This window comes from Bacillus cereus group sp. MYBK108-1, assembly GCF_051917185.1.
GTDB lineage: Bacteria > Bacillota > Bacilli > Bacillales > Bacillaceae_G > Bacillus_A > Bacillus_A cereus.
Window position 1 is genome coordinate 1 of record NZ_JBQAHZ010000007.1, and the last position, 56277, is coordinate 56277.

A 56277-nucleotide genomic window follows, 5' to 3' on the forward strand; every position below is an offset into this window, starting at 1 on the left:
AATACAAAACGGATAAAGGCAAAATTAAAAATGAGCCCGGTGCAATACCGGACTCATTTTTATCAAGCTGCCTAATGAAATAACCGTGTCTAACTTTTAGGGGTCACTTCATTTCGTTGGCTTTTTCATATGCAACGGCTCCTTTTTCTTTTGCCAATTGCTGAAATGATTTTTTCGATTTCACAATCCATACTTTCGTTCCAATTGGAATGCGATCAAACAAATATTCCACATCGTTTTTCTTCATTCTTATACACCCTTGTGAAATATACTTTCCAATTGAACTCGGTTGGTTTGTTCCATGTATTCCATATTTACTTCCATCAGTTCCTCTTGCATTAAATCCAATCCACCTTGACCCAAGTGGATTTTTTGGCGACCCACCTGGAATATCCTTCGCAATATAATACGGATCCTTCGCTTTCATTACAACATCAAAAGTTCCTTCTGGAGTTAATTCATTCGTTTTCCCTGTCGCTACTGGAAAAACCTTTTGAATCTTTCCATCGTCAATGTAAGCTAATTTATTCGTTGCTTTATTTACAATAATAAAAGGATCTCCGGCACGTGGATTATCCCCAAGAGGCCAAATCGGCGATAAAGAAAGACATAATATGATAGAGAGAAGATACGGCATAGATAATTCCTACCTTCTATATAAGTTCTTTTATATTATCCTTTCCCTTAAAGCGACTTTTAATGAGTAAATATTGTTCCATTTCATACACAAGTTGAACAAGTTTCGCACGTATCTCAAATTCTTCGCGTGTAGCTGGTAATGGCATGTCTCTAAATAATCCCCTCATTTCTTGAAGCTGCCTTAAGGAAATAACGCCAGTACTCTCAGGGCTAATAGCATTACCAATGTTTTCAACAACATCTGCAATCATGTCAGCTTGTTCATACGTCCACGATAAAGAAGCTGCTAGTGGTATCATTCGCTCTAAAATTTCGAATTGTTGCATACGCATATTAAAATAACGATAGTAATAATCATCTTCTCGCATAAATGCATTCTCAAGTTTTTTAAACGATAAATCTCTTGCTTCATTTAACATATTCTCGGTTTCAATGAGTTCTGCCCCACTCCAACTACTTTCTCGATTTCGTAAATACACAACCATTTCAAACAAAATCGTTTTAAAATTGCTCTCTATTTTATCCTGATACTCTTTTAGCTTATTTTCACTACTCGGCATATACATATTTACTAATAACGCCACGCTAATCCCTATCGTTAATATAGCAATTTCATTTCCAACTATAAGCCATGTAATTTGCTTCAATGAATATAGATGCATAACAATAACTGAACTCGTGACAATGCCTTCTTGAATTTTAAGCATTACTGCAGTCGGAATAAATGTAAGTAACAATATGCTAATTGCAAGTGGTGTATAGCCGATCGTTTCAAAAATACAAAACGCGAATACCATTGATAATACACAAGCTAGAAAACGATGTAACGACACTTGAAGCGATTTGCGCTTCGTATTTTGTACACATAAAATAACTAAAATACCTGCTGAACTATAAAATTCCAACCCTAATAACTGAGCAATAAAAACTGCCGCGCCTGTCCCTATTGCTGTTTTTACTGTACGGTATCCAATTTTAAACATATCATTACTCCTATATGTATAAACGTATTTACAGCTAGTATAAAAAAAGGATGACACAATGTCATCCTTTTCTACTTATTATTCACATAACCTTTTCATATTACAATATTTTTTGTAAAAATTGTTGCGCACGTTCACTTTTCGGTGCTGCAAAAAATTCTTCTGGCGCACTATCTTCTACAAGCTTTCCTCCGTCCAAGAAAAGAACACGATCTGCCACTTCTTTTGCAAAGCCCATTTCATGTGTAACGATAGCCATCGTCATTCCTGTCGTAACTAACGATTTCATAACTTCTAACACTTCTTTCACCATCTCTGGATCTAGCGCCGATGTCGGTTCATCAAATAACATAACTTCGGGTTCCATTGCTAACGCTCTTGCAATTGCTACACGTTGCTTTTGTCCTCCCGAAAGACGATTTGGATACGTATCTTTTTTATCTACTAGTCCAACCTTTTCTAAAAGTTTCTCAGCTTTCTTTTCAGCTTCTTGCTTCGTTACTCCTTTTACATTGGTAGGAGCATACGTAATATTTTCTAATACAGTCATATGAGGAAATAAGTGAAAATGTTGAAATACCATACCGACATTTTCACGAACATGCATAACATTCGTTTTCGGATTCGTTACTTCTTCCGTTCCAATCCAAATGTGACCATCCGTTGGTGCTTCTAACATATTCATACAACGTAAAAATGTTGATTTTCCTGATCCAGAAGGTCCTATAATTGCAACTACTTCCCCTTTTTCAATCGTTGTTGTAATTCCTTTTAATACTTCGTTTTTACCAAATGATTTATGAAGGTTTTCAATTTTAATCACTTTTCTTCATTCTCCCTTCAATTGCCTTCCCGACTAATGTAAGAATAATGACTAACATATAATAAATCAGTCCAACAAAAAGTAATGGTTCAAGATATTTAAATGTCTCACCGCCTACGATGTAAGCACGACGCATTAAATCAGTCGCGCCTATTACTGTTACTACAGCCGATTCTTTCGTAAGTGTCGCAAATTCGTTCACAAGCGCTGGTAATATATTTTTTAATGCTTGAGGGAAAATAATATTTCTCATCATTTTTCCGTATGGTACCCCTAAAGCCATTGCTGCTTCTGTTTGTCCTTTATCCACCGCTTGAATACCAGCACGAATTACTTCTGACATGTATGCACCTGAATTCAAGCTAAATGCAAGTACAGCAGCTAAGAATGCTGGTATTTCATAACCAATTATTTGCGGGACACCGAAATAAATAATCATTAATTGCAATACAAGGGGTGTACCACGAAAAATTGATGTATAAAAATCTGCTGCTATATTTAATGCTCGTATTCTAGCAATTTTACAAAGTGCTAATAGCGTTCCTAAAATAAATCCTGCTAAAGCTGATACTGCTACAATTTTCAAAGTAACTTCTAAACCTTTTAGTATATATGGTATCGAAGGCGTAATCGCCGAAAAATCTAAGTTCATTCTTTTCATTCCCCTCACAGAAAAGTGAAAGGCAGCTTATTTTCCGCTGCCAAACCATTTCTTCACTAATTTATCCATTTCTCCATTTTCTTGCATTTTTTTAATTACTTTATTAAATTCAGCTGTTTTATCACTGTTTTTCGGAAGGGCAATTGCTGCTCCAACTTCTTCTGGCGCTTCTTTAATTTCAACTCCTTGTAAATCTTTCATTTTCTCTAAATAATTTTTAGCAACTGTGTCTTCTATAATTGCAGCGTCAAAACGACCAGCTTTAATTTCTTGTACGATTTCTGGTATACGGTCACGTCCCTCAACCTGGAAATCTACTTGTTTTTTAAATTCTGCTACTTTCTCTTCTTGAATAGACCCTGTTTGTACTCCTACTTTTTTCCCTTTTAAATCCTCTACAGATTTAATGTTAGAATCCTTTTTAGAAACGACCATATTTTTCGCAACAAAATAAATATCTGTAAAATCAACATTATTTTTACGCTCTGCAGTTGGCGTCATGCCTGCCATTACGAAATCAACTTTTCCTGAACTAAGAGATGCTAATAAACCACCAAAATCCATATCTTTCACTTTCACTTCATACCCAAGTTCTTTTCCGATATATTTAGCAACATCAACATCAAAGCCGATAATTTCATCGCTCTTTGACGCATCTACATATTCATAAGGTTTATAATCTGCTGAAGTTCCCATTACGAGTACTTTTTTATTTCCTTTTGTTTCTTTCGATTCCCCATTACTACAAGCGCTGAATATACTTACAATTAAAATAAGTGCAAACGATATTGATACTAACTTCTTCATCTTTCTTCCCCCTAATGATGTATATTTAAAAGTTTAATAGAATATTTATTCGATGTCTGTATTGTATCAGCACTTTTATTTTTATGCAATATATAAAATAAAAATAAATAACAAAACAATATAAATGCTATTTTTTATGTATAAAATGATGCATAAAATAACACAACTATGCATATTCCATAAATTTTAATAATAAATAAAAAAGGCGGCACATCCACTTGATTGTGGACGTGCCGCCTTTTCTCTTATTTTTTATAGTTCTTCACAATTCTCTTCAAAATATGATTGTAGTTTCGCAATAACTTGCATCGGTTCATGACCTTCAATTTCATGACGCTCTACCATCGTTACAATTTTTCCATCTTTTAATAAAGCAAATGATGGAGAAGAAGGTGGGTACCCTTCGAAATATTCACGCGCTCTTGCTGTCGCTTCTTTATCTTGACCTGCAAACACCGTTACAAGGTGGTTAGGACGTTTATCATAATGTACGGAATGCGCAGCAGCAGGACGAGCAATACCACCTGCACAACCACATACAGAGTTTACCATTACAAGTGTTGTTCCATTTCTTTTAAACGCTTCTTCTACCGCTTCTGGCGTCGTCAATTCTGTATATCCAGCAGAGACAATCTCTTCACGCGCTTGGCGGACAACATCATTCATAAAAAAGTTAAAATTAATCACTCTTTTCCCTCCTCTAAAACTACCTATTTGTATCTTACCAGTTAATGTTTATGAAATACAAGTAAGTTTACTTGTATTTAAGTATAGAAAAGGTGTTAGAGCTCTTGCTCTAACACCTTTTCTTTAATGACCACGATGTTTTTGCTTTGCTTTTTGTACTTTCATTAAACGTCTTCTTTCTTTTTCAGCTTCTCGCTTCTCTTTAGACTGCACTTTCTTTTCTTGTTTATGCAATTCATAAGATAAACTAATCGCCTCTTGCGCCTTAGTAAAACGTTTAATATTTATTTCTTTTGCTGCTTGTCGTATGATACGCTTTATGTTTTTAGGACGCTGTTTTTCTTTAACTTCTACACCACATTTTGCAAAGTGCTGAAAATGCTCTAAAAGTGAACCATTCACAAACATAAGCACTTCTTCATCTGACGGTTCCGCCCCAAAAATATACCTCGCCCCATACAATTTCCCTTGTTCTTTACATGTAATGATTCCAACAAAAAATTGGCCATCGTGATATACTGTCAAATCCATTGACAGCCCCTCCTTTAAAAGATTAGAAATACAGGACATCCCGGAGGGGAAGGTTACTGACATGAAATCATGCGTCTGGACTACCAACCAGAACTGTGTTTTTGTATTTCTTTCACTATGATTATATCTTTTTTTCCATAATCTTCATATATTCAGCAATCATTTTTTTATGCGATCCTACAATATAGTCAGGTAGTTCTGTTACTGAAAAGAATTTAAGCTGAACTGCTTCTTCTTTATTCATAACAAAATCCCCTTCGTATTCATCTGTATAATAGGCGGTTGTTACAGATTGAAATTCATCACCGTTTGCTAATTTTGTAAAGTAGTTCGCTCCAGAAAATACATTGATTAGTCGCAAGTTCTTCACTTTTATTCCTGTCTCTTCATATACTTCACGATAAGCTGTTTCTTCTGGTGATTCACTAAGCTCCATTAGCCCGCCAGGTAGCCCCCATTTTCCGTACGGCTCTGTCCGCTGCTGCAATAAAACATATCCATTTTCATTTATAATGAGTACAACAGCACCAACTAAAATTAAAGGGCGATGACCAACTATTTTTCGTAATTCTTCTACATATCCCAACGTATCGCCTCCTTTTTCGTTGTCCACACTATTGTATCATATGTTCGAAACGACAAAATGCGTATATTTTTCATTTTTTTAACAAAATATTTATTTTATGTGATTCATCTACTGTAGCTAACATAATAGATTCCACTTCTGTACTCTCCTCTAGAAATTCTCTCGCCCAAGCTTCTGTTTTTCCTAATAATGCAAGAACATCTTTCTGTATCCTCCCATCCTTTACTAATACAAAAGAAACTGGAGATTTTTTTCCCGCCACTTTAAGATCAAGCCGCGAAACTGCTTCATATTCTGGATACCGAAATATAGAAACGACACCGTTTGCTTCCCATAATGCTAATTTAATCGTTTGAATATCGCTCACATTTCGCATACGAAGTTCCGAAAACAAATATTCCACGGTAATTCTCGCCTTTTTCAAATTGCTAAAATCAATGGAACCATTATTATAAGAATGATAGGTGCTGGCTCTAAAAAACGTCTCCATCTATCCCATTTCAGCATTAAAACTGAGCTTATAATATGAAGTACAACGAGTATGAACGTTGTAATCATCGAGCCCAGTAACCCTACTTTTTCATCAGACAATGCGTTAGAAATATTCCCACCAAGCAATAACACTAATACAACATCTAAAAAACGAAGTTGTGCGATAGACCTTTGTCCCATCGCTTTCGCAACTAATATTAAAAATATGTATGCTATAATAGCCCGAATAACCCATTCACTACTAGAAAGATGCCGTGCTCCTTCAAAAATATGCATATGCATCACTTTGCACTCCTTACCCGTCTCAAACTGCTAACCTGTTTTAGTTTGCAACGTTTATGAGCATATATGTAAAAAAGCTGGTTCGTTTAAAAACGAACCAGCTTTTTTTACTTAACTGAAAACATATATTTTTTATACGTTTTCCGTACCGATAGTATGAGCCCCATCATAATCATATTCGAGAATAAGGAACTTCCCCCATACGATAAGAAAGGTAATGCAATACCTTTTACAGGCATTAATCCAACGATCATACCGATGTTTTGGAATATTTGAACTGTTAATATACCGATCGATCCAGCGCATAATAATGTACCAAATAAATTATCAGCGGAATAACCAATAATAATTGTTCGATATAGTAGTAATAGGAACAAGAAGACAACTAAGGCTGCTACGATAAATCCACCTTCTTCGGCAATTGTAGCGAAAATAAAGTCAGTATGCTTCTCTGGGATATAGACGCTTCCTCCCCCAAACCCTTTACCTTCCATTCCTCCACTACCTACAGCTAAAATCGATTGTTGCGTTTGATAACCTTGATCTGCATTTTCAAATGGATTTAACCAACCTACAATACGCGACTGTTGGTGAGGTTTTAGTAAAGTAACTAAATTATTATAGAAAAAATCTTGATACTTAAAGAAAATAAATATTAAAGCAGATAATATGGTCAACGGAATAACTGTACATAATGCTATCAATTTCTTTTGAATACCTGACATAAATAAAATACATGCAATAGCAGCAGCATATAAGAACACCATACCTGTATCAGGTTGACTATATACAACCGCCATAGGTGGAAGTGACACTAGCATAATTTTACCTACTAGCTTTAAATCTGTTTGGAATGTCCTTGCCATATACTGTGCATTATGTTTTACTGCTATACTCGCTACTACAAGTAGCAATGCAATTTTGAAAAACTCAGACGGCTGAATTTGTCCAAATACTGGGAAAACAAACCATCTTTTTGCACCTAATTTTTCAGGTGTAAAACCTGATGGTGGTAATACTTTCAAAAGAATAAGTGAAGCAAACCCAGCAATATAAAGCGGCCAAGATAATTTTTGTAACTGATCTAAATCAATGCTTGCAACAAGAAGTAACAATACAACCCCAATTATGTAGTTAACACCTTGTTTCATAGCAAAGTTTGCAGCTCCATACTGTCCCGTTTGCTGACTGCTATATATAGCAGCTATACTCGTCACACATAGTGCACACAAAATTAAAATTAATTTTACATCTAAACTTTTTAGAAACTCGGTACTTCTTTTCATGACATCCTCCTGAAACATTGTTACGGCAAAAATAAAAAACCAGGAGTCAACATTCTTCATGTTTTGACGACTGATTACACATTATCTATAAAACACTTATATAGAATAACTCTCTTTTTCATACAATACAATATATTATACTACAGTTTCATCAGTAAGATTTGCCAAAAAAATTATTCTTTTCTTATTTTATATCCATATACCATATATCAGCAATGTATTTTCGTAAATTCCTAATACATAATCGTTTATTGTAAGATTACTGGGAAAGATATTTATACATATAGTAGGATGTAGATGAAGAAATAAGATAATAAAAAGCTCGCATAAGCGAGCTTTTTATTAATATACAGATGTATTATTTTCTGACATGTTTTCTAAAATTTCTTTAACACGCCCTAAGAACTTACCACAAATTAAACCATCAAGTACTCGGTGATCAAGTGATAAACATAAGTTAACCATGTCACGAGCACCGAACATACCATTATCCATAATTACTGGGCGCTTTACAATTGATTCAACTTGTAAAATAGCCGCTTGTGGGTAATTAATAATACCCATAGATTGAACAGAACCGAATGATCCTGTGTTATTAATTGTAAATGTTCCACCTTGCATTTCGTCTGCTTTTAACGATTTCGTACGTACTTTTCCTGCAAGTTCTGTAATTTCACGAGCGATACCTTTAATTGTTTTCTCGTCCGCTTGCTTAATTACTGGTACAAATAGTTCTTCCTCTGTTGCAACAGCGATAGAAAGGTTAATATCTTTCTTCTGAACAATTTTATCGCCAGCCCACATTGAATTAATTTGAGGATACTCTTTTAACGCTTGTGCTACTGCTTTTACGAAGAAAGCAAAGAACGTTAAGTTAAAGCCTTCACGCTTCTTAAAGTCACCTTTAATTGAGTTACGGTATGACACAAGGTTTGTCACATCTACTTCAATCATCATCCAAGCATGTGGTGCTTCATGTTTACTACGTAACATGTTTGCTGCGATTGCTTTACGCACACCTGTTACTGGAATTTCGATATCTCCAGGCATTGTAGGTACAGAAACTGGTTTCGCAGCTTCTACTTTTTGCGCTACTGGTGCTGCTTTTGGTGCTTCTGGGCGAGCTTCTACTACTGCCGCTACAGCTTCCTCTTTCTTCGCTGCACCTGCTTGCGGAATATTTCCAGATTCCACTAGCTTTAAAATATCTTTACGAGTGATACGGCCGTTTGCTCCCGTACCTTCTACTAGATCTAAATCAACGTTATGCTCACCCGCAAGTTTTAACACAGCTGGTGAAAAACGTGGTTTTCCATCAGTTGGTTGTTTTACTTTCGGTGCTTTTTCAGACGTAGCTACTTCTGCCTTTGGTTCTTCTTTCGTTTTTTCTTCAACAGCTGTTGCTGCTACTTCATCTGCGCCTTCTACTTGAATCACACAAACTACTTCACCTACAGCTAACGTATCACCTTCACCAGCGATTAACTCTTTTACAATCCCCGTGAAAGAAGATGGTACTTCAGCATTTACTTTATCAGTCATTACTTCTGCAAGCGGATCATACTTGTTTACGTGATCGCCAACATTAACGAGCCATTTACTAATTGTGCCCTCTGTAACGCTCTCCCCGAGCTGAGGCATTGTAATATTTTCTACAGCCATGTATAGTCCCCCCGATTAAAATTCCGCAAGTTCACGCATTGCTTTTTCAACTTTATCTGGATTTACCATAAAGAATTTTTCCATTGTTGGTGCATATGGCATTGCTGGAACGTCTGGACCTGCAAGACGTGCGATTGGCGCATCTAAATCAAATAGACAGTTTTCAGCAATAATTGCTGCCACTTCACTCATAATGCTTCCTTCTTTATTGTCTTCTGTTACAAGAAGAACTTTACCTGTTTTAGAAGCTGCTTCAATGATTGCTTCTTTATCTAATGGATATACAGTACGTAAATCAAGAATGTGTGCAGAGATGCCATCTTGTGCTAACTTTTCAGCCGCTTGAAGAGCAAAATGAACACATAATCCGTACGTGATAACTGTAATATCATCACCTTCACGTTTTACATCTGCTTTTCCGATTGGTAATACGTAGTCATCCTCCGGCACTTCACCTTTAATTAAACGATATGCACGTTTATGTTCGAAGAATAATACTGGATCTTCATCACGAATGGCTGCTTTTAATAAGCCTTTTGCATCATATGGTGTAGAAGGGATAACGATTTTTAAACCTGGTTGGTTTGCAAACATCGCTTCTACAGATTGTGAATGATACAATGCACCGTGAACACCCCCGCCAAATGGTGCACGAATTGTAACTGGACAAGTCCAATCATTATTAGAACGATAACGAATTTTTGCTGCCTCAGAAACAATTTGGTTTACTGCTGGCATGATGAAATCAGCAAACTGCATTTCAGCGATTGGACGCATACCATACATTGCCGCACCAATTGCTACCCCAGCAATTGCAGATTCTGCAAGCGGTGCATCAAGCGCACGATCTTCACCAAATTGATCATACAAACCGTGTGTCGCTTTAAACACGCCACCTTTTTTACCAACATCTTCTCCTAAAACGAATACTTTCTCATCGCGTTCCATTTCTTCGCGCATTGCTAATGTAATAGCATCAATATAAGACATTACAGCCATGAAACGTTCCCCCCTATTCTGCGTATACGTGCTTCAATGCATCTTCAGGTGCTGCATACGGAGCATTTTCTGCATATTCTGTTGCTTCATTTACGATATGCATAATTTCGTCTAACATTTGTTTTTCCGATTCCTCAGTTAATACACCAGCTTCTTTTAAATAAGCCGTGAATGTTATAATTGAATCTTTTTTCTTTGCTTCTTCTACTTCTTCTTTATCACGATAAACACGATCATCATCGTCACTAGAATGTGCTGTTAAACGATATGATACTGTTTCAATTAAAGTTGGGCCTTCACCACGGCGACCGCGATCTGCTGCTTCTTTTACAGCTTTATATACTGCAAGCGGATCGTTTCCGTCTATTGTATATCCAGGCATACCGTAACCAATCGCACGATCTGATACGTTTTTACATGCTAATTGTTTTTCAACTGGAATAGAGATTGCATATTTATTATTTTCACACATAAAAATAACAGGTAGTTTGTGTACACCAGCAAAGTTTGCCCCTTCATGGAAGTCACCTTGGTTTGAAGAACCTTCTCCAAATGTAACGAACGTTACTAAATCTTTCTTCTCCATTTTTCCAGCTAATGCAATACCAACTGCATGTGGTACTTGCGTTGTTACTGGAGATGAACCTGTAACAATACGATTTTTCTTTTGACCGAAGTGACCAGGCATTTGACGACCACCAGAGTTTGGATCTCCAGCTTTCGCGAAAGCAGACAACATAAGCTCTTTAGCTGTCATACCAAATGCTAGTACAACACCCATATCACGGTAGTATGGTAATGCATAATCTTTCTCTCTATCAAGAGCGAACGCCGCTCCAACTTGTGCAGCCTCTTGTCCTTGACAAGAAATTACGAATGGAATTTTACCAGCACGGTTTAATAACCACATACGTTCGTCGATTTTACGTGCAAGTAACATCGTACGGAACATTTCTAATACTTGCTCATCACTTAAGCCAAGCTCTTCATGGCGCTTTTCTTTTACTTCTGCCATTTTTCATAACCTCCTAAATCCACATTTTTATGCGTGTAACGCTCTTCCATCTACAGCAAGTGCTGCTTCACCAATCGCCTCAGATAATGATGGATGCGGATGAATTGTATGTGCTACTTCCCAAGGTGTTGCATCAAGTACTCTTGCAAGACCAGCTTCAGAAATCATATCTGTTACATGTGGTCCAATCATATGAACACCAAGAATGTCATTTGTCTCTTCATCAACTACAAGTTTTACGAAACCATCTGATTCTCCGTATACAAGTGCTTTTCCGATTGCGCGGAATGAGAACTTACCTACTTTTAACTTATAGCCTTTTTCTTTTGCTTCTTGTTCTGTTAAACCGACAGAAGCAACTTCTGGACTGCTATATACGCATTTTGATACCATAGAGTAATCAATTGGTGTAACTTCTTTCCCTGCAATATGTTCTACTGCAGCAATTCCTTCATGAGAAGCAACGTGAGCAAGTTGCAGGCCACCGATTACATCTCCAATTGCGTAAATATGCGATTCTTTCGTTTGATAAAACTCATTTGTTTGAATGTATCCTTTTTCCACAACGATATCTGTATTCTCTAAGCCAATATTTTGCGTATTCGCTTGTCTTCCTACAGATACAAGCATTTTTTCTGCTTTAAATTCTTTATTTTCACCGTTGTGTTCAGCTTGGATTGTTACTCCATTATCTTTTACCAATGTTTCTGGTAATACTTTTGCACCAGTTACCACTTTAATACCTTTTTTCTTGAATAGACGTTGCATTTCTTTTGAAACGTCTTGATCTTCTAGTGGTAATATCGTTTTCGCATACTCTAATACTGTAACTTCTACACCGAAGTCAGCAAGCATAGATGCCCACTCAATACCGATTACACCGCCACCAACGATAATAATCGAACTAGGAAGCGTTTCCATTTTTAGAGCATGATCTGAAGACATTACGTACTCTCCGTCTAATTCTAAACCTGGTAATGAATTTGGACGAGAACCTGTTGCAATAAGTACATTTTTTGGAATTAACATTTCATTCTCTTCTCCACTTGCAAGTTCAACTGAAATTGTCCCTGGCATCGGAGAGAAAATAGATGGGCCAAGAATACGGCCAATACCTTCAAACACATCAATTTTACCTTGTTTCATTAAATGTTGAACGCCTTTATGAAGCTGCGTTACTATCTTCTCTTTACGCTCTTGTACTTTCGCAAAGTTTAGTTCTACATTGCTTGCAATAACTCCGAACTCTTCGCTTTTTTTAGCAGTTGCATATACTTCCGCACTACGTAAAAGAGCTTTACTAGGAATGCATCCTTTGTGTAAACAAGTACCACCAAGATTTTCTTTTTCGACTAGTGCAGTTTTTAACCCTAGTTGTGATGCACGAATTGCAGCAACATATCCACCAGTACCGCCGCCAACGATGACCAAATCATATTCTTTTGCCATTATCTCAACCCCTAGCTACCGTTTCTTTTTCACGTACAACGTATTCTTTTGGAGCTTCTTCTTCACGTAATACACGAAGTGCTCCTTCTGCTAACGCTTCTAACTCATCTTCACCTGGATGTACGATAACATCTGCAATCCAGTCCACTCGCTCTTTTATTTCATCGACAAGAATTTTACTGTATGCCAGTCCACCAGTTAATACGATTGCATCGATTTTCCCGTGAAGTACAGCGCTAGCTCCGCCAATCTCTTTTGCAACTTGATATGCCATTGCTTTATAAATAAGAGTTGCTTCAGGATCACCTTTTTCAACCATTTGCTCTACTTTAATCGCATCATTTGTACCGATTAAACTTACAAGTCCACCTTGTCCGACAAGTTTTTTAATCATTTCATCACGGTAATACTCACCAGAGAAACACATTTCTACTAGTTGCCCTACTGGTACTGTACCAGCGCGCTCTGGACTAAATGGTCCTTCTCCGTTTAAACCGTTATTCACATCGATTACTCTTCCTTTTTTATGAGCACCAACTGTAATACCGCCACCCATATGTGTAACTAATAAATTTAAATCCTCGTATTTGTGATTTAACTGTTCAGCTACTTTACGAGCAACTGCTTTTTGATTTAATGCATGGAAGATACTTTTGCGTTCCATACCAGCAATGCCACTTATACGAGCAACCGGCTCCATCTCATCTACAACGACAGGATCTACAATGAATGCAGGAATGTTTAATCCAGAAGCAATTTCATATGCTAAAATGCCTCCAAGGTTTGAAGCGTGATGACCGCTAAAGCCATTTTTCAAATCTTCTAACATCGCATCGTTTACTGTATACGTACCGCCTTCGATTGGACGAAGTAATCCACCACGCCCACAAACAGCGTTTAATTTTGAAATGTTAATACCATGAGAATGTAGAACTTCTAAAATCGTTTCTTTTCGAAACTCATATTGGTCGATAATTCTCTTATATTTTCCAATCTGTTCTACGTCATGACGAATCGTTTCTTCTAGAACGGGTCTTTCATTATCAAAAACACCAATTTTTGTGGATGTACTACCTGGGTTAATAACAAGAATTCGATTTACAGACAATGTTGCTACCTCCACTAATAAATTCAAAAGGAAGTGGAAACCTCATAAGAGGTAACCACACCTTTTGTAAAAGTTATATATGAATGATTAGCGACGGCTAATAATATCGTGACCGTTGCGTAAGTAAGTGCTACGAGAATTCTTCAAGCTTGCAATGCGCTCTTCAGCTAGACGATCTGCCGCTACATAAGTTGCTATGCCATCGCGTTTTGAAATTTCGATTACTTTTGCAATCGTGTCATAAATAGACTCGACACGTTTTAGTGCACGTTCTCTATTGTATCCATATAATTCGTCTGCTACGTTAATTACGCCACCTGCATTAATTACATAATCTGGTGCGTATACAATACCCATTTCATGAATGATGTCACCATGACGATCTTCTTTTAATTGGTTATTTGCAGAACCTGCGATTACTTTTGCTTTAAGTTGTGGAATAGTTTCATCATTAACTGTTGCGCCTAGTGCACATGGTGCGTAAATATCGCATTCAACACCGTAAATTTCATTTGGTTCAACTGCTGATGCACCGAATTCTTCTACAGCACGTTGTACAGCTTCTTTATTAATATCTGTAACGATTAATTTTGCTCCTTCAGCGTGTAAATGTTTGCATAGGTGATATGCTACGTTACCAACGCCTTGAACAGCAATTACTTTTCCTTCTAAATTGTCAGTACCGAAAGCTTCTTTTGCAGCTGCTTTCATACCACGGTAAACACCGTATGCAGTTACCGGAGATGGGTTACCAGAAGAACCGAATGATGGTGAGATACCTGTTACAAAGTCAGTTTCTTCATGGATAATATCCATATCATCTACTGTTGTACCAACATCTTCAGCTGTAATGTAACGTCCGTTTAGTCCTTGGATATAACGTCCTAGTGCACGGAACATTGCTTCGCTCTTATCTTTACGAGGATCACCGATAATTACTGTTTTCGCACCACCTAAGTTTAAACCAGCTGCTGCGTTTTTGTATGTCATCCCTTTTGCAAGACGCAATGCATCTTCAATCGCCGCTTCTTCAGAATCATATGTCCACATTCTTGTTCCACCAAGAGCCGGTCCAAGTGTTGTATCATGAATTGCAATAATTGCTTTTAAACCAGATTCTTTATCTTGACAAAATACTACTTGCTCATAATCATATTTTTCTAAGTATTCGAAGATTTCTAATGTCATTGTCGTTTCCCCCTAATGTTTTACCCTTTTTGGTTTATTTTGAAGCAGTCGCAACTGCCAATGCTAATGAATATACTTTTGTTTCTGCTGAATCAGCACGAGATGTTAAAACAATCGGTGCTTTTGCGCCAGCAATCATTGCTCCTACTTTTGCATCCGCAAAGTATACGAGTGATTTATATAGCACATTTCCAGCTTCAATCGTTGGGACGAGTAAAATATCTGCCTTACCTGCTACATCACTTACTATGCCTTTATGCTCTGCTGCAATTTGTGATACTGCATTATCTAAAGCAAGTGGTCCATCAACGATACAATCTTTAATTTGTCCGCGGCGATTCATTTGTGTTAACATCGCTGCATCAATTGTCGCCTGCATCGCTGGATTCACAACTTCTACTGCTGCAATTGGTGCCACTTTTGGCAAGTCGATTCCTATTGCCCGGGCAACTTCTACAGTATTTTGTATAATAGCAGCTTTTTGTGTTACATCAGGTGCGATGTTCATCGCTGCATCTGTAACGAAAATAAGACGATCGTAATTTGGAACTTCAAATGCTGCTACATGTGAAAGTACGCTACCTTTACGTAGGCCCCACTCTTTGTTTAACACAGCCTTCAAAATATTCGCTGTTGGGATGTTCCCCTTCATAAGCACGTCTGCTTCACCATTTCTCACAGCTTTAACAGAAAGTTCTGCAGCCTCTGCACTAGACATTGCTGCAATCACTTCAACATGTTCTGAAGTTTGTAAACCATGTTCTTGTAGCATCCCCATTATTTTTTCTTGATTTCCATATAGACGAAATTGAGCTAACTGTAATTTAATTGCTTTCGCTACAGCTTCAATTACTTCATGATCTTCAGCTACTGCTACAGCTACAGTTTTTTTAGGCTGCCCTGCTGCTTGATCAATTAAGTATTCTAACTTCATATTTTGTAATCAACCCTTTCCGTCGTCCCTCGTCTATTTATAAAGCAAATACCGTGCCAACTTTTAAAAGTGGTCTTACCAATAATGAAAACGCATTCAAAATGCAGTAAAATCAATACTTTGGAAAATAACAAAAGATTCTGTCTTATTTTGTCACTTTTTGTATACCATGCAATAAATTGCACGGTACGCAATTTATTGCATGCTATTTTTTGCATAGTCATACTTTTCTAGCTTGTAATATAAATTTCGAACGGAAATTCCTAACGCTTTTGCAGTTTGCGTTTTATTCCCATCAAATCTCTCCAAATATTCATGAATAATATTCCCTTCAAACTCTGTCACTAAATGTTCAAGTGGCTTTTCTTCTAATTCAGGTAATAAATGAGATTGCTTTGACTCCACCTGCTCTTCGTTATGTAATGGCGGTAAATGGTGTACATCAATATAGGTCTCGTTATAATTCATAAAGATAATAGCTCTTCCCAGAATATTTTCAAGTTCCCTCACATTCCCTGGCCATTCGTATGATTGTAAATATAAAATGGCTGAATCAGTGAGCCCTTCTACATTACGACCGTAATCTTGATTAATTTTTTGAATCAATCTGTCCGCAATTGTCGGTATATCTCCTTTACGTTGACGAAGAGATGGAATTTGAATTGGGATTTTATTTAATCGATAATATAAATCCTCCCTAAACTTCCCTTCTAGAATAGCCTTTTCTAAATTCACATGCGTCGCTGCAATTACTCGAACATTAATAGGTATCGCTTTCGTTCCACCAACTTTTACAATTTCTTTTTCCTGCAGTACACGAAGGAGTTTCGCTTGTGTATTTGCAGATAACTCCCCTATTTCATCTAAAAAAATACTACCGTTATTTGCTTCCTCAAAGAACCCACGTTTCCCGCCTCTTTTCGCTCCAGAAAACGCCCCTTCCTCATAACCAAATAATTCACTTTCTAACAACGTCTCCGAAATGGCCGCACAGTTTACACGGACGAACTTATTGTATTTTCGATTACTTCCATTATGGATTGCATGTGCAAACAATTCTTTACCAGTCCCAGATTCACCGCGTAACAGTACTGTTGCTGGTGTATTTGCTCCTAGCTTCGCCTGTTCGATAGCTGCCGTTGTTTCATCTGAATTCCCGACAATATCATCAAATGAATATTTCGCTTCTAATGTGCGAATAATTTGCCTTGCTCTATTCAATTCATTTGTTAACTTTTGAATTTCCGACACGTCACGGATAACGCCGACGCTTCCTTTCAATATTCCATCCACAATGACTGGTGCCACGTTTACAATTACATCGCGCTTTTTTTGCCCAATCTTCATATGTATTCCGCGCACCGCACGACGCGTTCGAAGTACTTTCATATGCATACTTTCGCCTTCTACAATATCAGTTGTAGCAGGCTTCCCAATAATATCTTCTTCTGTTAAACCCGTTAATTTCGTATATGCCGGGTTAATGACTAAACCTCTTCCTTTTTCATCTACAACCGAAATTGCTTCTTCAGATGAGTTAATAATTGCCTCTAATAGTGTTTGAATCTCCTTTAAATCTGTAACTTCTTCCGCTAAATCTACAACTTCTGTTATATCTTTAAAAATTGCAAATGCCCCTTGTACCTCTCCGCCCTCTTTTAATATCGGTATACGCGTTGTAATAATTTTCTTTCCATTCTCTAATGTTAGTTCATAATTTACTTCTATTTGTTTCGTACGTATAATGCGAAGTAATTTACTAGTTGGAATGACTTCTAAAATATATTTTCCTATCGCCTCTTCTTTTTTATAGCCGATAATGCGCTCTGCACTTTTATTAAAAAGACGAACTTGTCCCTCTCGATCAATTACGATCATGCCGTCATGTGTAGAATTTAAAATTAATTCTCCTTGTTGCGTTTGTTCCTCTAATCGCCCAATTAGCCCTTCCTTCTCATGCGCTAATCCTGTAACAATTTTTGCGATATCACCTGGTATAAGAAGAGTGTCTTTTTTCTTTTTTTCCAATAAAACCTTATGCACATCATCTTCACCTGTCATATCAAATATTACATCGATATGCATAGACAGAAATGGAGTTACACTTTCTCCAATTGCAATCCCGTATTCCTTAGCAATTTGTAGTCCTTTTGCCAACGGATTTATATCAATAATCCCTATAATTTGAAATATATTCGAACTTTGTAACAGATTCAGCAGTGCGCTCCCGCCTTCACCTGCACCAACAATTAATACTTTTTGTTTCATATATCCCACTTCCTCTCGAAGTAACTCTGCAAATTTTTTCACACCTTTATCTTACTCGTTCAGCACCCTCTTGACAAACCCCCTTTCCTTATAACATCATTAAAATATACGAAATAATCTGAAAAGGAGCGTTATGTATGCAGCGTTACGTTGCTCTACTATTAGCACTCATCCCTATTTCATTAGCTGTGTTTGGTATAAAGTTAATGAGAGATACTGTATTCGGGATTCTATTTCCATCAATCTCTATACTGTGGTTACAATTTTTAATCGGCGCTCTCTGCTTCGGGCTCGGGTTTTATATCTTCGGTGGCTTCGTCTTGCACCGAGACCGTAAACGAAATAAAGTACAAGCTCGCTTTAGAAGATAGGAATGCCCCACTATTTATAAATAAAAAAATGAGACCGTTACACGCGGTCTCATTTTTTTATTGGCATTAACGTTCTGGCCGTTTCAGGGTAATCAGTAATAATCGCCGATATATTCATATCAAAATATTTACGCATAAGTGCTTCTTCATTAATTGTATAAGGGCGAACCTCTACACCACTTTCCATCGTTAGTTCGGCAATAGCATCTTGAAGGTAACGATAATTCGGATGTACTGCTGTAGCCCCCATTTTTTTCGCGTATGCCCACGGACTATGCAAACCTTCGCGATATAAAATTGCTGTTTGAATATCAGGAGCCATCATATGGCACCGTTTCATACTGTAGTGATTAAACGAAGAAAATATAACACGATCCTCTAGACTAAATTTCCGTACAAGCGTTATAACTTCTTCCTCTAAACCTCTGTATGGAATTTTATTATTTTTAAGTTCAATATTAAGTAGCAAACTCGTTTGTGCAAGCCATTCTAATACCTCTTCTAAAAGTGGTATTTTACAAAAACCTACTTTATCACCAAATTTATAACTTGCATCTAACTTGCATAAGTCCTCATATACATAATTCCGAACCGCACCTTTTCCATTTGTTGTCCGGTCCACCGTTTCATCATGAATGACGACAACTTTTCCATCTTTCGTTAATTGAACATCAAGTTCAATTCCATCCGCTCTAAAAGACTCAGCCGCTTCAAATGAAATCATTGTATTTTCTGGGTACGTTCCAGCCGCACCACGATGTGCAAATATAAGAGTCATCCTCACTCCCCCAATCTTATGCTATACTATACGAAAAAGGAGGTACTTCTATGAGACCATTACAAATCTCTCCAGATACTGCAGTCCGCTTATCAAAAGCACTAGGTGTTCCACTTGAACAACTCATGCATATGCCGCAGCACATTTTAATTCAAAAGCTAGTTGAATTAGAAAAACAAAATAAAGATGAAGAATAATACAGTCCTGTTTTGCAGGACTTTTTATTATTTTCTATTATATCACGGATGCCTTTCCTACTAAAATCCTTTAACAGATGTACTACGATGTGATTTAGCCCGTCCTTCATCATTTAATAATGAATCACATCTTTTCTTTTTTTGTTACACGTCATAAAGAAAGCAGACCATTTATTTATAAGTCCCATTACGTCCTTAAAACACGATAATAAAAAACTAGAGAAGTCCTTTATATTATTTTTTATTGAATGTGCGGAGCATCCCCTGATTCGTATAGTTCTTTCGCTTTTTCCTCCCCGAATGTAGTTAAAATATAATGTTGCTCTTCTAACGCATCCATTGCTCTAGTTGCTTTACAAACGCTATCTTCTTGAGCATCCGAGAAATAATTGTGATCTTCTACAATTTTACTAAAATCTTTTTTCGCCCATCTATCAGCAATTGCTAAAAGTTCATTTTCCTTCGTAAAGCTACTCTTATTTATAATTTCTTTTAATTTTTTAGCATTACTTTGAATCATTGGGATAGAGCCCGATTTTCGTTCTGCCACCACTTTTTGATGAGTCATGCGATGCATCGCTGTAATGACTTCGCTTTCAGTAGAATTTTCAGTAACATACACATCAACAAGGACCCCATCCACCTCTCTACCTACTATTGTTTGGTCTTCTTTTTTATCTATTTGAGCGCTCACTTCTTTATCTACTTGATTATCTGCAAGTTCTAACATTCCAAATGTAACTGCAATAGCAAGAACTCCCATAGCTGCTACTATTCCTAGCCAAGTTGAAATTTTATTTTCCATTCCCCTTCTCCCTATCTATATCTATTTTATTGCCTTATAAAAAACTCACTTACATGTAATATTACTGAAAATAGGTTTTATTTTCCACACTACCAAATAATCTCTTTTTCTCAACAAAATAAAAAGACCAACGAATTATAACATTCATTGGTCTTTCATTAAAAAGTTTATTGGCTTTAAAATTAACATCGAGCATAGCGTTCCAGCATACATCGGTTTTACTAAAACGAAAACCCATTGCTACTTCTACTCTCAGCTAGCTTTATGTTCAAGTCTCAGCTTATCCGCAACCATTGCGATAAACTCAGAGTTCGTAGGTTTTGCTTTTGACATGGATACTGTATAACCGAATAAGGACGAAATAGAATCAATATTCCCACGGCTCCAAGCTACTTCAATCGCGTGACGAATTGCGCGCTCCACACGGCTTGCTGTTGTATTATATTTCTTTGCGATATCTGGATACAATACTTTCGTAATCGATCCTAATAATTCGATATCGTTGTATACCATGGAGATTGCTTCTCGTAAATACATATATCCTTTAATATGCGCGGGTACACCAATTTCATGAATGATACTCGTAATACTCGCATCTAAGTTTTTCGGTTTTCCATCTACTGTTGTTGCTGATCGGAATGATGGTAGTGGACGTTTAATCATAGCGTTTGCTTTACCACTCACTTGACGAATATGACTCGTTAAATTCTCCATATCAAATGGTTTTAATATGAAATATGAGGCACCTAAGTCAACTGCTTTTTTCGTCACATCTTCTTGGCCAAATGCTGTCAACATAATTACGCTAGGCTGTTTTAACCTTTCAATATGTCGCATTTTCTCCAATACAGCTAAACCATCTAAGTGTGGCATAATAATGTCTAAAACGAGTACATCAGGTTGCTTATCTGTTAATAAGTTTAAACACTCTTGACCATTATAAGCAGTACCGATTACTTCCATATCATCTTGAGCGGCTACATAGCTCTCTAACATTGATACTAGTTCTTTATTATCATCCACAAGACATACTTTAATTTTCTCCACAGCTTTTCCTCCCTTACCGAATCGATTCTCCGACATGTGTATCCTTCTAGGCTACATGAATTGTTCGACAATTGTGTGAAAATTCCCTTTTAAAGTTTCTTACTTTCCGATAAAATCACAAAAAAATATGTTTATCGTTCATTTATTCCCTTTCGCAACACATTCCATCATAGAAATACAACGAAACGTTCAACCCTTTCCTTTTATTTTACAACAAAAAACACCTCTTGCGGAGCTTTTACAAAATTTCAACGAATTTTTCAACAGGAAAAGCGAGCTAATAATATATATTAGCTCGCTTTTTTCTCTTGATCATAAATATTAATTCCAGCTTGATGTAACATCCATTCAATATGAACACCATATCCTGATGTTGGATCATTTACAAATACATGTGTAACAGCACCAATTACTTTTCCATTTTGTACAATTGGACTTCCGCTCATTCCTTGTACGATACCGCCCGTTTTCGCTAATAGACGTTTATCTGTTACTTTTATTACCATACCCTTTGTGGCTGGGAATTTTTGCTGCACTGTACTAACGACTTCAATATCAAACGCTTCTACTTTATCTTGATCAATAACTGTTAATATTTTTGCCGGTCCTTCTTTTACTTGATGAGATAATGCGATAGGCATTGCTTTATCCATTATACCGTTTTTCATATTCGTATTTAATTTTCCAAAAATACCATATGGACTATTAATTGTAATATTGCCAATCACTTCACGGTCTGGTGAGAATCTTGCTAATTTCTCCCCTGGATTCCCATGACTACCTCTTTCAATTGATGTAACTGTCGAGCGCATAATTTGTCCATCTTCGACTTGAATCGGCTTTTTCGTATCATTATCAGAAATAACATGACCAAGTGCCCCATATTTCATAGAATCTGGATGAACAAATGTCATCGTTCCAATTCCAGCTGCCGAATCACGGATATACAAGCCAATTCGATAAGACGATTCACCGTTGTCTTTTTGTGGAGTTAACTTCGTACGAATATATTTTCCATCTCTTAACAATACAAGATTAAGCGGTTCACCTGTTTCTCCACTATTATGAATAAACGGTGCTACATCACTCATTCTTTCAATTGTTTTACCATTAATTTCAGTAATCATATCTCCAATTTGTACACCTGCTGTTTCACCAGGAGATATTTTACCTTTTTCAGTTTGAATTAAATGATGGCCTACAACAAGTACACCTTTTGTATTTAATTTCACACCAATTGATTGTCCACCTGGAATCACTTTAAAATCTTTTAACACTTTCACATTTACTTTTTTTACTGGAAAACCAGCAAGCTGAAATACCATATCAGCTTCACCATTTTGATGAGAATTTACCATAAGTCCTTGTTTTTGTTCATTCGAACTCACTGTAAATACATGACGATTTGTGGATGAAGCTTTGAAAACTGGTAATGATGATATTTCTGATTGTTGTCCTTCAAAAACAACAAGTTGTTTCGGTGATGAAATAAACGTTCGAAGCGGTTTAAAACATCCAATAAAAACTAAAGAAACAAGGAGACAAAGACCTATTATTTTTCGAAATTTTTCTAATTTCAACTTGTTCACTCTCCTCGCTCCTACCCCACATTCAGCCTCTTGGCTTCACTTTTTAATCTCTCCTTGCAGTGCTTTATTTATAACCGGAAGAATTAAGAAATCGTCATTTGAGAAAAAAAGCTATCCATTACTGGATAGCCTCTGCTGTCTGTTTAAAATGATGCGCTTGCGTAAGTAATTCTTTCGCATGCTCTGTCGTTAAATCTGTGATTTCCACACCAGAAATCATTCGAGCTATTTCTGTTACTTTATCCTCCATAGTTAAAACAGTAACCGATGTAATTGTCCGATCATTCGCTACTTGTTTTCGAATAAATAAATGTGAATCTGCCATTGAAGCTACTTGAGGTAAGTGCGTAATACAAAGTACTTGCGAGTTTACTGATACTCGATAAATTTTTTCCGCAATAGCCTGTGCGACCCGGCCACTTACACCCGTATCCACTTCATCAAAAATAACAGATGCAACCCCTTGATGCTTAGAAAAAATGCTTTTTAAAGCTAAAATGATACGAGATAACTCTCCGCCAGATGCAACCTTTGAAAGTGGTTTTAGCGGCTCTCCTGGGTTCGTTGAAATATAAAATTCCACATGATCGTAACCATCCGCCGTAAGTCTTACCGGCGCACCTTCCACAAGGGGCTCTTCTACATTTCCTTCTCTCTTCATAATTCTCACTTCAAATTTCGTTTTTTCCATATATAATTCTTTTAATTCCTGATGAATTGCATTTGTAAGGTGTTCTGCAAGCTCATGACGCATATTACTTAACAACGTTGCTTCTTTCAGAATAACACTTTCTAATTCCTTCAACTGTTTCTTCGTCGTTTCAATATGAACGTCTTTATTTTCAATCGTAAAAATTTCCTGTTCAATTTTATCAGCATACGCTAAAATCTCTTCTACAGTATTTCCATATTTTCTCTTTAGCATACGAATTTCATTCAAACGTGTTTCGATTTCATCTAAACGATTTGGATCATATTCCATCATATCGAGCTTTTCTCTCAGTTGATAGGCAACCTCTTCTAATAAGTAATAGCTATTTGCAATTGAATCATGATTCTCCTGATACACTTCATCTAAATGTGTAATACTTTCCATTTGCCCCATTGCACTTCTTACATTATCTAACCCTTGTCCGTCGGCACTTAACGAACGATATGCATCACCTAACGCTTTATAAATCTTTTCAAAATTAGAAATTTGCAATCGTTCCTCAGTTAATTCATTTTCTTCATCCATCTTTAAATCCGCCTTGCGAATTTCTTCATGCTGAAATTGAATTAAATCTAAGCGATGTGCCATTTGTTGCTCATTTTCACTTAACGATTTCAATTGTTTTTTTAATTTTTCATAGTCAGCGTATACGTTTTGATATATGTCTAATTGTTTAACGATTCGATCCCCATCAAAGTGATCAAGCATAAACAGATGTCGTTCTTCATTCATTAAATCTTGCGTTTCGTGCTGTCCATGAATATCAACAAGTGTTTTCCCAATTTCTTTTAATATGCTAAGTGTAACAAGCTTCCCATTTACACGACATACACTCTTCCCGTTCGCAGCAATATCACGCTTTAAAATAATCATGCCATCTTCTATTTCTATATCTAACTCTTCTGCCTTTTCAATACATGGATGCTTCTCATCTTCAACATAAAATAGCCCTTCAATCTCAGCCTTCTCTGTTCCATATCGAACAAATTCTGCTGACCCACGGCCACCTACAAGTAAACTAATTGCATCAATAATAATCGATTTTCCGGCCCCTGTTTCACCGCTTAAAACCGTTAAACCTTTTTGAAAAGAAATATTTAATGCTTCAATAATAGCAAAGTTTCTAATCGATAATTCCGATAACAATGCCCCATTCACCTCGTTATAAAATAATCCCTTACTAAAGGATTTTCTCAGTTCTTCATTCAAATAATCATGCTATATATTTGTATGTATATACTCTTCTAACCCGCTTCATTGTACCAAACATTTGTTTTACGGGTCAATCCATCTATTTTCTAACTTTATGCAAACAAAATATTATATTACAATTGAAAATTCATATTTTTAACCAATAAAAATATCTTGTTCACTTTCCACTTTACGATGGAAAGCAAACAAGATTTTTTGTTACAACATATTTAAGAAACGATCAGAGACAACACCTGTATCGTCAGGTGTACGGCAAATAATTAAGCAAGTATCATCACCACAGATGGTTCCGATGATCTCATCCCACTCTAAATGATCAATAAGTGCTCCAAGTGAATGAGCGTTACCAGGCAATGTTTTTAGCACAAGCATATGTCCTGCCGTGTCTAATTTTACAAATGAATCCACTAGATTTCGTTTTAATTTTTGTAACGGGTTAAATCGTTGATCTGCTGGCAAGCTATATTTATAGCGCCCATCATGTAATGGCACCTTCACTAAGTGCAGTTCTTTAATATCGCGCGATACTGTTGCTTGCGTTACATTAAATCCCTCATTACGTAAAATATCAACTAATTCATCTTGTGTTTCAATTTCTTTGTTTGCAATAATTTCCCTGATTTTAATATGGCGCTGACCTTTATTCATACATTTGCACCTCACACTATCTCTTACCATAGTTTAAACATTGGTATACTTCACTTATTTATGTTAACTTATAATTCGTTTCTTGTACACAATTGTTTTTACAATCATTATACAATTACAGCAAAAAGAGGAACAACATATGTTATTCCCCTTTCCCTTTTTGTTTTAGAACTTCATGCGCTTCTGTAACAACTTGCTCTATAGAAATCGGAGAATGATTTTCGCCATTCTCACGTTCACCATGCCATTTCAGATGAATTAAAAATTCAATATTACCATCCCCACCCGTAATTGGTGAGAATGTTAAACCTTCCACATCATAGCCTTCTTTTAAAGCAAACTCGACAATCATTTCTACAACAGCTTCATGTACTTTTCTATCACGAACGATACCTTTTTTCCCAACTTGCTCTCTTCCAGCTTCAAACTGCGGTTTAATTAACGCTGCTACATCTCCGTTAGGCATAAGCATTGTTTTTAAAACTGGCAGTATAAGCTTTAATGATATAAATGAAACATCAATACTTGCAAATTGAGGTAAACCACGTTCTAAGTCTGCTGGTGTCACGTAACGGAAGTTTGTTCGTTCCATTACGACAACACGCTCATCTTGACGTAATTTCCACGCTAGTTGATTGTATCCTACATCTAATGCATAAGATAATTTCGCTCCATTTTGAAGCGCGCAATCTGTAAAGCCACCAGTTGATGAACCAATATCTATCATAACTTTATCTTGTAAATCAAGATGAAATGTCTCTAATGCCTTTTCAAGTTTATAACCACCACGACTTACATACGGCATAACTTGTCCCTTCACCGTAATCTCAGTATCTTGCGAGATTTTCTCTCCTGGCTTATCAAGTCTCATCTCATTTGCATATACGAGTCCGGCCATAATGGCGCGCTTTGCTTTCTCACGCGTTTCTATAAGTCCTCGCTCTACTAATAGTACATCTACTCTTTCTTTTTTTACGCTCATTTGTTACGCCCTTTTTTGTTTTGATGGAATCATTGTATGAATACGGTCTACAACAGCATCTGTCGTTAAACCAATTTCTTCTAATAATTTTGTTACACTTCCGTGCTCTATGAAGCGGTCTGGAATACCCATTCGTTCAACTAATGCACTATGGTAACCATTTTCAGATGCAAATTCAACTACTCCTGTTCCAAAACCACCGATTAAACAAGCTTCTTCAATCGTTAAAATCGGTATATTCTTTCCTAGAAGATCATGTAAATATGCTTCATCCATTGGTTTAATAAAGCGAGCATTCACTACTTTCACTGAAACCCCAGCTTTTTCAAGACGCTCAGCTGCTTCCATTGCCATTGGTATTGTCGTACCAAACGTTAAAATAGCTGCTTGTGTACCCTCTTTTAACGTCTCCCACGTACCGATTGGAATCGCCTTTAATTCTTCATCCATATGAACGCCAAGTCCATTACCGCGCGCATAACGCAATGCGATTGGTCCATCTTCATATTGCATCGCCGTATAAACTAAATGTTGTCCTTCATTTTCATCTTTCGGCATCATAAGCACCATATTCGGCAAGTGACGTAAGAATGAGATATCAAATACGCCTTGATGCGTTTCACCATCTGCTCCTACTAATCCCGAACGATCTATTCCGATGAAAACATTTAAATTTTGGCGGCATATATCATGAACAACTTGGTCATATGCTCTTTGTAAAAATGTTGAATAAATCGCTAAGAATGGCTTCATTCCTTGCGTTGCCATACCTGCTGCCATTGTTGTAGCATGCTGTTCTGCAATACCTACATCAATCATACGATCTGGGAATTCTTTTTGGAATTTCTCAAGTTTTGATCCAACAGGCATTGCAGGTGTAATTGCTACGATACGCTCATCTGCTCTCGCTAGCTTAAGTACTGTTTCACTAACGACAGCACTCCATGCTGGTGCAACTTCTTTCGGCTTAACGAAGTCACCTGATTCAATTTTATAAGGTCCTGTTCCATGCCAAGTTCCAATAACGTCACTCTCAGCCGGTTTATAACCTTTTCCTTTTTTCGTAATAACATGAACGAGTACTGGGCCTTTTGTTTTCTTTGCATATTGCAACGTTTCGAATAACTTTTCATAATCATGCCCATCGACTGGACCTAAATATGTAAAGCCTAACTCTTCGAAAAAGACACCAGATACTAGTAAATATTTAAGACTATCTTTTATTTTCTCTGCTGTCGCAGCCACTTTCCCGCCAACTGCTGGAATTTTCTTTAATATATACTCTAATTCATCTTTTACCCAGTGATATTTTCCTGCGGTACGTAAACGACCGAGCACATTATGAAGCGCACCAACGTTTGGTGCAATTGACATTTCATTATCATTCAAAATAACAATCATGTCTGTTTTTTCATGTCCAATATGGTTCAATGCCTCTAAAGCCATTCCGCCTGTTAAAGCACCATCTCCAATAATTGGTATAACATATTCTTTCGTTTTCTTTAAATCACGTGCCAGAGCCATTCCCATTGCAGCCGATAACGAAGTCGAGCTATGACCAGTTTCCCATACATCGTGCTCACTCTCACAACGTTTCGGGAAACCACATAGACCTTGATATTGCCTTAATGTGCCAAACTCTTTCGCGCGTCCAGTTAAAATTTTATGTACATAGGATTGATGTCCTACATCCCATAAAAATTTATCTTGCGGGCTATCAAATAATTTGTGCAGAGCAATTGTGAGTTCTACTACACCTAAATTAGGTGCAATATGTCCACCTGTTTGAGAGAGCTCTTCAATTAAAAACTTACGAATATCCTCACTCAATCCCTCTAGTTCACTGATAGACATATCTTTCAAAAAACTAGGGTTTTGAATTTGCGTTAGATCCACATGGATCACTCACTTTCATTTCATAATCTGTCAACATGTCAAATATTATAAAAAACATTTACACAAAACAAGAAATTCTCTTTTCTATTTTTCGTCTTGTCCCGCTATTAACCAGTCTATTGCGCCTTAATCCTATTATAAACCATATTTCTTTAGGCGATGAAAAAAATAGCCGCTAACACGAAGTGATAACGGCAATGTAATCTACATATATTTTTGCCAATAACAAGAAAAGAAAAACCTTTTCCTACATTTATATCATAAAATGATGAATGACTCAACAAATGAAAACGCTGTTATATTAGTTATTACGTTTTGCAATCAAATCGCAAATAGATAGTAAATATTCATCTTGTAATTGCAAGGAGCTAATCGCACCTTTTGCTTCTGCAATTGTTTCTTCTAAAATATCCTTTGCTCTATCTACAGTGAACAACGTCGTATATGTGCTCTTTTCATTAGAAAGATCACTACCAATCGGTTTTCCAATCTCTTCTTCAGTTCCTTCGACATCTAAAATATCATCTCGAATTTGGAAAGCTAGACCGATATATTTGGCAAACGTAAGCAACTTTTCTTCTTGCTCTTCTGTCGCATCAGAAAGTATCGCACCCGCAAGTACAGCAAATTCAAGTAGTTTTCCGGTCTTATGTTTATGGATGTACTCCAATTCATCAATCGTAAGGCGTTTCCCTTCCGCTTCCATATCTGCCACTTGTCCGCCAACCATTCCTTCTGGTCCTGCTGCTTTTGCGAGTTCAAGTACAAGTCTTACTTTTTTTTCAGCAGAAATTTCTTTTTGCTCATATGCCATAATAACTTGAAAAGCGTATGTCAATAAGCCATCTCCTGCTAAAACTGCCATCGCTTCACCAAATACTTTGTGATTTGTGGGCTTTCCTCTTCTTAAATCATCATCATCCATACAAGGTAAATCATCATGAACTAACGAATATGTATGAATCATTTCAAGAGCACAAGCTGCACCTACTCCAAGATTTCTTTCTTTCCCAAACGCTTGTAATGTTGCAAACAAAAGTAACGGGCGGAGACGTTTTCCACCCGCTTCCAAAGAATATGCCATCGCTTCACGAAGTACATTTGGACATTGTAATCCATTTGCATAGCTTACAAGTTTTTCTTCTACGAAAGTTTTACTTTCTTTCAAAAAAGTATCAAAAGCAATCGTCACTATGCTTCATCTCCTAAAGCAGTAAACGGTTCAAGCTCTCCATCTTCCCCAAGAATAACTGCCATTTGTTCTTGTACATTCTTCAGCTTCTCATCACAAAGCTTAGATAATTCCATACCTTCTTTAAAATAAGAAATCGCTTCTTCTAAAGGTACGTCACCTTGTTCTAGCTTAGAAACAAGATGCTCAAGTTGCGAAATTGCCTCTTCAAAGCTTAATTTATTTTCCATTATTCAATTCACGCTCCTCTATGCCTGATACGCTACAATCTAGTATTCCATCTTGTAATTGAACTGAAACAGCATCTCCAAGGCTTACATCTTTCACACTTTTTAACACTTGCTTCTCTTCATCATATACAAGCCCGTACCCTCTCATCATTACTTTAAGCGGACTTAACGCTTCAAGTTTTTGAGCAGCTCTTACAAAGGCAAATTCTTTCGTTTGAAGTAACGTTTGCATTTCACGTTGTAATTGCTTTTGCAACGTTTCCACAGCTACCTTCGTTTGCATAATTTTTTGAGATGGGTGGTGCTTCTCTAAATAAAATGAAAGTTGCTTTAACTGATTCACCTTTTTATCAATATAGCGCTCTTTCGCTAAAACAAGCTGTTCTAGCGCTCTATCTAATTGCTCTTCCTTTTGCTCATATACTTGTCTTGGATAACGGAACGCATACGATTTTTGCAACACTTGTAGTTTTTCTTCTTTTTTATGTACTAACTCTCTCATTGCTCTTTGCAATCTCAGAGTTCTTTGTAATACCTTTTCTTGTAACTCTATAATGTTAGGTGCTGCCAACTCAGCTGCTGCGGTCGGTGTTGGCGCGCGTAAATCTGCAACAAAATCTGCAATTGTAAAATCTGTTTCATGGCCTACTGCCGAAATAATAGGAATTTCACTCTTAAAGATTGCTCTTGCAACCATTTCCTCATTGAAAGCCCATAATTCCTCAATAGAACCTCCACCACGACCAACGATTAGTACATCTATCTCTGCCATTTCATTCGCTGTACGAATCGCTTGTACAATCGAGGGAGCCGCTGACTCCCCTTGTACAAGTACCGGAAATACAATAACATTCCCAATTGGATAACGACGTTTAATCGTTGTTATAATATCACGAATCGCTGCTCCTGTTGGCGACGTAATCACACCTATTGTTTTAGCGTAAGGAGGAATCGCTTTTTTATAAACTTGAGAAAAAAGTCCTTCCTCTTCTAAACGAACTTTTAACTGTTCGTACGCTAAATGTAAATTTCCGACTCCGTCAGGCTGCATGTCTTGAATATAAATTTGATAAGAACCACTCGCCTCGTAAACAGAGATTTTTCCTTTCACGAGTACCTTCATCCCATTTTCAGGTTTGAATTTAATATTACGATTATGGCCCGCAAACATAACCGCTGCGATTCTTGCATTTTCATCTTTCAATGTAAAATACATGTGGCCACGGCTATGATTTTTAAAGTTGGAAATTTCACCTTTTAACCAAACAGACTGCAAATGCGGATCATATTCTATTTTTGTTTTTATATAGCGTGTTAACGCTGTAACGGTTAAATATTGCTTCTCCATTTCTCTCTCCTCATAGCCGACTCAAATTATTTACAAACGACACCTGCACGTTTGGCAGATTCAACAGTATTATGAAGAAGCATTGTGATTGTCATTGGACCAACACCCTTTGGCACAGGTGTAATGTAACCCGCAACATCTAACACGTTGTCAAAGTCAACATCACCACAAAGTTTTCCTGTTTCTAAACGGTTAACACCAACGTCAATTACAACCGCCCCTTCTTTAATATAATCCGCTGTTATCATTTTAGGTCGTCCAACAGCTACGATTAAAATATCAGCTAACTTCGATAACTCTTTCATATTTTGCGTCTTAGAATGACAATATGTGACAGTGGCATTTTCATTTAAAAACAATTGACCCACTGGTTTACCGACAATATTACTTCTTCCAATTACTACTACATGTTTTCCAGAAATATCAAGATTTGTTTCTTTTACTAATTCTACAATACCATGCGGTGTACATGGAAGGAATGTATCTTGTCCCGTCATCATACGTCCCACGCTGATTGGGTGAAATCCGTCTACATCCTTTTCTGGTGAAATTCTTTCAATGATAGCTTTTTCTTCAATATGTTTTGGTAAAGGTAATTGCACTAATATGCCATTAATACGGTCATCGCCATTTAAGCGATCGATTTCAGCAAGCAAACGTTCCTCAGTAATTGTTTCAGGAAGTTCAATTAGCTCTGAGTAAATCCCTACTTGTTCACAGCCTTTTTCTTTTCCTTTCACATAAGAACGAGATGCTGGATCTTCTCCAACTAAAATAACTGCTAATCCTGGTACAATACCTTGCTCTTTCAACTTCACAACTTCTTCTGTTAATTGTGCTCGTTTTTTCTCCGCAACTTCATTTCCTTTGATGATTACTGCTACCATTTTAAGATTCCCCCTTAAAGAATTTACAGTGTATCTTTTATATTAGATAAAACGCCGTTAATAAAACGACGAGATTCCTCATCCCCAAATGTTTTAGCAATTTCAATTGCTTCGTTAATTGTTACGTTGTGTGGAATTTCTTCCATGTATTTCATTTCATACACAGCTACACGTAAAATACTGCGATCAACAATACTAATACGCTCAAGCTTCCACTTTTTTAAATTTTGACGAATCGCTTCATCGATTGCTTCTTTATTTTCTACAAAACCTACTACAAGTGACTCTAGAAACTCATTTGTTTCTTCGCCTTCATCTAGCGTGTTTTCCACTGCTACTTTCGGTTCTAATTCACCTGTAATATCCATTTGGTATAATGCTTGCATTGCTCTTTCTCTAGCCGTCCTACGTTTCATTGTAACTCTCCTTTATGCTTCAAGTCTTTCCTTATACTTTGTTATATTATTATAATTTATAAGCCGTCAATTCACTTACTCTTACAGTTTTCATTGATTTTCCAACCTTATAATACAATGATAATAACACAATTTATCGTTTCACACACGGGTTACAAGGCTGAAAAATAATAAAAAGATTAACTTCAAGTTCCATATCTTATCACAATGTACGTTTTTTGGGAAAACGACACATTTTCTTGTTTATTTCTTATTTTTTGAAATAGTATAATAATTAGAGGGTTGTAATTTGTGAAGAAATGAAACGATAAAAAAGATGCCTATGTTACTAGGCACCTTTTCATTCTTACACTGGTTCGATTTCTGTTTTTTGTGTTTCGAATGTTACGCCAACGATGTGAACATTCACTTCTTTTGGCTCAAGTCCTGTCATTGTAAAGAGTGCTTGGCGAATATTGTCTTGAATCTTTTGTGCAACAACTGGAATTGCTACACCAAAATACATTACAACATAAAGGTCAACGATAATATCTTCGTTTGCTAATTCAACCTTTACACCTTTACCATGATTTTTCTTACCTAACTTCTCAACAACATCTGTAGCAAAATTACCGCGCATTGCCGCTACACCTTCTACTTCAGCAGCTGCAATACCTGCAATTACTTCAATTACTTCTGGTGCAATTTCTACTTTACCAAGAGTTGTATCTTGACCCATATCTAACATATGTTCAGCCATGAAAAAAACCTCCTTTAATGTATCACTGCGTCACAAGTTCATGCTCTTCCAAAAATTTCGTATTAAACTCACCTTTTACAAAATCAGGATGATCTAGCAATTGCAAATGGAACGGGATTGTTGTATGTACGCCTTCAATGACAAATTCACTAAGTGCGCGCTTCATTTTTGCAATTGCCTCTTCACGTGTTTTTCCGTGAACAATTAATTTAGCAACCATCGAATCATAGAAAGGTGGGATTGAATATCCCGGATATACAGCTGAATCGACGCGAATACCAAATCCTCCTGGTGGTAAGTACATTTCTACTTTACCTGGAGATGGCATAAATTTTTTGGCAGGGTTTTCCGCATTAATTCGACATTCAATTGCCCAACCATTAAATTGTACTTCTTCTTGCTGTAACGATAACTTTTCTCCTGAAGCAACAAGAATTTGTTCTTTAATTAAGTCCATTCCTGTTACCATTTCAGTAACCGGATGCTCAACCTGAATTCTCGTATTCATCTCCATGAAGTAAAAGGTTTTCGTTTTATATTCATAAATAAACTCAACCGTACCAGCACCTGTATAATCAACCGCTACCGCCGCTTTAACTGCCGCTTCACCCATCTGCTTGCGAATCTCTTCATCAAGTGCAGGTGATGGACTTTCTTCTAATAGTTTTTGCAAACGGCGCTGAATTGTACAATCACGCTCTCCTAAATGAATGGCATTTCCATGTGTATCTGCCATTATTTGAATCTCAACATGGCGGAAATCTTCAACGTACTTTTCTAAGTATACACCAGGGTTCCCAAAAGCGGTACTAGCTTCTTGCTGTGTAATTTGAATTCCTTTTATAAGCTCTTCTTCATGGCGTGCAACACGAATACCTTTTCCACCGCCACCTGCAGTCGCTTTAATAATAACTGGATATCCAATTTGATTAGCAAGCTCAATCGCTTCTTCGGTATTTTTAATAATCCCTTGTGAACCTGGTACAATCGGAACCCCTGCTTCTTTCATTGTATCACGAGCAACGTCTTTTGTGCCCATCTTTGAAATAGCTTCTGGACTTGGACCGATAAAAATCAAGTTACATTCACGGCATAACTCTGCGAAATCTGCATTCTCTGCTAAAAATCCGTATCCCGGATGAATAGCATCGCAGCCTGTTAACTTCGCAACGCTAATAATGTTTGTCAAATTTAAATAGCTTTCTTTCGAAATCGTTGGTCCTACACAATACGCCTCGTCTGCAATCTGTACGTGAAGTGACTCTTTATCTGCTTCTGAATAAATTGCAACTGTTTCAATATCCATTTCTTTACAAGCACGAATAATTCGTACAGCAATTTCCCCACGATTGGCTATTAATACTTTTTTTATCATCACAAAGACTCCCTTATTACGCTTTTACAAGAAATAGCGGTTGTCCATATTCAACAAGCTGTCCGTTATTAACAAGAATTTCAACAATTTCGCCCTCTACATCAGCATCAATTTCGTTAAATAACTTCATAGCCTCGACAATACATACGATAGAATCTTTCGATACTCTATCCCCAACACTTACATATGGAGGTGTATCAGGCGAAGAAGAAGAATAGAATGTACCTACCATCGGTGATGTGATTTTATGTAGGTTTTCATTTTGAACAACCTTCTTCTCTTCTTGTTTTGGCACTTCTGCTTGCGCTGCTGCTACTGTCGTTTCAACTTCAACAGGCGCTACTGGTTGCATAGCTTGTTTTGCTGCAGGTGCTTGCACAGCAACAACTTCATTACCACGCTTTTTCATTTTGATTGTTGTACCGTCTTTTTTGTATTCAAATTCATCAATATTAGAGCTATCAATTAATTTAATTAATTCACGAACTTCTTGAATTTTAAACATGTAAAATCCACTCCCATACTCTTGTTTGTCCCGTTTTTACAGATTCTCGTCACGAAAACTAGATTGACTGTAAAAATACGATGTACTCTATTAGAAAATATATTTCATTAACTAATAGAAATATTTACTATTTCCATCTTACGATAAATTTTTTAAACATTCCAATTTATATTTCTTTATAATAAATCGAAATTCCTGTAAAAATATTATTCCAATAAAAATTTAATACCTAGTAATAATACCAAGTTTCACATGAAATTGGCAAGACCACTTCTTAAAAAACATTCACTACTTTTGCAAAACGTTACAAAGCAAACATGCCATTCCCTCCTCACTCTTCACCACACCTATAGTCAATAACATATTTTTACCAAATATTATTTTTTTGTTTACACGCCGTTCATCATTCCTTCATATAAGAATAGTATGTTCAAAGTGTAGAAAATATATTGTGTTGAGGTGTGGAAATATGATATGGCTCATTCTCTTTTTACCTGCCGTAATCGTTTGGGCATGCGTTCTTTTCATCCACGTCAAATCCGGAAAAAGTAATCATCAGTACCATGAACCATTAATCTTTTACTCACAACGTGTTTCTCCATTCCGAGTTGAACATAGTAAAAATAATTACAAAGACGACATAGAAAAAAGCTATCGAAAATGATAGCTTTTTTCTATTCACACATTTACTTGCATACTCTATTTTACTATTTGCATACCCTTTGCTTAGTAAAAGATAATAATCCGCAGGGAAATCCCTACGGATTAAAGTTTCACTTATTTCGCTGGTGGATCAAATTTCACACCTACATCTTTTGATCCGCCTTCACTTCTTACAAGTTGAATAATTTTATTTGCTTCTTTCTGTGAATGTTTTGCCGCTTTAACCGTTACTCTAATATCAGTGCCATCAGCTCTTACAAGAGCATCTGGATATCCTCCTTGAGATTTAATTACTGTCTCAAGTAATTCTTGCTTCGTTTCCATTGTCGTAATGGCATCAAAATTTTCTTTCGCTTTATTCTTTTCTGTTGCTGAAGCTTTTGTTGAACTCATCACTTCTTGTAATTTTGCTTTTTGTTCACTACGCTGATCTTCCATTTGCATACGTAAAGCTGTGAAATTCTCATCACTTGATTGAACTGATACATTGCCCTCTTTTTTACTTGTTTCTTTTTTTGCATTTTCTTTTTTGTCTGTTTCTTTATTTGTTGTTTCCTTGCTTGTATTTTCTTTTTTCGGAGTTTCTTTAGGCGCTTCGTTTGTTACTGCTTTATCAGTACCTTGTTTTTCTTGTCCAATCTTTTCACCTGTTGCCGGCGATGCTGTATTCATTTTGTCAGGAGTTGTCACGTAATACACAGATAGTACAACAACTAAACTTAACATCGTTAATAACCAAACTGTTTGTTTTTTTAACACTTTATTTCCTCCCTATCAATTTTTCGGTGAAACTGAAACGCGATGGGCCGGTACATCTAGCAGCCTTATCACAGCTTCTTTTACCATTGCTTTAACTTGTATATTATCCACTCCCTTTGCTACGACAAGAACACCACGTACTTTCGGCTTCTCTGTTCGTAAAACAACAGGAGTTTCTTTATCCCCTTCACGTATAATGACAGTCTTTTCATCAAGAGACTCGTCCTCTACTTCTCTCTTACCGCCTGTTTTATCTGTTTCACCTGTTGTTTGTGAGCGTTTCACTGTATTTTTTTCTAAAATTTTTTCTTCAGATGAATCCAAATTCACTTTAATCGTTACGTCTTTTACTCCTGCTATTTCTTCTAAAGCAGTTTTTAATTCTTGTTCATACGCTTTTTCATATTTTTCTACATTTGACATATTATCATTATTTTTTTGTCCAAAAGTTGGTACATCTTTTTCCTGGTTTTGAGTTTTTTGTTCTTTAAATACAGGTACTTCTTCTTTTTTACTTGAAAAGAGACTACTAGAAAACATAAGCAAAATTCCAAGTATGAGTAGGACAAGTAAGAACTTAGGTGTTACCTTTCTTCCCTTCTCATTACTTTCTTTTTCATCTCCATTCAATAAGTTTCGAAAAAATGAGAACTTCGAATTTTTATCTTTATTGTCCATTTACTCTACCTGTCCTCCCTTCCATTTGAACTTGGATTTGTTTATTCTCTAGTTGCCACCTGCTTGAAAAGAAGTCTTTCATTTCTACATTCGTTTCCTCTACTTTTTTCGGTGGTTCTTTCGTGTTAATTTCAACTGGTTTTACTGTTTCGATTGCATCATTTTTACTACGTTCTTTTTCTTTTAACGTCACAACAACAGATTGAATATCTTTCGCTGACTTTACTTCCGCTGTGCTTTCCGCTGCGACTATTTGTATTTCAGAGACTGACATACCATACTGTTTCTCAAACTCTTTTCCTACTTCTTTTTTCATTTTGGTAGCCATCTCTTCTAAACTATATGCACGTGTTAGAGCTTGTATTTCTTTTTTCTTCGAATCTATTGAATTTTTTACAGATCCTTCTGCTACGTACTTTTCTTCATTAAAATTTGCAATTACTTCATTTACATCTGTCTGCAATAGTTTAAAAAGGGGTGTTAAAATTAATACGACTAACAAAAGACTTACAACGAATTTAACGTATTTTTGCAAATTCGAATTTGGAAGAATAAGATGAAGCATTGTCGCTAAGAGCAAAAAAACGATAATATTTCTGATCCACTCTGTAACAAATTGCATACTCTTCACCTCCTACCGCATCATAAGTGTAATATTCCCCGCAGCAATAATAATTGTAATACTTAAAAAGAACATAAATGATACGATAGCTAAGCAAGCAAATACGTAAATGATGCTTCGTCCAATAATGTCTAAGCATTGAATAATTGCTCCGCCGCCAACCGGTTGCAATACTGCTGCTGCGAATTTATAAATAAATGCGATACAGAAAATTTGAATCGCTGGAAAAGCAACAATTAAACATAAAATGACGAGCCCAATAATTCCGACTGTGTTTTTCAATAATCCTGATGCGCTAATAACAGTATCTGCCGCTTCTGTAAACATCCTTCCGACTACTGGAATGAAGTTCCCTGTTACAAATTTAGCAGTTTTCACAGCTATTCCATCAGCGACGGCTGTCGCTGTTCCTTGTACAGATAATACTCCTAAAAAAATCGTTAAGAAAATACCGATAATCCCAACGCTAACGTTTTGCAGAAGCTTGGACAATTTCGTCACTTTATATTGATCACTCATTGTACTTACAATACTTAATATCGTTGCCAGTAATAAAAGCGGTAGAACGATATAATTCATAAGAAGCCCGCTTGTATTCATTAAGAAAATGATAATCGGATGAAAGAAAGATACAGATACAACCCCGCCACCAGTCGCTATAAGCGCCAATAAAATTGGCAATAGCGCTAATATGAAATCTACCATTGTTTGTATCGTTTCTCTTGCATATGTCATAACGACATAAAAACTATTTAAAGCAAAAATAATAAGTACCATATATACAACAGCATCAGCAATTTTACTTACACTACTTTTTGAAAAAGCGGATTGCAGTGATTGCAACAATGCACTAAAGATTGTGAGCATAATGAGTGTGCCAAGCAGTTTTCCATTAGCTGCAAGCTCATGAAATAAATATTTTAATAACCCTATCATCCACTCTTTTAGAGAGAATTCTTTTTCTCCCTTTACAAACTCCATAAAACTCCCTTTTTGACTCTCTGGCAAATAGCCTCCATATTTTGTAACAAGCCCGTCCCAAAATTGCTTCACATCTTCAATTCCGAGCTTATCCAATTGTTGATCAACGACGTTTGTTTCTACAGGAGAAGCTTGTACAACAACTGGTAAAGAAAAGAAAAGGAAGCAAGCAAATAGCAGCTTAGCTCCAAACCTCCTCAACATTCACTCCCCCTTATCCCGTCGGTAAAAATCCGAGAATAGTTTCAATTACAACCGTCAAAATAGGAATTGCCATAACGAGAATTAAGATTTTCCCAGCAAGTTCAATTTTCGAAGCGATGGCACCTTGACCAGCATCTTTTGTAATTTGAGCTCCAAACTCGGCAATATAAGCAATTCCAATAATCTTTAGTAACGTTTCCACGTAGACGTTACTAACTTTCGCTTCACTCGCTACTCTCTCAATCATTTGTAAAATAGAATGAATTTGATCGATTAAAATAAGAAACATCACGCTACCTACGAACACAATAAATAAAGATGTAATACTAGATTTATGCTGGTTCAAAACAGCAGCTAAAAACGTAGCAACGAGGCCTAATCCGACAATTTGTATAATTTCGATTCGAACCGCCTCCTTTACTGGAAGAGAAAGACACTTTTAATCTTGTCGAATAGCGTATTAATTAAAAATGCAACATGAAATAAAATGACGACAAAACCGACAAGGATAACCCAATTTGCAATATCCTCACGCTTCAATTCTTTTAGTACAGTATGAATGAAAGCTAAAACAATGCCGATTCCGGCGATTTGAAATATTAATCCAACATCAATGGACATCGCCTTTCTCCCCCCTATAGCAGTAAAATTACAATTAGTAGCCCTGCTAGTACCCCTAAGCTCTTAATCATTTTTTCGTATTGCAGTTGTAAAGCTTTCGCTTCCTCTTCTTCTCTCTCCAAATGTGTAATACATAAGCGAATATGTTTTTGTTGTGATTCACGATCATGTTGCCCGAGCGTTTCACCAAATTGCTGCAGTATTTCATACTCGGTTTGTTGAAAAGCCGTCAACTTCCAATTCTCTTTCAAACTATCTATCCAAGCTTCCCTTACCGTTTGTTCTCCACTTTCTAGTTTTTTAGCGAAACTTTGAAATATCCAATTTAATGGCTTTGGCATTTGTTTAACTAATCGCTCGGCAGCCTCAGATAAAGGTGTGTGTCCATACATAATTTCTGCCTCTAATGATTGAAGTGCTGATTTTAATAACCTAAGTTGCCTCGGCCTCTCACTGTATCTTTTAGCGTACGAAAACCCGAAAAAGGTGCTGACCGCAACGATTAACACTGCACCAAATATTTTCACCATACGCCCTCAGCCTTTCTATTTGATAACACTGGTTTTCCATATTTATCTTTCACCTGCATAACCGTTCCTGGACCCCTCGCTTTTGACAACTCCACAAACCTATCAAATATACCAAGCTCTAGCACTGCCTTGAGCGATGGACGTCTCACAACATCCTCATAGGAAAATCCGTGTGCGCTTATAAAAAGCTGAACACCTGCATGCACTGCCTCCATAATTGCTTCACTATCTTCTTTACGGCCAATTTCATCTACGATCAAAATATCAGGACTCATAGAACGAATCATCATCATCATTCCTTCTGCCTTTGGACATGCGTCTAACACATCGACTCGGGTACCAAAATCATATTGCGGGATTCCTTTCACACAGCCAGCAATTTCTGACCGTTCATCAACGATCCCCACTTTACAGGAAGGAATTTCCGAAGCACTTACCCCTTGACTCATGCAACGTGCTACATCTCTTAAAAGTGTCGTTTTTCCCGTTTGGGGAGGGCCAATTACCATCGTGTTTAACCACCTTTTTTCATACAAATATGGCAAAAGCGGTTCAGCAATCCCTATTTTTTGACGAGCAATACGAATATTAAAGGAAGAGACATCACGAATCATTTTCACTGCGCTTTTTTCTGTAATGACTTTTCCTGCTAACCCGATTCTATGCCCCCCGCGAAGCGTCACATACCCACGTTTTAATTCCTCTTCCATCGTATAAATTGAGAATTGACTTAATTTATTCAATAAATAAATAGCATCCTCTGCAGTAGTGATATAGTCATAAAAAAACACCTTTCCGTGTGCAATACACTCTAGCGGCCTTCCAATTCGAACACGAATTTCCTCTAAAGCATCGTATTGCTTACATTCTTCAATTAAGTACTTCATCGTTTTTGGTAAAACTTCTAATACCTCTTTCATCGGCTTCTCCCCACTATACTCGACTTACTATTTCAGTAATGCGATAAAAATACAGCAAATTCCAAGCGCTAGAAAAAAGAGCTTCAAGAAAGAAATTTCACTTGCTACACTCGCTATCCCAATTGTCATGGTTAAAATTAATACGGTAGGTCCAACAAACGCCAACATACCATTTATAAACAACGCTTTCTTCGCATCATTCACATAAAGCATAAGCAAAGCAGCAAATATCTCCGCACTACCTGAAAATAATCGAAGTGCCCCCATAACAAGCACGGATGTTTCCATTGCCGCTAGCCACTGTTTCATTCTTCCACCTTCTCCCGTAACAGTTACTAACTTCGTATTCTAAAAAAGAATATATTTGTACAACCATATGCAGAGGTTGTCTATTTCAGAAGTAAAAACATAATTTTTCTCTAAAGTCTGAATTAGAATCTGAATATTCATATTATTTTATGGTATATTATGGTATATTTAGTTTGAAAGGGGTTTAAACCATGCAGCACGTCACTTTATTACCACTAGATTTATGCTATACAAATGTGATTTTCGAGCTATCAAGTGATCCACATATAAAAAATGCATTGGGGATAACGGTAGAAAACATCGAAGACACGAAAACATTTCTTCTTTTCGCAATAGAAGAAGAGCGTCAAAAGAAATCCTTATCGAGAATGATTGTGAATGAAGAAAATGAAATAATTGGCCTCACCACACTTAAACATATTAATAATGAAAAAAAGCAATCTCACATTGGTAGTTGGATTGGCTATCCATACTGGGGAAAAGGCTATAACGAGGCTGCTAAAAAAGAAATCTTTAAAATCGCCTTTTTAGACTTACAACTTTCCTACGTATTTGCTGGTGCTAAAACGAATAATATCCGCTCACTAAAAGCACAAGAAAAACTACCCTATATTTCATTGCATGTGGAAAACAAGTTTCCAGACGAACACGCTGCACTAGAGAAAGAAGTAAGGTCACCTTGCTCTCTGCATGTCGTGTCACGTGAAAATTTTTTAAACTGGTTGAAATTACAGAATGAGGAGGAAAAATATGAAGGCATTGAAAATTAGTTTAACCGTTGTAGTAGAATTAGCTCTTATTTATCTTTTTTCATTATTAGTCGGTTGGTCATTTATAGAGACCTTTTTCCTTGGTAGTTTAGCAATATTTGCAATTATGTGGTTAATTATTATGAGTAACCATAGAAATAACATTACAGATCACGCAATAAGTAAAACATTAACTGGCGTTGAGACTGGCGAAATAAAACCATTTCAAATTGTTTTGACTCCATCTATTATGGGTACTCTTTCACTTGTTTTAGTCAGTTTTATAGTAACAGCTATTTACTATCTACCCTATTTCCTATAAAAAAAACACTCGTGAATTATCACGAGTGTTTTTTTACTATGCACGAGAAACGTATTTACCTTCACCAGTGTTGATGATAAGCATTTCGCCTTCGTTAATGAAGATTGGTACTTGTACAACAAGACCAGTTTCTAATGTAGCTGGTTTTGTTACGTTAGAAGCAGTATCACCTTTAATACCAGGCTCTGTTTCTGTAACTTGTAATTCAACTGTGTTTGGAAGTTCAACACCAAGTACTTCGCCTTGGTAAGTCATAATTGCTACTTCCATGTTTTCTTTTAGGAATTTAAGCTCGCGCTCGATTTGTTTTTCACCAAGTTCGATTTGCTCATAAGTTCCGTTATCCATAAATACGTGAGCCTCACCGCTTGCGTATAAGTATTGCATACGACGGTTTTCGATGTGTGCTTTTTCTACTTTCTCACCTGCACGGAATGTTTTCTCTTGAACAGAACCTGTGCGAAGATTACGTAGTTTAGAACGAACGAATGCAGCACCTTTACCTGGCTTTACGTGTTGGAAATCAAGTACTTGCCAAAGGGCATTGTCCACTGAAATTGTTAAACCTGTACGAAAATCGTTTACTGAAATCATGTAAAAAAATCCTCCTGTGTATTACAAAATAATAAGTTCTTTTGGTGATTTCGTAATTACTTCATTACCTTCACTTGTCACAATGATATCATCTTCAATACGTACGCCGCCAATACCTGGAATATAAATACCTGGCTCTACTGTTACAGCCATACCTGGTTCAAGTACTGTATCAGAACGGAACGCTAAACCTGGTGCTTCATGGATTTCAAGACCTATTCCATGACCAGTAGAGTGTCCAAAGTATTCACCATATCCTTTTTCCGTTATGTAGTCACGCGTTAGCGCATCAGCCTCGCGACCTGTTAAACCAGCTTTAATACCGTTCACACCACGTAGTTGTGCTTCTAAAACGATATTATAAATTTCTTTTAATTTATCAGATGGTTCACCGACTGCAATCGTACGAGTAATATCAGAACAATATCCTTTGTAATAAGCGCCGAAGTCTAATGTAACGAAATCTCCTGTTTCTATCACTTTTTCAGATGCCACGCCGTGCGGTAATGCCGAACGAAGACCTGAAGCAACGATAATATCAAACGAAGAAGATGTTGCTCCTTGTTTTCTCATGAAAAATTCAAGTTCATTTGACACTTCAATTTCAGATACTCCCGGGCGAATGAATGATAGAATATGCTCAAAGGCAGCATCTGCAATCTGTGCAGCTTCCTTTAATATCTTAATCTCTGAATCAGTCTTTATCAAGCGTAACTTTTCTACAAGTCCAGAAGTCGGGATAAATTCAGCATCAATCGCTTCCTTATGCACTGAATAAGAACTATATGTAAGAGTATCTTGCTCAAAACCAAGTTTTTGAATTCCAAGCTCTTTCACTTGCTTTGCCACTTCATCAATGATCAATCCTGCGTGCTGTACAACCTCATATCCAACCGCTTGTTTACTTGCCTGCTCGACGTAACGGAAATCTGTAATAAATTGAGCACGATCTTTTGAAATAAGAACAACGCCTGCTGTTCCTGTGAAGTTAGCCATATATCTACGACTATGTTCATTTGTTAACAAAATACCGTCAATGCCAGCCTCATCAAATGCACTTCGTAATCTTTCAATTTTCTCCATTACTTTATGCCTCCCTCAATTTCTCCATTAATGCAAATAATGCTAACTTATAGCCATAAAAACCAAATCCTACAATTTGACCTGCACAAACAGCTGCCGTCACAGATTCATGACGGAACGATTCACGCTGATGAATGTTAGAAATATGTACTTCAATAACAGGAATCGAAATGCTCGCAATGGCATCACGAATCGCATAGCTATAATGCGTAAATGCTCCCGGATTTAAAATGATCCCTTCATATATATCTTCCGCTTCATGAATAATGTCGATAATGGCACCTTCATGATTCGATTGGAAACATTCTAACTCCACTCCCATTGTTTCTGCTTCTTGCTTCATATCTGCTTCAAGTGTCGCTATCGTGCCCTTTCCATATACATTTACCTCACGAACACCGAGGCGATTTAGGTTAGGACCGTTTACGAGGAGTAACTTTTTCATATTCTTAAAACTCCTTAATATTAAATATCTATACAATATTTTAACATAGGAGTTACTTATTTGAATAGTTCGTCTTCTCTTGCCCTTCGTGTTCTGCTTTATTGCTATTCACTGCGTAAGAAACAGAATATGCTATAAACACACCATACAATATAAAAATACATATTGTCGTCACAATTGTCTCTTTTGGTAAATGGAGCGCACTTTTAATAACAGGAGCCATTAAACCCATCCCCAAAAACAGTAGTGCCCACCAAAATAGCCCATAAATAATTCCCGCTATAATCCCTTCAAACTTCGCAAAAAATGCTTTATACAAAAAGGCGATCAAAATTGAAAGAAGTCCCATACACACTATTCCGAACACATTGCCCCATACCCCCTCTTTCCAACTTCCAAACGCAAATGGTAAAAGGAAATAATTCGGTCCCGCCTCCGTGAATGAAAATATATGAAGGAAATACCAGATCCCGCCCCAAAAGATTCCACCAAACAAACCAATCTGCACAAAATTCCTTGTTCCTAATTGTTCTTGACTCACATCGACACCTCCGCTCAATAGTATGCCCGAAACTATTTTGAAGCATGTTTAAATCCTGCGAAATTTGTCTATAAAAAGAATAAGAAATGTCCGACTCTCATAACATTTTCCCTTGTCATCTACTTGTATTTGCCGATAAAATAAAGGAAACTCGGTGATTGTCTTATTTCAAAACGACAGAACCCAGTATGACAATTGCCTCTTTTTCTACATAAGAGAGAAACAAATACAGGTTGGTGTTAACATGGCAGAAGAGTCAAAACAAATATATGGCGGGCAAGCGGTCATAGAAGGAGTTATGTTTGGCGGTAGAGAATATACTGTTACAGCGGTTCGTCGTAAAGATAAATCGATTGAATTTTATCGATTACCACGCGTTCGTAATAAAGTACTATCTACCCTAAAAAAAATTCCATTTTTACGAGGGATTGCCGCTATTGTGGATGCAAGTGCGAATGGAGCAAAGCATTTAAACTTCGCTTCAGAACGATTTGACGTCCACCCAGAAGATGATGAACAAATTGCAAATAAAAAAGAAGAACAATCAAAATTAACGATGGTATTAGGAGTTGCAGCTGTTGGCGTTTTATCTTTTATATTCGGTAAAGTCATTTTCACAGCAGTTCCTGCACTATTAGCTGAATTAACGAGACCGATTTTCCCATCTCATACTGGGCAAATCATTGTCGAAAGTGTCATTAAGCTCATGCTATTATTGAGCTATATATACTTTATTTCTTTAACCCCACTTATTAAGCGGGTATTTCAGTATCACGGTGCAGAGCATAAGGTAATCAATGCTTACGAGAATAACCTTCCTCTGACTGTAGAAAACGTTCAAAAGCAAACTCGTCTCCATTATAGATGCGGCAGTAGCTTTATTATATTTACAGTCATTATTGGAATGTTCGTTTATTTCCTAGTCCCTACAGATCCTCTTTGGGCACGAGTTATAAACAGAATTTTATTAATTCCAGTTGTACTTGGTATTTCTTTTGAAGTATTGCAATTTACAAATCGATTACGAGATATTCCCGTATTACGCGTACTTGGATATCCTGGATTATGGCTACAACTATTAACAACGAAAGAACCAACAGATGATCAAGTGGAAGTAGCAATTGCATCGTTTGAAGAATTATTACGTTTAGAGAACAAACAATAATTATTTAAAAATGGTGTTCAACTCCTTTCCTCATCGTTAATATACTAATTTCAATATATGTTTTTAGGAGGTGTCCCTTATGAACGGTCGTTCGTTTACTTTCGCTATATTTGTGCTTATTATCGGATTGGCAATATTCGGCCTTGTTTCATCTGTTATTACAAATCCCATGGGTGTATTAAGAAATATCGGGTACATGTTACTTGTTGTCGGTATCTTTTACTTGCTATACAAGATGTTTACAAATTCCAGTGGTTCCGCAAATTCGCAAAGCTCATATAAGCGTGCGGCAAAACAATCGAACCGCAAACATGGGAAACAAAATGTAGCACCCCTAGGCAATTCCTTCTTTAAGTCAAATACTTCTAATGACAAAAGTAAAAAAGGGAATTCTTCCACTTTGAAACGAAAAAGAAAACAGTCTCATTTAACTGTCATTGAAGGCAAAAAAAGCAAAAAGAAAGACCGTGCTTCCTTTTAGGAAATACGGTCTTTTTTTATACTTTGAAGCACTTCTTTTAAACTTTTCTCTCTCATACTTTCAATTCGAAGATGATGATTTTCAAACGGTAAATTCCGTGTCACATCATTAGGTACCACAACGCACGTTAATCCCACTGCAACTGCTGCTCTCAATCCATTTAATGAGTCTTCAAATACAACAGCTTCAGATGGCTTAATTCCTAATTCTTCTATTGCAACTCGATAAAGAGCTGGATCTGGTTTTACCTTCTCAACATCTTCTCTCGTTTTAATTACTTCAAAATATTCTCGAATTTGTAGCTCTTCTAAAAAATGAATAACCCATTCTCTAGAAGAACTAGAAGCTAGTGCAATTTTTAATCCCATTTCTTTCGCTTCTTCTAAATATTCTTTTACCCCGTCACGAGCTTCTGGTATTCTCATTTTCTCTTTATGTAAAGTTGCCACTTTTTCTTTTAATACACTTTTGTTAAACTTCTCTTTTAATTGATCATTTAAATATGTATAAAGTACCTCATCTGTTGTTCCAATGCATTTCGCAAATTCCTCTAAAGGTAGTTCCCCGCCGTATTCACGAACAGCATCTCTGAAAGAGTGAAACCATATCGTTTCTGTGTCCACAATTAATCCATCAAAATCAAAAATAATTGCTTTCATAATTCTCCCATCCTTTTCGAATTGAAATAAAAAAGGAAACGCCATACGTTCCCCTTAATTACTTTTCTCTTCATTTGCTCTTTGAACACCGCGAAGTGTTTCCACTCGGACTGCATCTTGTTCAAAGTATTGCACTAAATCACCAATGCGATCAATCGCTTCCCAACTTAAATGATGTTCAATTCCTTCTACATCATTGTAAATTTTACTTTCATCCACACCGATAATACGCATAAATTGCTCTAGCAAGTCATGACGATATACGAGACGTTCTCCGATTTTTTTACCTTTTGTTGTTAATACAAGCCCTCTATATTTTTCATAAATTAGATATTCATCTTTGTCTAATTTTTGCACCATTTTTGTTACAGAGGATGGATGTACACTAAGCGCTTCAGCAATATCAGATACGCGGGCGTAACCCTTTTCATCAATCAACAAATAAATTTGTTCAATATAATCTTCCATACTAGGGGTAGGCATCGGTTTCCTCCATCCAAGTTCATTTTGCTTATTCCGTACGAAGCAATCAATAAAATGATACACCAGAAAGAATAACGTGACAAGTTGAAAACGAGCCTAAATATATAAAACAAAAAAGAATCTGTATTTGCATACAGACCCCCCTTAAGTAAAATATTGTATTTCTGCATTAGGAAAAAATTCATTTATATAACCTCTTATCGTTTCTTCCAATACTGCTGCATCATCCTTTTTATATACATATTTTCCGATGCCATATCGTCCCCATTTATACTTCCGCTTCTCTTCATCCATTTCAAGCTTCGTATTTGGATAACGCTCTTGAATAACCTTTTTCGCTGGTTTCGTAAAACGATGCTGAATTAATTCAAACGTTAAATTTGGTATCGTCATATCTTTCAGCGCATTGTACAGTCGCTCAAATAGTTCACGATATCCTTCTTCCCATCCTTCATGCATATAAAGTGGCGCGACTATAAAACCAAGTGGATAACCTGCACCTGCTACTTTACGTGCCGCCTCAATTCGCTCCTCAAATGGCGATGTCCCTGGTTCAAAATTTTTAATTACATATCGTGAATTTATACTAAACCTGAAACGAGTTTTCCCATTATGCTTTGCATCTAATAAATGATCAACGTGCGAATATTTCGTCACGAAACGTAAGCGCCCATATTCACTTTCTCCAATGAATTCAATCGCCCGCTTTAATGCATGTGTTAAATGATCAATCCCAACAATGTCTGATGTACACGCTGCTTCAAATCTTGTTATTTCAGGTGCCCTTTCATCCATATATTGCTTTGCCTTCTCAAATATTTCATCAAGATTGACATACACACGAACGTAAGGCTTACTCCCAAGTGTTGTTTGCAAATAGCAATAATGACAATGTCCCATACACCCTGTTGCGAGCGGAATTGCATATTCAGCTGACGGTTTTGACGTATCAAACTTTAGCGTCTTCCTTACTCCAACGACAAGTGTAGCCTTTGCATTACGATACTTTTGCAAATCATTTTCTCCTAGCAAATTTCTAATTTGATTATGTGATGTCGTTTCACGAATTTCTAATCCCATCTTCGTAAACTTCTCATAAAGCTCTTTTCCAAGCGGATATTCAAGTGCCTTTGGTTCAAAGTAAACGAGTTTTGGCATAAATGGTTTCATGTGCTTCCCTCCCTCTCGTTAGTATGGGAAACGTTGAAAAATTAACACGCATTAAAGTTTTCCACTTCAGTAACTTGCGTTGCAAGTTACTGAATGTTATAATCCGGATAACAGCTACCTTGCAACGCAAGTTACCTGAGTAAAAGGTGGTGAAATCATGCACAGCCAAATGTTAAAAGGTGTACTAGAAGGTTGCATCCTATACATCATTTCACAAGAAGAAGTGTACGGATATGAACTGAGCACAAAATTAAATAAACATGGCTTTACATTCGTAAGCGAAGGAAGCATCTATCCGTTATTATTACGTATGCAAAAAGAAAAATTGATTGAAGGAACATTAAAAGCCTCCTCACTCGGTCCAAAACGAAAATATTATCACGTAACCGATAAAGGATTAGAGCAGCTTGAAGAATTTAAACAAAGCTGGGGAATGGTTTCAACTACGGTAAATAACTTATTACAGGGGGAGTGATAGGGATGAATGCACAAGACATGATTGAATTGAATAATAAAAAACGTGAGCTTCTAACTTCCGAAAACGAGGCTGCTTATGGTGATATGTTAGTATATCTTCGAATATCAAACGTACCCGAGCAACAAATGGAAGAACTGTTACTAGAAATATTAGATCACCTCATCGAAGCACAAGCAGAAAATAAAAACGCTTATGACATCTTTGGAGATAATTTACAATCTTATTGCGATGAACTTATATCAGCTTTACCAACTCAAACAAAGTTAGAAAAAGCCTCTTTAATTGGATTTTCTATTAGCTTACTTCTTGCTATACAGTTTGGCATAAATGCAATTATTTCATTTTTTATGTTTCTCTTTGAAAAAAACAATACAATATCAAGTCCGCCTTTTAGCATCCTTGGAACTACTTTGTCTGTTTCAATAATTATACTAGGTATACTATTTATTTTATATTTATTAAAGCGTTACTCCTTTAATCAGAAAATGAATTGGAAAAGAAGAATTCTATTTGGATTCGCATTTGCTACTCCATTTTGTTCCGCTGTATTCTTAAATATTTATTTCCAAAAGCAACCTTATCTCATTTATCATCTAAACTTTTGGCAAAATGCTTTAATTGCTATCTTATTTTTTATTTTATATAAATTACTATATAAAAAATCAAATTTTTAACAGCCCTTCAAAAGGCTGTTTTTTCTTCTGTCTAATTTTACAAATTGAAAAATTTCATAAAGAAAATAAGAAAAATGCAAAATAATTAAAGTTAATTGTTGACGTGATGCTTTTATTATCGGTATCATAAATCTTCGTGAGCAATTATTTTTCGTTATACGATTTTTTTATTATTACTGAATTTTTGAGAGGAGAAATTAGATGTCAGTTAAGAAGAAAACGCAAGTACGCACCGGCAAAATGGTACGTGAACTAATGTTAGCAGACGAAGATGTAAATGCTTCGCTAATTATGGTATATAGTGAAAACGGTGTAAACGCAGAAATTAAAATCGAGGGCTTAACGCCGAAATGTAACGAAGAATTATTTTTGAGCGGAAACGTGGATTGGAACAAGAGTGTTATTTATAAAATTGTTGATTTCACTGGAAACGCTGAAGTTGGTAAAGTTACATTAACAGCGATGAACAAAAACAATGTTTCTCTAGAAATTGAACGCGTTATGTGGAGTAAAGAAAATAAAGAAGCTGCCGAGCAAGAAGAAACACAGGTAGAAGCAGCACCGAAAAAAGAAGTAGTTGTAGAAGCTCCAAAAGCAATTACACCTGCTCCTAAGCCTGTTACGCGTGTGGAAACACCTGCTATGGCACCTAAGCCTACTCCGGTACCGACACCGAAGCCAGTAAGCGTAGAAGCAGCTGTAGAACTAGTTACTCCAGCGCCTGTGAAAAAAGCGGTCCCTACTCCAGTTACAAAGCAAGAGACAGCACCGGTTGCTCCTGCAAAACCGAAGCAGCCTGCTTTGACTGAAACAAATTCAAAACTACAAGAAAATTATGTTAAACTCGTGAAAAAGACAATTGAAGTTTGTCAAGATTACGAGCTTGGCATCGACATAGATGATTCTATTGAAAGCTTAAAAGAAGAACTACAAAGCCAAGGTATTAGCGTTACATTTGACAAAGAAATTATGGACGTTGTAAGTCGCCTTCGTTCTTTACAAGATAAAGGAATCAAAGTAGAAAAAGTACTTAATTTACTATAAAAAAATAAGAGATGGCAATTGCCATCTCTTATTTTTTATAATTCCACTCATTACTTTCATACTTTTCTTTCGCTAACGTTTGAACTTCATGTAACTGTTCTTCTGTTAATTCATATGGAACAAGTTCTACATCCAATCCTTTTTCAAAGCCAACTTCAAACGCTTTAATTAACTGTTCTATCGTAAATGTACGGTCTGTTAATTCATTAATTGCTACTGCTTTAGAAGAGAACATACTCTTCATGCGTTCCTTCACACGTTCATTTGGGAATAAAAATAGATCATATAGTTCATCTAAATCAATTTCTAATGGAATCGATCCATGCTGTAGAATAACACCTTTTTGACGTGTTTGAGCACTACCAGCAATTTTTCGTCCTTCCACTACAATTTCATACCAAGATGGTGCATCAAAACATACGCCGGAACGTGGATTTTTTAAATTTTCACGATCTGCTTCTGTTTTTGGAACTGCATAATATGCTTCTAACCCTAATGCCTTAAAACCATCTAATAAACCTTGCGAAATAACACGATACGCTTCTGTAACTGTTTTCGGCATATTCGGGTGATCTTCAGACACAATAACACTATACGTTAACTCTTTGTCATGTAGTACACCCCTGCCGCCTGTTTGACGACGAACGAATCCATATTTCTTTTCGTTAACTACATCCATATTAATATCTTTTTCAACACGTTGAAAATACCCAACTGTTAATGTTGGTACTTCCCATTCATAAAAACGAATTGTTGGTGGCATTTTCTTTTCACTTTGCCAATTTAATAAACATTCATCTAACGCCATATTAAATGCCGGTGAACATTGACCAGAGTTAATATAACACCATTTTTCTTTTCCCATCCTGCACCTCATATAACCAATTATTTTTCACATTCTCTAGTCTACCAAATTCGACAAAATTTGTGAAAGAATACGAAATTTCTTCTTATATGCAAATGAATCTGTTGCATAAATACATAAGGGCATTATAATATTGAAAGTAGGATAAGAAAAAAGGGAGCGATAGAATCGTGTCAACAACTTGGATTATTTTATTAGCCGTAATCGTAGCATTTATCGGCTACACTGTATGGATGTACTTCTATCAGAAAAAATTAATTAAAACTCTTACAGAAGAAGAATTTCGCGCTGGCTACCGTAAAGCACAGCTTATCGATATTCGTGAAGCAGACGAATATAACGCAGGGCATATTTTAGGTGCACGTAACATTCCGTTATCACAAATTCGCCTTCGCCATAAAGAACTTCGTCAAGATCAACCTGTTTACTTATATTGCCAAAGCGGATTCCGTACAGGTCGTGCAGCGCAATACTTAAAAAAACAAGGCTACAAAGATTTCTACCAATTACAAGGTGGATTTAAATCTTGGACAGGCAAAATTAAAAAGAAATAATAACATACAAAAAACTAGCTGTATAAATCAGCTAGTTTTTTCATTTCATCTTATTCGCAATGTATAATAAATTCTGCTTGATTACCTTTTCATCGTTCTCTTCTACATTCCGATACAGCAGTTGATATTCAATTCCTTTCTCTTTCCATATAAGCGTAGCAAATTCGTCACCACGTTCATAATCATCTTTATTTTTAAAATAAGCAGACGTTCCATTATTCAGTTTCATTTGTTCTTGAAATCGCTTATCTTCCACAAGATCCGGAAAACTATAAGGAAAGTTCGCGACATTTAACTCAATATACTCATTTCTACCTGGCTCTTTCTGTTTATATTTAATCGTTAAGACAGTGCTCTTTTTCCCAAGCGTTCTTACTTCCCCCTTCACATCACTTGTAATGTCGTACGGTAAAAACGTTGGAACTTTAAACTTCACCGGAAAATATTTTGGAAGTTCCTTTAGCGGAATAGGATCTGTAACACGATCCATAGCTCCTCCCGTTGTTCCCACAAAGTGTTTTTCTTCTTGCATCGTTTGCTGAAACGAACACGAACTAAGCACGAAACTAGAAAACACGAAACAAATGATTCTTTTTTTCAATTTGTTTCCGCCCTTTCATACCGCTCTCTTAACGAACGAAGCGTTGATATTCTCTTCATATTCGCTTCGTCACCAAACTCCACCTTTGAAAACTTTCCACGTTATTCTCACACATTTTGACAACACTTTTTGCAAACAAAAAAGACCCCTATCATTCTTACGCCCAAGTGAAAAGGTTACGCGAATAAAAAGAAGTCTTATTAATACCATAGTTTGTGAAAAGCTTTTCAGGTCAAGATTTTTTCTTTCTTATTATTTTCCCTTTATAATAAGGGAAAGAGGTGATACATATGGCCAATATAAAACAAATTGCTAAAACTGCTGGTGTATCGATATCAACTGTTTCTCGTGTCCTGAATAATCACCCTTACGTAAAAGAAGAAAAGCGTAAGCGTGTTCTAGATGCTGTTGAAGAATTAAACTACGCAAAAAATATAAATGCTGTCCATTTAATAAGAGGGAAAACATATACAATTGGCGTTATGCTTCCTTTCATTAACCTCCCCTACTTCAGTACGATTATTGAAGGAATCGGAAACGAAGCGTTATTAGCTGGGTATCATATTAATTTATGTCAAACGAATTACGATAGCATTGAAGAAATTCGTGTTCTTGAAATGATGAAAATGAAACAATTTGATGGGATGATTATTTGCTCCCGAACGAGCTCTTGGGAACAAATCGAACCTTTTGCAAAATTTGCCCCTATTATTTCATGTGAAAAAATGAAGCATCCCCTCATTTCATCCATCTACGTAGATCATTATGAAGGTTTCCGTCTTGGTACTGCCTATTTACTAAGTAGAGGCCATGAAAAAATCGGAATTTGTTTAGCAAGAAAAACAAGTGTAAATTCCATGGAGCGCGAAAAAGCGTTCGCCGATACACTTCGTAACGAAGGGAAAACGTTGCATCCTGAATGGATTTTCCACCAATGCTATACAATGCAGGACGGAGCACAAATACTCCATCGTATTTTAAATATGAAAAATCGTCCAACTGCTATTTTCACAGCGAACGATCAAGTTGCAGCTGGTTTATTAACAGAGGCTCGAAAACATGGTATTCGAGTACCTGAAGACCTTGCTATCCTTGGATTTGATAATCATGAAATTTCAAAGGCATTAGAAATTTCCACAATTGAACATCCCGGTCTCGCAATGGGCTCACATGCTTTTTCTTTATTCCATAAGCAGATCCAAAGCGAGCAAATTGTCGGCAGTGCAAAAGAACTTTCATTCCATTTAATTGAGCGAGAGACTGTCTAAAAAGAGCGTTACTCATAACGCTCTTTCTCAGCTCTTCACCTATTGACTTTATATTTCCCATCTCATATAATGAACCTAACGAACGGTAGGTAGGGGATGAAAATGACAGCAAACCGCATTAAAGCTGTAGCACTTTCTCATTTCGCACGCTACGGCTATGAAGGAACTTCATTGGCAAATATTGCTCAAGAAGTTGGGATTAAAAAACCATCGATTTACGCACACTTTAAAGGAAAAGAAGAGCTATATTTCATATGCTTAGAATCTGCTCTTCAAAAAGATTTGCAGAGCTTCACAGGCGATATCGAAAGCTTTTCCAATTCGTCCACTGAAGAATTGCTTTTAAAATTATTAAAAGGGTATGCAAAACGATTTGGTGAAAGTGAAGAATCAATGTTTTGGTTACGAACTTCTTATTTTCCGCCTGATGCATTTCGCGAACAAATTATTAATAAAGCAAATGTACACATTGAAAACGTCGGAAAACTTTTATTCCCTGTATTTAAAAGAGCAAGCGAACAAGATGAGCTGCATAACATTGAAGTAAAAGACGCCTTAGAGGCTTTTCTATGCTTACTCGACGGTCTTATGGTTGAACTATTATACGCAGGTTTAAATCGTTTTGAGACACGTTTAGACGCTTCTTGGAAAGTATTTTGGCGCGGACTTTCAAACTGACGGATTGCTCCTTTGCAATGCGTCGTTTTTAAGCCCTTTACCTAACGACTGGTAGGAAGGAGAAATGACATATGGCATGGATTTATGTAATCATCGCTGGTATTATTGAAATATTTTGGGTGATTGGACTAAAAAAAGCAGAGGCACCACTTGAATGGGCTGGTGTTGCTCTATTAATTACAATTAGTTTCGTCTTATTATTTAGAGCTTATAAAGATTTACCTGTCGGCACTGTATACGCAGTCTTTACAGGAATCGGAGCTGGTGGAATCGTTCTTACAGAGATTTTCATCTTCGGAGAACCTTTCTCTATCGTAAAAGTTTTATTAATCGGTTTAATCTTCTTCGGAGTAATTGGTTTAAAACGAGTAACAGAAGAAAAAGAAGCGAAGGAGGCCGCATAAAATGGCTTGGGTATTTTTAATTCTAGCTGGTATTTGTGAAATTATTGGTGTACTCTTTATGAAAGTAGCCACTGAAAAGAAAGGCTGGGCACCAAAAGTTATTTTAATCGCTAACTTCGGCGTAAGCTTCTTCTTCTTATCTCTTGCGATGAACACATTACCGATGGGAACTGCTTACGCAATTTGGACTGGAATCGGAACTGCTGGAAGTGCACTTCTAGGCATTCTCATTTTCCGAGAATCAGCGGATTGGCGTCGTCTTGCTTTCTTAAGCTGTATTCTATGCGGCGCTGTTGGCTTAAAACTATTAAGCTAACGTGAGGTGAATGTCATGTGGAAAGAACAAGGAAAGAAAATATTAGCATGGATCACACTTGGTATCGTCATTCTATTACAAATAAGT

General features: G+C 36.6%; 67 protein-coding genes and 1 pseudogene (1 of these 68 only partly in view). 16 read left to right on the forward strand and 52 right to left on the reverse strand.

Annotated elements, in window-relative coordinates:
• Nucleotides 1-103: 103 nt before the first annotated feature.
• The 18 genes and pseudogenes from ACTFSL_RS12195 to ACTFSL_RS12280 all read right to left on the reverse strand — a co-directional run bounded on the left by ACTFSL_RS12195 (nt 104) and on the right by ACTFSL_RS12280 (nt 18400).
• On the reverse strand, nt 104-637 hold the full coding sequence (locus ACTFSL_RS12195) for a L,D-transpeptidase (RefSeq protein ID WP_098432505.1): 534 nt from the start codon (nt 635-637) through the stop codon (nt 104-106).
• Between the two features lie 16 nt (nt 638-653).
• Nucleotides 654-1622 (reverse strand): aromatic acid exporter family protein, encoded by a 969-nt coding sequence (locus tag ACTFSL_RS12200; protein WP_000472673.1) that lies wholly within the window; start codon nt 1620-1622, stop codon nt 654-656.
• Nucleotides 1623-1722: 100 nt separating this feature from the next.
• Nucleotides 1723-2445: an amino acid ABC transporter ATP-binding protein gene (locus tag ACTFSL_RS12205; RefSeq protein ID WP_000590206.1), complete on the reverse strand. Its 723-nt coding sequence runs from the start codon at nt 2443-2445 to the stop codon at nt 1723-1725.
• Nucleotides 2438-3097 (reverse strand): amino acid ABC transporter permease, encoded by a 660-nt coding sequence (locus ACTFSL_RS12210; RefSeq protein ID WP_001046916.1) that lies wholly within the window; start codon nt 3095-3097, stop codon nt 2438-2440. The genes ACTFSL_RS12205 and ACTFSL_RS12210 overlap by 8 nt, the downstream gene beginning before the upstream one ends.
• 36 nt (nt 3098-3133) lie before the next feature.
• The gene (locus ACTFSL_RS12215; protein WP_135277411.1) at nt 3134-3913 is read right to left on the reverse strand and encodes a transporter substrate-binding domain-containing protein; all 780 of its coding nucleotides are present in this window, start codon (nt 3911-3913) and stop codon (nt 3134-3136) included.
• Between the two features lie 252 nt (nt 3914-4165).
• Complete coding sequence (locus ACTFSL_RS12220; RefSeq protein WP_001979317.1) at nt 4166-4579, reverse strand: BrxA/BrxB family bacilliredoxin; 414 nt, start codon at nt 4577-4579, stop codon at nt 4166-4168.
• 144 nt (nt 4580-4723) lie between these two features.
• The gene (locus ACTFSL_RS12225; RefSeq protein WP_000366599.1) at nt 4724-5131 is read right to left on the reverse strand and encodes a YjdF family protein; all 408 of its coding nucleotides are present in this window, start codon (nt 5129-5131) and stop codon (nt 4724-4726) included.
• Nucleotides 5132-5252: 121 nt separating this feature from the next.
• The gene (locus ACTFSL_RS12230; protein WP_000542536.1) at nt 5253-5717 is read right to left on the reverse strand and encodes an NUDIX hydrolase; all 465 of its coding nucleotides are present in this window, start codon (nt 5715-5717) and stop codon (nt 5253-5255) included.
• A 70-nt stretch (nt 5718-5787) separates the two neighbouring features.
• Nucleotides 5788-6491 (reverse strand): annotated as a pseudogene (locus tag ACTFSL_RS12235) (DUF421 domain-containing protein).
• 107 nt (nt 6492-6598) lie between these two features.
• Entirely contained in the window at nt 6599-7777 is a 1179-nt protein-coding gene (locus tag ACTFSL_RS12240) for an FtsW/RodA/SpoVE family cell cycle protein (protein WP_000831181.1), read from the reverse strand.
• Nucleotides 7778-8119: 342 nt separating this feature from the next.
• Nucleotides 8120-9439 carry a dihydrolipoamide acetyltransferase family protein gene (locus ACTFSL_RS12245; RefSeq protein WP_000257660.1) on the reverse strand — a complete coding sequence of 440 codons (1320 nt, stop codon included), beginning with the start codon at nt 9437-9439 and terminating at the stop codon, nt 8120-8122.
• A gap of 15 nt (nt 9440-9454) precedes the next feature.
• Entirely contained in the window at nt 9455-10438 is a 984-nt protein-coding gene (gene bfmBAB / locus ACTFSL_RS12250; protein ID WP_000290071.1) for a 3-methyl-2-oxobutanoate dehydrogenase subunit beta, read from the reverse strand.
• A gap of 13 nt (nt 10439-10451) precedes the next feature.
• Nucleotides 10452-11453 (reverse strand): 3-methyl-2-oxobutanoate dehydrogenase subunit alpha, encoded by a 1002-nt coding sequence (gene bfmBAA, locus ACTFSL_RS12255; RefSeq protein WP_440041800.1) that lies wholly within the window; start codon nt 11451-11453, stop codon nt 10452-10454.
• Between the two features lie 27 nt (nt 11454-11480).
• Nucleotides 11481-12902, reverse strand: a complete 1422-nt coding sequence (gene lpdA / locus ACTFSL_RS12260; RefSeq protein WP_001051289.1) for a dihydrolipoyl dehydrogenase — start codon at nt 12900-12902, stop codon at nt 11481-11483.
• 4 nt (nt 12903-12906) lie between these two features.
• Nucleotides 12907-14010, reverse strand: a complete 1104-nt coding sequence (gene buk, locus ACTFSL_RS12265; protein ID WP_000115781.1) for a butyrate kinase — start codon at nt 14008-14010, stop codon at nt 12907-12909.
• An 87-nt stretch (nt 14011-14097) separates the two neighbouring features.
• On the reverse strand, nt 14098-15198 hold the full coding sequence (locus ACTFSL_RS12270; protein ID WP_000171355.1) for a leucine dehydrogenase: 1101 nt from the start codon (nt 15196-15198) through the stop codon (nt 14098-14100).
• Nucleotides 15199-15232: 34 nt separating this feature from the next.
• Nucleotides 15233-16132 (reverse strand): phosphate butyryltransferase, encoded by a 900-nt coding sequence (gene yqiS, locus ACTFSL_RS12275; protein ID WP_000764677.1) that lies wholly within the window; start codon nt 16130-16132, stop codon nt 15233-15235.
• A 195-nt stretch (nt 16133-16327) separates the two neighbouring features.
• The gene (locus ACTFSL_RS12280; RefSeq protein ID WP_060851772.1) at nt 16328-18400 is read right to left on the reverse strand and encodes a sigma-54 interaction domain-containing protein; all 2073 of its coding nucleotides are present in this window, start codon (nt 18398-18400) and stop codon (nt 16328-16330) included.
• A 137-nt stretch (nt 18401-18537) separates the two neighbouring features.
• Between ACTFSL_RS12280 and ACTFSL_RS12285 the strand changes: the two genes are divergently transcribed.
• Entirely contained in the window at nt 18538-18771 is a 234-nt protein-coding gene (locus tag ACTFSL_RS12285; RefSeq protein WP_135277413.1) for a DUF2627 domain-containing protein, read from the forward strand.
• A gap of 49 nt (nt 18772-18820) precedes the next feature.
• Here ACTFSL_RS12285 and ACTFSL_RS12290 read toward each other — a convergent pair whose 3' ends face one another.
• Nucleotides 18821-19549 (reverse strand): glycerophosphodiester phosphodiesterase, encoded by a 729-nt coding sequence (locus tag ACTFSL_RS12290; RefSeq protein WP_135277415.1) that lies wholly within the window; start codon nt 19547-19549, stop codon nt 18821-18823.
• Nucleotides 19550-19599: 50 nt separating this feature from the next.
• Between ACTFSL_RS12290 and ACTFSL_RS12295 the strand changes: the two genes are divergently transcribed.
• Nucleotides 19600-19746 carry a YycC family protein gene (locus tag ACTFSL_RS12295; protein ID WP_001247671.1) on the forward strand — a complete coding sequence of 49 codons (147 nt, stop codon included), beginning with the start codon at nt 19600-19602 and terminating at the stop codon, nt 19744-19746.
• A gap of 241 nt (nt 19747-19987) precedes the next feature.
• Here the strand turns inward: ACTFSL_RS12295 and ACTFSL_RS12300 are convergent, their stop codons facing one another.
• From ACTFSL_RS12300 to accB, 15 genes are all read right to left on the reverse strand, one after another.
• Nucleotides 19988-20551, reverse strand: a complete 564-nt coding sequence (locus tag ACTFSL_RS12300; protein WP_135277417.1) for a PRK06770 family protein — start codon at nt 20549-20551, stop codon at nt 19988-19990.
• Between the two features lie 252 nt (nt 20552-20803).
• Complete coding sequence (gene spo0A / locus ACTFSL_RS12305; RefSeq protein ID WP_011110369.1) at nt 20804-21598, reverse strand: sporulation transcription factor Spo0A; 795 nt, start codon at nt 21596-21598, stop codon at nt 20804-20806.
• A 290-nt stretch (nt 21599-21888) separates the two neighbouring features.
• Nucleotides 21889-23187, reverse strand: coding sequence for a SpoIVB peptidase (spoIVB, locus tag ACTFSL_RS12310; protein ID WP_002000940.1), 1299 nt, complete (start codon nt 23185-23187; stop codon nt 21889-21891).
• A gap of 118 nt (nt 23188-23305) precedes the next feature.
• The gene (gene recN / locus ACTFSL_RS12315; RefSeq protein WP_000947768.1) at nt 23306-25045 is read right to left on the reverse strand and encodes a DNA repair protein RecN; all 1740 of its coding nucleotides are present in this window, start codon (nt 25043-25045) and stop codon (nt 23306-23308) included.
• Nucleotides 25046-25309: 264 nt separating this feature from the next.
• Complete coding sequence (argR, locus tag ACTFSL_RS12320) at nt 25310-25759, reverse strand: arginine repressor ArgR (protein WP_001032580.1); 450 nt, start codon at nt 25757-25759, stop codon at nt 25310-25312.
• A 142-nt stretch (nt 25760-25901) separates the two neighbouring features.
• Nucleotides 25902-26741, reverse strand: a complete 840-nt coding sequence (locus tag ACTFSL_RS12325) for a TlyA family rRNA (cytidine-2'-O)-methyltransferase (protein ID WP_000111875.1) — start codon at nt 26739-26741, stop codon at nt 25902-25904.
• A gap of 3 nt (nt 26742-26744) precedes the next feature.
• Nucleotides 26745-28637 (reverse strand): 1-deoxy-D-xylulose-5-phosphate synthase, encoded by a 1893-nt coding sequence (gene dxs / locus ACTFSL_RS12330; protein WP_000366452.1) that lies wholly within the window; start codon nt 28635-28637, stop codon nt 26745-26747.
• 301 nt (nt 28638-28938) lie between these two features.
• Complete coding sequence (ispA, locus tag ACTFSL_RS12335) at nt 28939-29829, reverse strand: (2E,6E)-farnesyl diphosphate synthase (RefSeq protein WP_000150380.1); 891 nt, start codon at nt 29827-29829, stop codon at nt 28939-28941.
• Complete coding sequence (gene xseB / locus ACTFSL_RS12340) at nt 29829-30059, reverse strand: exodeoxyribonuclease VII small subunit (RefSeq protein ID WP_000428423.1); 231 nt, start codon at nt 30057-30059, stop codon at nt 29829-29831. Before xseB ends, ispA begins: the two co-directional genes overlap by 1 nt.
• Complete coding sequence (xseA, locus tag ACTFSL_RS12345) at nt 30049-31407, reverse strand: exodeoxyribonuclease VII large subunit (protein ID WP_119683916.1); 1359 nt, start codon at nt 31405-31407, stop codon at nt 30049-30051. The genes xseB and xseA overlap by 11 nt, the downstream gene beginning before the upstream one ends.
• Nucleotides 31408-31433: 26 nt before the next feature.
• Nucleotides 31434-32294 (reverse strand): bifunctional methylenetetrahydrofolate dehydrogenase/methenyltetrahydrofolate cyclohydrolase FolD, encoded by an 861-nt coding sequence (folD, locus tag ACTFSL_RS12350; RefSeq protein ID WP_000226732.1) that lies wholly within the window; start codon nt 32292-32294, stop codon nt 31434-31436.
• A 23-nt stretch (nt 32295-32317) separates the two neighbouring features.
• Entirely contained in the window at nt 32318-32710 is a 393-nt protein-coding gene (nusB, locus tag ACTFSL_RS12355) for a N utilization substance protein NusB (protein ID WP_000830247.1), read from the reverse strand.
• 346 nt (nt 32711-33056) lie between these two features.
• Nucleotides 33057-33449, reverse strand: a complete 393-nt coding sequence (locus tag ACTFSL_RS12360) for an Asp23/Gls24 family envelope stress response protein (protein WP_000807630.1) — start codon at nt 33447-33449, stop codon at nt 33057-33059.
• 22 nt (nt 33450-33471) lie between these two features.
• Entirely contained in the window at nt 33472-34824 is a 1353-nt protein-coding gene (gene accC / locus ACTFSL_RS12365) for an acetyl-CoA carboxylase biotin carboxylase subunit (RefSeq protein ID WP_000592871.1), read from the reverse strand.
• 16 nt (nt 34825-34840) lie between these two features.
• Nucleotides 34841-35329 (reverse strand): acetyl-CoA carboxylase biotin carboxyl carrier protein, encoded by a 489-nt coding sequence (gene accB, locus ACTFSL_RS12370; protein WP_000472866.1) that lies wholly within the window; start codon nt 35327-35329, stop codon nt 34841-34843.
• A gap of 469 nt (nt 35330-35798) precedes the next feature.
• Here accB and ACTFSL_RS12375 point away from each other — a divergent pair, with 469 nt between their 5' ends.
• Nucleotides 35799-35993 carry a hypothetical protein gene (locus ACTFSL_RS12375; protein WP_002179810.1) on the forward strand — a complete coding sequence of 65 codons (195 nt, stop codon included), beginning with the start codon at nt 35799-35801 and terminating at the stop codon, nt 35991-35993.
• Between the two features lie 113 nt (nt 35994-36106).
• Here the strand turns inward: ACTFSL_RS12375 and ACTFSL_RS12380 are convergent, their stop codons facing one another.
• From ACTFSL_RS12380 to ACTFSL_RS12420, 9 genes are read right to left on the reverse strand one after another with little or no spacing between them, the layout of a single operon-like run.
• On the reverse strand, nt 36107-36751 hold the full coding sequence (locus ACTFSL_RS12380) for a SpoIIIAH-like family protein (RefSeq protein ID WP_000914710.1): 645 nt from the start codon (nt 36749-36751) through the stop codon (nt 36107-36109).
• 15 nt (nt 36752-36766) lie between these two features.
• The gene (gene spoIIIAG, locus ACTFSL_RS12385) at nt 36767-37429 is read right to left on the reverse strand and encodes a stage III sporulation protein AG (RefSeq protein WP_119683918.1); all 663 of its coding nucleotides are present in this window, start codon (nt 37427-37429) and stop codon (nt 36767-36769) included.
• Nucleotides 37419-38051 carry a stage III sporulation protein AF gene (spoIIIAF, locus tag ACTFSL_RS12390; protein ID WP_001161052.1) on the reverse strand — a complete coding sequence of 211 codons (633 nt, stop codon included), beginning with the start codon at nt 38049-38051 and terminating at the stop codon, nt 37419-37421. The genes spoIIIAG and spoIIIAF overlap by 11 nt, the downstream gene beginning before the upstream one ends.
• A gap of 12 nt (nt 38052-38063) precedes the next feature.
• Nucleotides 38064-39236, reverse strand: coding sequence for a stage III sporulation protein AE (gene spoIIIAE, locus ACTFSL_RS12395; RefSeq protein ID WP_000946110.1), 1173 nt, complete (start codon nt 39234-39236; stop codon nt 38064-38066).
• 10 nt (nt 39237-39246) lie between these two features.
• Nucleotides 39247-39630 (reverse strand): stage III sporulation protein AD, encoded by a 384-nt coding sequence (gene spoIIIAD, locus ACTFSL_RS12400; RefSeq protein ID WP_077393170.1) that lies wholly within the window; start codon nt 39628-39630, stop codon nt 39247-39249.
• A gap of 23 nt (nt 39631-39653) precedes the next feature.
• The gene (gene spoIIIAC, locus ACTFSL_RS12405) at nt 39654-39857 is read right to left on the reverse strand and encodes a stage III sporulation protein AC (RefSeq protein ID WP_000020914.1); all 204 of its coding nucleotides are present in this window, start codon (nt 39855-39857) and stop codon (nt 39654-39656) included.
• Nucleotides 39858-39871: 14 nt separating this feature from the next.
• Nucleotides 39872-40387: a stage III sporulation protein SpoIIIAB gene (gene spoIIIAB, locus ACTFSL_RS12410; RefSeq protein WP_000238702.1), complete on the reverse strand. Its 516-nt coding sequence runs from the start codon at nt 40385-40387 to the stop codon at nt 39872-39874.
• A complete protein-coding gene (spoIIIAA, locus tag ACTFSL_RS12415) occupies nt 40381-41307 on the reverse strand; it encodes a stage III sporulation protein AA (protein WP_000665905.1) in 927 nt (308 codons plus the stop codon). The genes spoIIIAB and spoIIIAA overlap by 7 nt, the downstream gene beginning before the upstream one ends.
• A gap of 27 nt (nt 41308-41334) precedes the next feature.
• On the reverse strand, nt 41335-41616 hold the full coding sequence (locus ACTFSL_RS12420) for a YqhV family protein (protein WP_000816050.1): 282 nt from the start codon (nt 41614-41616) through the stop codon (nt 41335-41337).
• A 191-nt stretch (nt 41617-41807) separates the two neighbouring features.
• Between ACTFSL_RS12420 and ACTFSL_RS12425 the strand changes: the two genes are divergently transcribed.
• Together ACTFSL_RS12425 and ACTFSL_RS12430 are read left to right on the forward strand one after the other, a co-directional pair.
• Nucleotides 41808-42386, forward strand: coding sequence for a GNAT family N-acetyltransferase (locus ACTFSL_RS12425; protein ID WP_001164986.1), 579 nt, complete (start codon nt 41808-41810; stop codon nt 42384-42386).
• Nucleotides 42367-42687 (forward strand): hypothetical protein, encoded by a 321-nt coding sequence (locus ACTFSL_RS12430; protein WP_000645572.1) that lies wholly within the window; start codon nt 42367-42369, stop codon nt 42685-42687. The genes ACTFSL_RS12425 and ACTFSL_RS12430 overlap by 20 nt, the downstream gene beginning before the upstream one ends.
• Before the next feature lie 36 nt (nt 42688-42723).
• Here the strand turns inward: ACTFSL_RS12430 and efp are convergent, their stop codons facing one another.
• From efp to ACTFSL_RS12450, 4 genes are read right to left on the reverse strand one after another with little or no spacing between them, the layout of a single operon-like run.
• Nucleotides 42724-43281 (reverse strand): elongation factor P, encoded by a 558-nt coding sequence (efp, locus tag ACTFSL_RS12435; RefSeq protein WP_000626516.1) that lies wholly within the window; start codon nt 43279-43281, stop codon nt 42724-42726.
• A gap of 21 nt (nt 43282-43302) precedes the next feature.
• On the reverse strand, nt 43303-44364 hold the full coding sequence (gene pepQ, locus ACTFSL_RS12440) for a Xaa-Pro dipeptidase (protein ID WP_000411040.1): 1062 nt from the start codon (nt 44362-44364) through the stop codon (nt 43303-43305).
• 4 nt (nt 44365-44368) lie between these two features.
• Nucleotides 44369-44809, reverse strand: a complete 441-nt coding sequence (aroQ, locus tag ACTFSL_RS12445) for a type II 3-dehydroquinate dehydratase (protein ID WP_135277419.1) — start codon at nt 44807-44809, stop codon at nt 44369-44371.
• A 52-nt stretch (nt 44810-44861) separates the two neighbouring features.
• Nucleotides 44862-45350, reverse strand: a complete 489-nt coding sequence (locus ACTFSL_RS12450; protein WP_135277421.1) for a YqhR family membrane protein — start codon at nt 45348-45350, stop codon at nt 44862-44864.
• A gap of 244 nt (nt 45351-45594) precedes the next feature.
• Between ACTFSL_RS12450 and ACTFSL_RS12455 the strand changes: the two genes are divergently transcribed.
• Both ACTFSL_RS12455 and ACTFSL_RS12460 read left to right on the forward strand, forming a co-directional pair.
• Nucleotides 45595-46515: a DUF1385 domain-containing protein gene (locus ACTFSL_RS12455; protein ID WP_000807121.1), complete on the forward strand. Its 921-nt coding sequence runs from the start codon at nt 45595-45597 to the stop codon at nt 46513-46515.
• Between the two features lie 79 nt (nt 46516-46594).
• Entirely contained in the window at nt 46595-46996 is a 402-nt protein-coding gene (locus ACTFSL_RS12460; RefSeq protein WP_001014463.1) for an SA1362 family protein, read from the forward strand.
• On the opposite strand, the gene ACTFSL_RS12465 is transcribed toward ACTFSL_RS12460, so the two are convergent.
• The 3 genes from ACTFSL_RS12465 to splB form a co-directional block, all read right to left on the reverse strand.
• The gene (locus tag ACTFSL_RS12465) at nt 46993-47655 is read right to left on the reverse strand and encodes an HAD family hydrolase (protein WP_440041803.1); all 663 of its coding nucleotides are present in this window, start codon (nt 47653-47655) and stop codon (nt 46993-46995) included. The genes ACTFSL_RS12460 and ACTFSL_RS12465 overlap by 4 nt on opposite strands.
• 54 nt (nt 47656-47709) lie before the next feature.
• A complete protein-coding gene (mntR, locus tag ACTFSL_RS12470) occupies nt 47710-48138 on the reverse strand; it encodes a transcriptional regulator MntR (RefSeq protein ID WP_001143084.1) in 429 nt (142 codons plus the stop codon).
• Between the two features lie 144 nt (nt 48139-48282).
• On the reverse strand, nt 48283-49308 hold the full coding sequence (splB, locus tag ACTFSL_RS12475; protein ID WP_440041804.1) for a spore photoproduct lyase: 1026 nt from the start codon (nt 49306-49308) through the stop codon (nt 48283-48285).
• Nucleotides 49309-49465: 157 nt separating this feature from the next.
• Between splB and ACTFSL_RS12480 the strand changes: the two genes are divergently transcribed.
• The 3 genes from ACTFSL_RS12480 to ACTFSL_RS12490 all read left to right on the forward strand — a co-directional run bounded on the left by ACTFSL_RS12480 (nt 49466) and on the right by ACTFSL_RS12490 (nt 51504).
• Nucleotides 49466-49783 carry a PadR family transcriptional regulator gene (locus tag ACTFSL_RS12480; RefSeq protein WP_000556083.1) on the forward strand — a complete coding sequence of 106 codons (318 nt, stop codon included), beginning with the start codon at nt 49466-49468 and terminating at the stop codon, nt 49781-49783.
• Between the two features lie 5 nt (nt 49784-49788).
• On the forward strand, nt 49789-50460 hold the full coding sequence (locus ACTFSL_RS12485) for a DUF1129 family protein (RefSeq protein WP_440041805.1): 672 nt from the start codon (nt 49789-49791) through the stop codon (nt 50458-50460).
• Nucleotides 50461-50661: 201 nt separating this feature from the next.
• Nucleotides 50662-51504: a hypothetical protein gene (locus ACTFSL_RS12490; protein ID WP_000111900.1), complete on the forward strand. Its 843-nt coding sequence runs from the start codon at nt 50662-50664 to the stop codon at nt 51502-51504.
• Between the two features lie 28 nt (nt 51505-51532).
• Here the strand turns inward: ACTFSL_RS12490 and ACTFSL_RS12495 are convergent, their stop codons facing one another.
• Nucleotides 51533-52369 carry a lipoate--protein ligase family protein gene (locus ACTFSL_RS12495; RefSeq protein WP_000514081.1) on the reverse strand — a complete coding sequence of 279 codons (837 nt, stop codon included), beginning with the start codon at nt 52367-52369 and terminating at the stop codon, nt 51533-51535.
• A gap of 170 nt (nt 52370-52539) precedes the next feature.
• Here ACTFSL_RS12495 and ACTFSL_RS12500 point away from each other — a divergent pair, with 170 nt between their 5' ends.
• Nucleotides 52540-52923, forward strand: a complete 384-nt coding sequence (locus tag ACTFSL_RS12500) for a rhodanese-like domain-containing protein (protein ID WP_000108653.1) — start codon at nt 52540-52542, stop codon at nt 52921-52923.
• Between the two features lie 40 nt (nt 52924-52963).
• On the opposite strand, the gene ACTFSL_RS12505 is transcribed toward ACTFSL_RS12500, so the two are convergent.
• Nucleotides 52964-53500, reverse strand: a complete 537-nt coding sequence (locus ACTFSL_RS12505) for a DNA polymerase III subunit delta (protein ID WP_440041844.1) — start codon at nt 53498-53500, stop codon at nt 52964-52966.
• Between the two features lie 314 nt (nt 53501-53814).
• Here ACTFSL_RS12505 and ACTFSL_RS12510 point away from each other — a divergent pair, with 314 nt between their 5' ends.
• The 5 genes from ACTFSL_RS12510 to ACTFSL_RS12530 all read left to right on the forward strand — a co-directional run.
• On the forward strand, nt 53815-54792 hold the full coding sequence (locus ACTFSL_RS12510) for a LacI family DNA-binding transcriptional regulator (RefSeq protein WP_001273985.1): 978 nt from the start codon (nt 53815-53817) through the stop codon (nt 54790-54792).
• 96 nt (nt 54793-54888) lie between these two features.
• Nucleotides 54889-55470 (forward strand): TetR/AcrR family transcriptional regulator, encoded by a 582-nt coding sequence (locus ACTFSL_RS12515; protein ID WP_002005730.1) that lies wholly within the window; start codon nt 54889-54891, stop codon nt 55468-55470.
• A 71-nt stretch (nt 55471-55541) separates the two neighbouring features.
• On the forward strand, nt 55542-55874 hold the full coding sequence (locus ACTFSL_RS12520; RefSeq protein ID WP_000312339.1) for a DMT family transporter: 333 nt from the start codon (nt 55542-55544) through the stop codon (nt 55872-55874).
• Between the two features lies 1 nt (nt 55875).
• Entirely contained in the window at nt 55876-56190 is a 315-nt protein-coding gene (locus tag ACTFSL_RS12525; RefSeq protein WP_000312623.1) for a DMT family transporter, read from the forward strand.
• 15 nt (nt 56191-56205) lie between these two features.
• Nucleotides 56206-56277: the 5' end (the start) of a DUF3975 family protein gene (locus ACTFSL_RS12530; protein ID WP_326263159.1), read on the forward strand. The gene runs 186 nt beyond the window's last position; only the first 72 of its 258 coding nucleotides appear in the window; the start codon lies at nt 56206-56208; its stop codon lies beyond the right edge, outside the window.

Bases quoted from the DNA above. Each gene is read 5' to 3' on its own strand.
- ACTFSL_RS12420 (WP_000816050.1), bottom strand. From the start codon at position 41,616: ATGAAACAGTGGCTAGCGGCAATGGAAACATCCGTGCTTGTTATGGGG.
- ACTFSL_RS12375 (WP_002179810.1), top strand. From the start codon at position 35,799: ATGATATGGCTCATTCTCTTTTTACCTGCCGTAATCGTTTGGGCATGC.
- splB (WP_440041804.1), bottom strand. From the start codon at position 49,308: ATGAAACCATTTATGCCAAAACTCGTTTACTTTGAACCAAAGGCACTT.
- ACTFSL_RS12325 (WP_000111875.1), bottom strand. From the start codon at position 26,741: ATGAGCGTAAAAAAAGAAAGAGTAGATGTACTATTAGTAGAGCGAGGA.
- ACTFSL_RS12525 (WP_000312623.1), top strand. From the start codon at position 55,876: ATGGCTTGGGTATTTTTAATTCTAGCTGGTATTTGTGAAATTATTGGT.
- pepQ (WP_000411040.1), bottom strand. From the start codon at position 44,364: ATGGAGAAAATTGAAAGATTACGAAGTGCATTTGATGAGGCTGGCATT.
- xseA (WP_119683916.1), bottom strand. From the start codon at position 31,407: ATGGAGAAGCAATATTTAACCGTTACAGCGTTAACACGCTATATAAAA.
- ACTFSL_RS12240 (WP_000831181.1), bottom strand. From the start codon at position 7,777: ATGAAAAGAAGTACCGAGTTTCTAAAAAGTTTAGATGTAAAATTAATT.
- ACTFSL_RS12465 (WP_440041803.1), bottom strand. From the start codon at position 47,655: ATGAAAGCAATTATTTTTGATTTTGATGGATTAATTGTGGACACAGAA.
- lpdA (WP_001051289.1), bottom strand. From the start codon at position 12,902: ATGGCAAAAGAATATGATTTGGTCATCGTTGGCGGCGGTACTGGTGGA.
- ACTFSL_RS12515 (WP_002005730.1), top strand. From the start codon at position 54,889: ATGAAAATGACAGCAAACCGCATTAAAGCTGTAGCACTTTCTCATTTC.
- ACTFSL_RS12295 (WP_001247671.1), top strand. From the start codon at position 19,600: ATGAGACCATTACAAATCTCTCCAGATACTGCAGTCCGCTTATCAAAA.
- efp (WP_000626516.1), bottom strand. From the start codon at position 43,281: ATGATTTCAGTAAACGATTTTCGTACAGGTTTAACAATTTCAGTGGAC.
- argR (WP_001032580.1), bottom strand. From the start codon at position 25,759: ATGAATAAAGGTCAGCGCCATATTAAAATCAGGGAAATTATTGCAAAC.
- ACTFSL_RS12495 (WP_000514081.1), bottom strand. From the start codon at position 52,369: ATGGGAAAAGAAAAATGGTGTTATATTAACTCTGGTCAATGTTCACCG.
- xseB (WP_000428423.1), bottom strand. From the start codon at position 30,059: ATGGAAAATAAATTAAGCTTTGAAGAGGCAATTTCGCAACTTGAGCAT.
- ACTFSL_RS12200 (WP_000472673.1), bottom strand. From the start codon at position 1,622: ATGTTTAAAATTGGATACCGTACAGTAAAAACAGCAATAGGGACAGGC.
- ACTFSL_RS12455 (WP_000807121.1), top strand. From the start codon at position 45,595: ATGGCAGAAGAGTCAAAACAAATATATGGCGGGCAAGCGGTCATAGAA.
- bfmBAA (WP_440041800.1), bottom strand. From the start codon at position 11,453: ATGGCAGAAGTAAAAGAAAAGCGCCATGAAGAGCTTGGCTTAAGTGAT.
- ACTFSL_RS12480 (WP_000556083.1), top strand. From the start codon at position 49,466: ATGCACAGCCAAATGTTAAAAGGTGTACTAGAAGGTTGCATCCTATAC.
- ACTFSL_RS12510 (WP_001273985.1), top strand. From the start codon at position 53,815: ATGGCCAATATAAAACAAATTGCTAAAACTGCTGGTGTATCGATATCA.
- spoIIIAE (WP_000946110.1), bottom strand. From the start codon at position 39,236: ATGTTGAGGAGGTTTGGAGCTAAGCTGCTATTTGCTTGCTTCCTTTTC.
- ACTFSL_RS12520 (WP_000312339.1), top strand. From the start codon at position 55,542: ATGGCATGGATTTATGTAATCATCGCTGGTATTATTGAAATATTTTGG.
- aroQ (WP_135277419.1), bottom strand. From the start codon at position 44,809: ATGAAAAAGTTACTCCTCGTAAACGGTCCTAACCTAAATCGCCTCGGT.
- ACTFSL_RS12430 (WP_000645572.1), top strand. From the start codon at position 42,367: ATGAAGGCATTGAAAATTAGTTTAACCGTTGTAGTAGAATTAGCTCTT.
- folD (WP_000226732.1), bottom strand. From the start codon at position 32,294: ATGGTAGCAGTAATCATCAAAGGAAATGAAGTTGCGGAGAAAAAACGA.
- ACTFSL_RS12220 (WP_001979317.1), bottom strand. From the start codon at position 4,579: ATGAATGATGTTGTCCGCCAAGCGCGTGAAGAGATTGTCTCTGCTGGA.
- accB (WP_000472866.1), bottom strand. From the start codon at position 35,329: ATGTTTAAAATTCAAGAAGTTCGTGAATTAATTAAATTAATTGATAGC.
- yqiS (WP_000764677.1), bottom strand. From the start codon at position 16,132: ATGAAGTTAGAATACTTAATTGATCAAGCAGCAGGGCAGCCTAAAAAA.
- ACTFSL_RS12485 (WP_440041805.1), top strand. From the start codon at position 49,789: ATGAATGCACAAGACATGATTGAATTGAATAATAAAAAACGTGAGCTT.
- nusB (WP_000830247.1), bottom strand. From the start codon at position 32,710: ATGAAACGTAGGACGGCTAGAGAAAGAGCAATGCAAGCATTATACCAA.
- ACTFSL_RS12280 (WP_060851772.1), bottom strand. From the start codon at position 18,400: ATGAAACAAAAAGTATTAATTGTTGGTGCAGGTGAAGGCGGGAGCGCA.
- ACTFSL_RS12245 (WP_000257660.1), bottom strand. From the start codon at position 9,439: ATGGCTGTAGAAAATATTACAATGCCTCAGCTCGGGGAGAGCGTTACA.
- ACTFSL_RS12270 (WP_000171355.1), bottom strand. From the start codon at position 15,198: ATGACATTAGAAATCTTCGAATACTTAGAAAAATATGATTATGAGCAA.
- spoIIIAB (WP_000238702.1), bottom strand. From the start codon at position 40,387: ATGGTGAAAATATTTGGTGCAGTGTTAATCGTTGCGGTCAGCACCTTT.
- ACTFSL_RS12460 (WP_001014463.1), top strand. From the start codon at position 46,595: ATGAACGGTCGTTCGTTTACTTTCGCTATATTTGTGCTTATTATCGGA.
- bfmBAB (WP_000290071.1), bottom strand. From the start codon at position 10,438: ATGGCTGTAATGTCTTATATTGATGCTATTACATTAGCAATGCGCGAA.
- ACTFSL_RS12360 (WP_000807630.1), bottom strand. From the start codon at position 33,449: ATGGCTGAACATATGTTAGATATGGGTCAAGATACAACTCTTGGTAAA.
- accC (WP_000592871.1), bottom strand. From the start codon at position 34,824: ATGATAAAAAAAGTATTAATAGCCAATCGTGGGGAAATTGCTGTACGA.
- ACTFSL_RS12285 (WP_135277413.1), top strand. From the start codon at position 18,538: ATGCAGCGTTACGTTGCTCTACTATTAGCACTCATCCCTATTTCATTA.
- ACTFSL_RS12215 (WP_135277411.1), bottom strand. From the start codon at position 3,913: ATGAAGAAGTTAGTATCAATATCGTTTGCACTTATTTTAATTGTAAGT.
- ACTFSL_RS12490 (WP_000111900.1), top strand. From the start codon at position 50,662: ATGTCAGTTAAGAAGAAAACGCAAGTACGCACCGGCAAAATGGTACGT.
- ACTFSL_RS12425 (WP_001164986.1), top strand. From the start codon at position 41,808: ATGCAGCACGTCACTTTATTACCACTAGATTTATGCTATACAAATGTG.
- spoIIIAC (WP_000020914.1), bottom strand. From the start codon at position 39,857: ATGTCCATTGATGTTGGATTAATATTTCAAATCGCCGGAATCGGCATT.
- spoIIIAF (WP_001161052.1), bottom strand. From the start codon at position 38,051: ATGCAATTTGTTACAGAGTGGATCAGAAATATTATCGTTTTTTTGCTC.
- ACTFSL_RS12300 (WP_135277417.1), bottom strand. From the start codon at position 20,551: ATGGAAAATAAAATTTCAACTTGGCTAGGAATAGTAGCAGCTATGGGA.
- ACTFSL_RS12225 (WP_000366599.1), bottom strand. From the start codon at position 5,131: ATGGATTTGACAGTATATCACGATGGCCAATTTTTTGTTGGAATCATT.
- ACTFSL_RS12195 (WP_098432505.1), bottom strand. From the start codon at position 637: ATGCCGTATCTTCTCTCTATCATATTATGTCTTTCTTTATCGCCGATT.
- ACTFSL_RS12210 (WP_001046916.1), bottom strand. From the start codon at position 3,097: ATGAACTTAGATTTTTCGGCGATTACGCCTTCGATACCATATATACTA.
- spoIIIAA (WP_000665905.1), bottom strand. From the start codon at position 41,307: ATGAAAGAGGTATTAGAAGTTTTACCAAAAACGATGAAGTACTTAATT.
- spoIIIAG (WP_119683918.1), bottom strand. From the start codon at position 37,429: ATGGACAATAAAGATAAAAATTCGAAGTTCTCATTTTTTCGAAACTTA.
- ACTFSL_RS12290 (WP_135277415.1), bottom strand. From the start codon at position 19,549: ATGACTCTTATATTTGCACATCGTGGTGCGGCTGGAACGTACCCAGAA.
- mntR (WP_001143084.1), bottom strand. From the start codon at position 48,138: ATGCCTACCCCTAGTATGGAAGATTATATTGAACAAATTTATTTGTTG.